The sequence below is a fragment of the Profundibacter sp. genome, assembly GCF_965277155.1.
Taxonomy (GTDB): Bacteria; Pseudomonadota; Alphaproteobacteria; order Rhodobacterales; family Rhodobacteraceae; genus Profundibacter.
In genome coordinates, this window is the sequence record NZ_CBDIBV010000009.1 from 55,266 (window position 1) to 110,513 (window position 55,248).

Below are 55,248 nucleotides of genomic sequence, written 5' to 3' on the forward strand. Positions count from 1 at the left end.
CGATGGTCTCGCCGCGCGCCAGAAGGATCTGACACAGGAAAGGAAACATCATGGCTGAAGAAGCTGTAGCCCCAACCCCTTTGAAGCCGCTGAAAACCTGGTCGCATCTGGCCGGCAACCGCAAGCGGCCCAGCGAATACGACGTTGTGAGCGTGCGCATGCACTATCGTAACTCCAACACCGAAGCTACTTATGAACAAAGCCCGGATTCACCGTGGAACCAGTGGTACGAGCAATATTGCTATGGAGGGGCGCTCAAGCACGATGACTGGGACACCTTTCGCGACCCCGACGAGTTCATCTATCGCACCTATAACATCATCCAGGATGGTCAGGAGGTGCACGTCAACTCGATGTTCGACCAGTTCGCCGAGCGCGAACATGATCAGGCACTGGAAAAGGACTGGGTAGATACGCTGGCGAAACTCTATACGCCGTCGCGCTATCCATTCCACGCGCTGCAAATGGCCTCGGCCTATATCATGCAAATGGCACCCGCCAGCACCATCACCAACTGCGCCATTTTCCAGACGGCCGACAGCCTGCGTTGGTTGACCCACACCGCCTATCGCACACGCGAGTTGGCCAACAATCACCCCGGGGCGGGCTTTGGCGAGAACGAGCGCGCGATCTGGGAAAATGATCCGGCCTGGCAGGGCTTTCGCGAGTTGCTGGAAAAGGCGCTGATTGCCTGGGACTGGGGCGAGGCCTTTGTGGCGATCAATCTGGTCGCCAAACCGGCCATCGAAGAAGCGTTGCTGGTGCAGCTTGGCAAGGCGGGCCGCGAAAACGGCGACACTCTGCTTGGCTTGCTGACCCAGGCCCAGATGCTGGATGCTCAACGTCACCGCCGCTGGGCCACCGCCCTTGTGGAAATGGCTCTGACCCAGGATGGCAACAAAGAGGTGCTGGAAGGCTGGATTGCCAAATGGCAACCGCTTGCCGACAAGGCCGTCGAGGCCTATTGCGCCGCCACCCCTGACCGTCCGGATGCCGCGCACGATGCCAAAGCCGCTGCCGCAACGTTCCGCAAGTCGCTCGGCTTGGGCTGATACAATCGCAATAAATGCGGGTGGCAGAGCGGCGTTACCGTTCTGCCACCCGCTGTTCCCTGGATCTACAATTTCACAAAAACCGCGCGGGAAAATGATATGACCAGCTACCGGATTAAATCGGATGCCACCGGAGACGTGTTTGAGTGCGACAGCGGCGATACCGTGCTGCGCTCGGCCCTGCGTGCCGGTGTGAATTTCAGCTATGAATGCAATTCTGGGGGCTGTGGTGCCTGCAAGTTCGAGGCGATTGAAGGAACATTCACCACGCTGTGGCCCGATGCGCCGGGGCTGAGCCGGCGTGACATCCGCAAAGGGCGGATGCTTGGCTGTCAATGTGTTCCCGATGGCGATGCGGTGATCCGTTTCAACCCCGACCCGGAAGCCGAACCTGACAGGGTGGCACGCCCGCAAAGGGGCAGCCTGACCCTGCGCGAGGTCAATATGCTGACTGCGGACATGGCCGAATTTGTCTTTGAGGGTGACGGGGCCGAGCGTTTCCTACCCGGCCAGATCGCGATGTTCGATCTGCCCGGCATTACCGGTGCGCGCGCCTATTCCATGTCCAACCTGCCCAATGATTCCCGGCAATGGCGCTTTATCATCAAGCACGTTCCCGGTGGGGCCGGCACCGGCTATCTGTTCGACACCCTGCAACTCGGTGACGTGTTGCCCATAGATGCGCCATACGGGAAATCCTATTTCCGCCCCGAGAATGGCCGCGATATCGTCTGCATCGCGGGTGGCTCGGGGCTTTCGCCCGTGATGTCGATTGCCCGCGCCGCAACCCGTGATCCGGCAATGGCGGGGCGGCGGGTGCTGATGTTCTATGGCGGGCGCAGCCCCGAGGATATCTGCACGCCGGGTCTGGTTTCCGAACTGAACGGCCCTGGTGCCGAAATCACCTGTTTCAACGCCATTTCCGATGAAACCCGTGCCGGCGAATGGGACGGCGATTGTTGCTTCATTCACGAATTGGCCGAACGCACGCTGGGGGATGAGATGGCGGCATATGACTATTACTTCTGTGGCCCGCCGCCAATGACCGATGCGGTGCAGCGGATGTTGATGATCGAACACAAGGTCCTGTTCGACCAGCTTTATTTCGACCGATTTTTCTGAGATCAGGAAAACTGCAAGACATCCATCGGCAGCACCGCGTAGTTGGTCGAGCGATGCAGGCGCTTGCCCCGCGCCCCTTCCCCACCGGCACCAAGGGCAAATAACAGCGGCAGGATATGGTCGTCGGTCGGGTGGTTTTCACGGCCCCCGGGCCAGCTGTCGATGCCGTTCAGAAGAACCTCCGGATCGGGGGCCTTGCAACGCTCGGTGATCCAGTCGGCAAAACCGCGCGCAAAGGCGGCTTCGGGGGCATCCAGCCGGTGCACCGCACCAAAGAACCGGCCAAGGTTGTGGCTGATCGCACCCGAGCCGATCAGCAAGATGCCTTCATGGCGCAAAGGAGCCAGCGCGCGGCCCAGTTCATGGTGAAAACGCAGATCCCGCGACGGGGTGATCGACAGCGGCAGAACCGGAACATCGGCCTTGGGCCAGGCCAGCATCAGCGGGTTCCAGATGCCGTGGTCCAGCCCCCGCTCAGGGTCGATCCCGGCATTAATTCCCGCCGCTTTCAGGCGCGCTGCGATATCGGCGGCCAGCACCGGATCACCGAGGGCGGGATAGGTCATCTGATAGAGAGCATCGGGAAAGCCGCCGAAATCATGCACGGTTTCGGGGCGTTCGGCACCGCCGATGCGCGCACCTGCCGCCTCGTAATGGGCCGAGCAGACCACGATGGCGCGCGGGCGGGGCATTGCCGCCCCGAGGCCGGCCAGAAAGTGGCGGGCGGGGCAATCCTCCAGCACCAGAGACGGCGCGCCGTGGGACAGGAACAGGCTGGGCAAAACCGGATATGTCATGGCACCTATCCGGCCAGAAAGTCACTCAGCAACGCATTGAAACGGTCGCGTTTCTCGATCTGGGTCCAGTGGCCACAATTGCGGAACAGGTGCAGTTCTGAATTGGGCATCAACTCGAACAAGCGCTGTGCGTTTTCCGGTGGAATAACCTTGTCTTCGCGCCCGTGTACCACCAGCGTTGGTGCGGTAATGGCGGCAATATCGGCTTCATCGCTGGCCATGGCATCGACCCATTGCTGGCGCGGCGCGGGGAACATGGCGCTGAAGGCTTCCATCACCCCCGGTCGGGCCGAGGCCCGATAGCGCAGCTCGGCCAGATCATCGCTGACCAGCCCCTGATCAAAGGCGAATATTCCCAGCAGGCGCTTCATGTTTCCAACCGAATTCTGATAGCCCCAGACCGCATCGAGCCCTTCTGTCAGGTCGAATTTCAGCCCGACGGCCCCCATCAGGACCAAGCGGTTCACATCCTCGGGATAACGAATGGCATAGGCCAGCGCCAGCGCCCCGCCAAAGGAATTGCCAAGGATCGAGACAGGCCCCAGGTCAAGTGCCTCGACCAGACCGCGCAGATGCGCGACCCAGTTTTCCATGGAGTATTCGAAGCCCTCGGGGGCGGCAGTATAGCCGAACCCGACCATATCCGGCGCAATGCAACGAAATTTCTGCCCCAGCACCGGCATGTTCAGCCGCCAGTTTGCCCAGGCGGACACGCCCGGCCCCGAGCCGTGAATGAACAGCACCGGATCCCCGGTTCCAATGTCGTGATAGTTGGTCTGGACAGCCGCAACCCCGATGGTTTTTCCGATTTCCGCGTTTTCCGTCATGGGGCTCTCCGATTCGATCTGCAAAGGCTGGCTTTGGCCGGTTCTCTGGTGGTTATACGGGCCAACATAATCGTACAAATCCAAAAAACAATGGATGTTTGGCGTAAAAACATCTGGTAGTCAAAAATATCGTTTTTAAGTTGACTTAACGCTTTTATTGCGCAACCTTGTATTTTAAGATCACAATCTACGCTTTCTGATCCTGGGGAGGATTGCCCGCACATGCCTGACCAGTCCGTATCGGGCCGGAAAAACTGGGGAAATGTGTTGGCATTGGAGAGGCACTGTTAACTGCGGAGGAGCAAATTCATGACCTGCAATGAAACCGAAGAAACCGAAGCCAAAACATGCTGTGGAGGGTGCGGTGGCTGTGGCCGCTATGCCCGGGCCGATACGGCAGAAGGCACCGATACCGACGAAACGGCAGGCCAGGGCTGCAGTTCGAACGCCGATGCCTATGATTTCCTGGAAACCTTGAGCTGATATACTTCGGAAGGCCTGATATGTTAAGCAAGAAACTACCCGACGTCGTATTTCACACCCGCGTGCGCGATGAATCCATTGGCGGGGACAACCCTTTTCGCTGGCAGGATGTGACAACGGGCGACCTGTTTGCGGGCAAGCGCGTTGTTCTGTTCTCGCTGCCGGGCGCCTTCACGCCGACCTGTTCGACCTTTCAGTTGCCCGACTTTGAAAAGCTGTACGACCAGTTTGTGGCAAAGGGGATCGACGAAATTTACTGCCTGTCGGTCAATGATTCCTTTGTCATGAATGCCTGGGGAAAATCACAAAATCTGCAGAAGGTTAAGCTGATCCCGGATGGCTCGGGCGAGTTTACCCGAAAAATGGGCATGCTGGTCATCAAGGACAACCTGGGCTTTGGCATGCGTTCATGGCGTTACGGCGCAGTGGTAAATGACGGCGAGATCGAGGCCTGGTTCGAAGAGCCGGGATTTGCCGACAATGCAGGGGATGATCCCTACGGGGAATCCTCGCCGCAAAACATCCTGAAGGCATTGTGATGCCCGCGCTTCGCTTCGTCAATCTTAAGGACCCTGAATTGGGGTTTCGCTATGGAAACCCGCAGCGGAAGGAACTGCATATGAGTAACGGTGACAAGACTTTTAGTCCGGACAACAGATACGTGCGTATAACCGGCATTCGAAACAACCATCTGATCGAGTTCGACTTTTCCATCGGCGAGCCGGAAATGTATATCGAGCTGGTGCTGCCATTTGAGGCTTTTCAGACTTTTTGCGCCCATAACAAGGTGCAGTATCTCACCCCGGAGGAAGCTGAGCGGGTGGATTATGACCGGTTGAAATGGCGCTACGGTGAACCGAGCGTAAAGATTTAACAAATTCGCCAACACTGAGCAACCAGGAGGAAAACCCAGATGCAAATTGATATCAAGGCCAAGGTGATCAAGCCGGTCCGGCACACCTATACCCATGTGGCGAAACGGCTTGGTGGTGACAAGCCGGCAAGCCGTTATCAGGAAGCGGTGTTCGACATTCAGGCGACCGAGCATTTCCACTACCGCCCGACATGGCAGCCGGAAAAAGAGCTGTATGACGCCACCCGCACCGCGCTGGTGATGGAGGACTGGTACAAGTTTCTGGATCCGCGCCAGTATTACTATGGCAATTACTGCATGACGCGCGCCCAACAGCAGGACTCGGCCGATCGCAATTTCAAGATCGCCGAAAAGCGCGGCCTTATCGCCGCCATGCCCTACAAGGTGCGTCAGGAAATCCTGGATGTCATCGTGCCGCTGCGCCATTTCGAATGGGGCGCCAACATGAACAACACCCAGATTTGCGCCATGGGCTATGGTGCGGCGATCACCTCGACGGCAATATTGAACGCCGCCGACCGGCTGGGCAACGCGCAATACATTACCCGCATTGCCCTGTTGCTGGCCGACAACGACCCGGCCGTTCTGGACGCAGCCAAGGCGACCTGGACCGACAATGCCGAATGGCAGGGCCTGCGCCGCGTGGTGGAAAACACCCTAGTGGTCGAGGATTGGTTCGAGCTGTTCGTGGCGCAGAATCTGGTGCTTGACGGGCTGGTTCATGCGATCTTCTTTGATGCGTTTGACAAGAAAGTCACGGCAGACGGCGGCTCGGCCTATTCGTTGCTGACCGAATTCATCTTTGACTGGAACGTGGAAACCAGCCGTTGGGTTGATAAGCAGATCAAAGTGGCCACCGATGAAAGCGCCGAAAACAAGGCACTGGTCAGCGGATGGTTCAACAGCTGGCTCGGCCAGGCCGAAGAGGCCCTCGCCCCGCTGGTGAATGCTGCCTTCGACAACGGTGCCGAAGTTCTGGAAAATGCCAAGCAGGCGCTGATTGCACGCGCAGGCAAGAATGGCGTGGATGTATAAGGGAGACAGGTATGAGCAAGGTATTTCTGGCGCTTCAGGACAATGACGAAGCCCGCCCGATCGTCGAGGCGATTGTCAGGGACAATCCGGCAGCAGTGGTCGACCAGCAACCGGCCATGGTGCGCATCACCGCCGAAGGCAAGTTGGTGATCAACCGTGACACAGTTCGCGAAATCAAGGACGACCCTGATTGGGAACCCCAGGATGTGCAACTGGTGCTGATTTCATTCGGGGGGCACCTCGATGAAGAGGATGACCACTTCACTATTTACTGGAATGACTAATTTGTCGGGAGGAACACGACATGGCTAAAAAGCTGAATATGCGCGATCGCTACAAGGCAATGACCCGTTTGGGTTGGGAGCCGAGCTATCAATCCAAAGAAAAGATTTTCCCTTACGACAAATACGAGGGGATCAAGATCCATGACTGGGACGCGTGGGAAGACCCGTTCCGCATGACCATGGACGCCTATTGGAAATATCAGGGCGAGAAAGAGAAAAAGCTCTATGCAATCATAGATGCATTCGCCCAGAATAACGGGCAGCTGAACCTGACGGACGGGCGCTATGTCAACGCGTTGAAACTGTTCCTGCAGGGCGTGTCGCCGCTGGAATATCAGGCCCACCGTGGCTTTGCCCGCCAGGGCCGCCATTTCGAGGGTGAAGGTGCCCGCGTGGCCTGCCAGATGCAGTCACTGGACGAGTTGCGCCACGTGCAGACCCAGGTTCACACGATGAGCCATTACAACAAGCACTTTGACGGACTGCACAATTTCCGCGAATGGCATGACCGGGTCTGGTATCTGTCGGTGCCCAAATCGTTCTTTGACGATGCCAACACGGCGGGCCCGTTCGAATTCATGGTCGCGGTCGGCTTTTCCTTCGAATATGTGCTGACCAACCTGTTGTTCGTGCCGTTCATGTCGGGTGCTGCCTTCAACGGCGACATGTCCACCGTCACCTTCGGCTTTTCGGCGCAATCGGACGAAGCCCGCCACATGACGCTTGGCCTTGAGGCCATCAAGTTCATGCTCGAGCAGGACGAGGCCAACGTACCGATCGTTCAAAAATGGATCGATAAATGGTTGTGGCGCGGCTACAAAGTGCTGTCTCTGGTTTCGGCAATGATGGATTACATGCTGCCCGAAAGCCCGATGTCCTGGAAAGAAGCCTGGGAGATCTATTTCGAGGAAAACGGCGGTGCGTTGTTCAAGGATCTGGCCCGCTACGGCATCAAGGTGCCCAGCTACGCCGAGCTTTGCGCCAAAGAGAAAGAGCATCTGAGCCATCAGGTTTGGGGCATCCTTTACAACCACACTGCCGCCGCGGCGATTCATACATGGATGCCGGACGAAAAGAAGATGGACTGGCTCAGCGCCAAATACCCGGACACGTTCGACAAATACTACCGTCCGCGGTTCGAACACTGGAAAGAGCAGGAGGCCAAGGGCGAGCGTTATTACAGCCAGACCCTGCCGTGTATTTGTCAGACCTGCCAGATACCCATGGGCTTTACCGACATGGAAAATGACCCGACGCAGGTTGTCTATCGCTCAAGTGAATACAAGGGTGACAAGTACCACTTCTGCTCGGACATGTGCAAAACCATCTTTGATGACGAGCCCGAGAAATACGTGCAGTCGTGGCTGCCTCCACAGCAGATCTTCCAGGGAAATTGTGGCGGCGAAGGGCTGGAGAACGTGCTGAAATGGTACGGGTTCGAATTGGGAGCGGACAATATGGACTATGTCGGCTCGCCGGATGAAAAACGCTGGAACGAATGGCACGGGATTCAAGACACCAAGCCGACCGCAGCGGAATAACGGAAAAGGAGACGCATTATGTCTGTTACTGCAATCGGAGACTATCCGGCGATCGTCAAGGACGGTATCGAGAACTTCCATGGCAATACCATGGTCATCATCGGCTGGGATCAGCATGTTATGGTCAGCTCGCCCATGGCTTTCCCCCTGCCTGTCGGCATGCCCTTCGGGGCGCTGGTGGCCGAGGTGATCCCGGCGGCCTATGGGCCAGACCCGGACTTTGCCAAAATCGAATGGGGCAAGGTCGAGTGGATGCTCGATAATGCCCCGCTCACGCCGGACATGGACAAGAGCTTGGATGAAAACGGCATCGGCCACAAGTCGGTGCTGCGCTTCAAGACCCCGGGGCTCAACAGCCTCGGACCACGGTAAGCATCGGAGCGCCAATGAGCTACGAAGTAACCGTGGAACCCCTCGGGGTCACGATCGAGGTCGAGGAGGGGCAAACCCTCCTCGACGCGGCCCTGCGCGAAGGTGTTTACCTTCCCCATGCCTGCGGGCACGGGCTGTGCGCCACCTGCAAGGTCGATATTCTGGAAGGCGAAGTCGAACACGGCGACGCCTCGCCATTTGCCTTGATGGACATGGAGCGCGACGAGGGCAAGTGCCTTGCCTGCACCGCCACGCCGACGAGCGACATGGTCATCGAGGCCGATATCGAAGAAGACCCGGATGCGCGCTCAATTCCCGTGCGCGACTTTTCCGCGACCGTCAGCGCAATCACCAGATTTTCCGACCGCATTGTCGGCATCACCTTGAAGCTGAAGGACGGTCCGATCGATTTTCAGGCTGGCCAGTACATCAACCTGCATGTGCCTGCCGCCGGGGATCGCCCGCGCGCCTTCTCGATCGCTTCGCCGCCCTCAAAGGCTGACGAGATCGAACTGAACGTGTGCAAGGTCAGGGGCGGCGCAGCCACGACCTGGCTGTACGACGATTTGACCGAGGGCACCGCGTTGAAAGTGACCGGCCCTTACGGGCGGTTCTTCGTGCGCAAATCCAGGCCCGAGCCAATGATCTTTCTGGCCGGTGGCTCTGGCCTGTCCAGCCCCAAATCAATGATACTGGAATTGCTGGAAACCGGCGAAGACCGTCAGATCACCCTGATCTATGGCGCGCGCGATCAGGCAGACCTGTATTACTATGACCTGTTCAGCGAACTGGCCGAAAAACACGCCAACTTCACCTATATTCCGGTGCTGTCAAACGAGCCGGAAGATAGCAACTGGCAGGGCGAGCGCGGCTTTGTCCATGAAGCGGCCGAGCGTGCCTTTGATGGTCGGTTCAAGGGCCACGTCGCCTATCTCTGTGGCCCGCCACCGATGATCGACGCCTGCATCACCACCCTGATGCAGGGGCGTTTGTTTGAAAAGGAAATGTATTTGGAACATTTCTACGACGAATCCAGCCGCGACGACAGCAAGGCCAAAAGCCCGCTGTTCAAACATATCTGATCCGGTTTTTCCGGTTTCTCCTGGTGACGGTGCTTCCCTGCAGGCACCGTTTCCCTGTCTGCTTACCTGTTTACTCCAGTCGCCGGCCGGTCGGAAATACCGACAGGCCAAAGCGTGCTTTCAGCCCGCCCCAGACACCGCGCTTGTCAAACAGCATCACCGCGATGGCAATGCCCCCCATCATGATCAGATACCACGTTCCCCAATCCGCCGCGATCTCGCGCAGGGCAAAAAAGATCACCACCCCGACAATTGGCCCCTCGATGGTACCAATCCCGCCGATCACCACGATGAAGATCACGAAAGCGGTCCATTCATTGACGCTGAAGGCCGCGTCGGGCGTGATGCGCAGCTTTTGCAAAAAGATGAACCCGCCGGTCAGCGCCGTAATGAAGGCGGTAAAGATATAGATCAGGAACTTGACCCGCCTTGTGTCGACCCCGACGCTCTCGGCTGCGTCCTCGCTGTCGCGGAGTGCTGTCAGCGCCATGCCCCAGCGCGAGCGCAGCAAGGTCCAGACCCCGATGACCGATATCACGGCGATGGCAAAAGCGATGTAATACATCACCTGATCGCGGCCAGCCCGTGTCGTGGCCAGTGATTTTGCCACCGCGATCGGCAGCGAAATCCCCGAACCACCGCCCAAGGTGCTGATCTGCGCGGCGATCAGGCGAAAGGATTCGGCAATCACCCATGTGCCAATGGCAAAATACGTCCCCTGCAGGCGAAAGGCGATCCAGCCGGTGGGAATGGCAATGATTGCGGTGGCCACGGCCGCCGCCGGGATGGCCACCAGCACCGGCAGGCCGGTAAACATTGCCAGCGCGAAAAACAGATAGCCCCCCAGCCCGACAAAAGCTTGCTGCCCGACCGAAATCAGCCCCGAATATCCGGCCAACAGGTTCCAGATTTGCGCCAGGGCCAGAAAGCTGAACGCCTCCATCAACAGGCGCAGGTCGGCGCGGCCCGCCCAAAAGGGCGCAAAGGCCAAGGCCACGCCAGCCAGAATCAACAGGGCGCCGCGCAGGCCCCTGTTCACGTTCGGCAATGATGCAGCGGTGTTGTCCATGAGATCAGCCTTTCATCCGAGGAAACAGCCCCCTGGGCCGCAGCATCAGTACCGCCAGAAAGACCAGATGCCCCGCCAGAATTTGCGAGCCCGCATCGATTTGCGCCCCCAGCGTTTGCGCGACACCCAGCACGATGCCCCCCCAGCAGAGTGGCCCAGATATTGCCCATCCCGCCGATAATCACCGCCTCGAAGCCGAACAATAGCCGCACCGGCCCTGCGGAAGGGTCGAAATTGGCCTTCATCGCCAGAAAAATACCGGCCACGGCAACGACAAAACTGGCCAGCATGGTTGCCAGCGCAAAGATATGGGCGTTATTGCCCCCCATCAGCGGCACCATTTCCGGGTCATCCGAAGTGGCACGCAGCAGCCGCCCGATGGCGGTGCGGTAAAAGATGAACTGCAAGATTCCAATCGCGGCCACCGCAGCCAGAAACATCATCAGCGGCAATACACCAATTGCCAGGTTCTGGCCGAGTGGAACCGAGGCGGTCTCGAGCCAACCGGTCGAAATTTTCTGGCTGTCAGCGGAAAAAACCTCAAGCAACGCGTTCTGGATGATGATCGACATGCCAAAGGTTACCAGCACTGGCGGCAGAACATCCTTGCCCAACACCCGGTTCAGCAGCAGCCGCTGGTTCAGATACCCCGCCACCCCCAGCAGCCCCACCACCAGCACCACGCCAATCGCCGGATGCAGCCCCCATGTCACCACAAAGGTCAGCATCATATAGGCGGCGATCACGATGAAATCGCCATGTGCCATGTTGATGAAACGCATCACCCCGAACATCAGGCTCAGCCCGGCTGCGAGCAGGGCATATAGCCCACCCAGCAATATGCCCTGCACGATTGCATTGATCCAGTCCATCAGGCGGCCTCTCCGTTTTTCATGCCGAAATAGGCGTCGGCAATCTGCTTGCGGCTCAGGTCTTTGGGGGGGGCGGTCAGGGTGACGCGGCCCTCCATGAAGCAATAGATATGGTCGGATACCGCCATGGCCTGGCTGACATCCTGCTCAACCACCAGAATTGCGGTGCCCTGCTGGCGGATTTGCGGTAGGGCCTGATAGATGTTCTTGATGATCTTCGGGGCAAGGCCAAGGCTGATCTCGTCACATAACAACAATTTGGGGTTGGACATCAGCGCACGTCCGATCGCCACCATCTGTTGTTGACCGCCCGAAAGAGCATGGCCGGGATTGGCCCGCTTGGCGACGAGATCGGGGAAAAGGTCATAGATCGCCTTCAGGTTCCACGGCCCATTGCGCCCGCCCGAAGCACCGATCAGCAGGTTTTCCTCGACGCTCAGCGAGGGAAACAACCGTCGCCCCTCGGGCACCATGGCCAGCCCCAGCTTGTGAATCCGGTCGGCGGGCAGTCCGGCAATGGATTGCCCGTCAAATGTCACCTGCTGCCCCTTGGTGGAGCGCAGGCCGGTAAGGGCGCGCAGAAAGGTCGATTTGCCGGCCCCGTTGGCGCCAATGATCGCCAGTGCCTCACCGGCGTTCAGAGTCAGATCAATGCCGAACAGCGCCTGAAAATCGCCGTAAAAGGCCGTCAGGTTTCGGGTTTCAAGCAGCGTGGTCATCTATTTCGATCCCCATGTAAATCTCTTGCACGAGCGGGGTTGCCATGACCTCGGCGGGTGCGCCCTGCGCGATGATGATGATCTTGCCAAAATCAATAACGATCAGCCGTTCAACCACGGCCACCAGTGCATGCACGATATGTTCGATCCAGATGATGGAGACGCCGCTGTCGCGGATATCACAGATGGTCCGGACCAGCGCCTGACATTCACCCTCGGTCAGGCCACCGGCAATTTCGTCCAGCAACAGCAGCTTTGGCTGCGTGGCCAGCGCGCGGGCCAGTTCCAGCCGTTTACGTTCCAGCAGCGAAAGCGTGCCGACCTGGACATTGGCCTTGTCCAGCAAACCGGTGCGCGTCAGAATATCACGGGCCTGATCCGTCTTGCCGCCGCCAAACGAGGCAGCAACCAGCAGGTTTTCATAAACGCTCATGCCGGTAAACGGGTGCGGAATCTGGAACGAGCGGGCAATCCCCTGACGGCAACGCTGGTTGGCCCTCTGGCGGGTGATGTCCTGCCCGTCAAAGCGGATCTCTCCCGATGACACAGGCAAGGCCCCGCCGATCAGGTTGAACAGGGTTGATTTCCCCGCCCCGTTCGGGCCGATGATCCCCAGCGCCTGCCCACGGGGCAGATCAAGGCTGATATTGTCAGCCACCTGCAATGCGCCAAAGCTTTTGTTGACGCCTACCAGCGATAGAATTGGCTGCATGCCCCCCCGTTTTCGGCGTAAGCGGCGGCATTGTGCCGCCGCTTTTGTTCGTATCAGGCCTGTCCGACTAGCCGATCGGGCGCATACTGGCCGAGGTCGGAATATCGGGATGATCCCCGTTCTCGACGAGCTGCAGATCCAGCACCCCGCCGTCCAGCTTCCACTGACCACCAACCAGCGGCGTCTTGGCGATATTGGGCACAGGGCCTTTGGAGAAGTCGATAGTGCCCACCACCGAATCATAAGACGTGGCTTTGATCGCAGCGGCAATGCTTTCCGGGCTGGTCGGATCTTCGGTGCGCCTGAGCGCGTCGACAGCGACCTCCAGCAGCGCGTGTTTGAAGCCCAGCGGCATCGTCCAGGGGTTGCCGGTGGCGGCGGTGTATTCGGCGGCCAGCTCGGCAGAGGTCTGGCCGGTAAAGCCCGACGAGAACGGATGCTGGGGCGACCACCAGACCTCGACCGACAGCCCGTCGGCGCGTTCGCCCAGCCCGGCGATGGCATGCGGAAATTCGGTCGCCTTGGCGGCATTCACCACCTTGGGGTGGAAATCCTGCTGGGCAGCCTGGGTCCAGAAGGTGGTGAAATCCGGTGGAATGACCACACCGGTCACAATTTCCACACCGGCTTTCTTGAAGGCGGAAATCTGCGCGCTGAAATCGTCGCTCATATTCTGATAGCGGCCGGTAGCAACCAGTTCATACCCCCGCTCGGCCATCACTGGTGGGAAGCCATGGGTCGGATCGGCCCAGCCGTTGCCGTCAGGGTCATTGGGCCAGAGCGCCCCAACAACCTTGTTGGTTTCCACCTGATCCCACATCGCCATATAGACCGAGATGATGTCCTCAAGCCCCCAGAAGAAGTGATAGGTATAGTCAAAACCCACAGCCGGATCGCCCTGACGGCCAAAGAAATGTGGCTGCCACGGGGTGTCATTGGTGATGCAGGGTACGCCGTTCAGCTCGGCCTGATCGGCCACCGGATTGGTGGTATCAGGGGTGGACGCGGCCATGATCAGGTCCACCTCGTCTCCCAGAATCAGCTCCTGCGCCACCGAAGAGGCACGGTTGGAGTTGGATTGGCTGTCCTTGACGATGAATTCAACCGCGTGGTTGGCTCCGTTGATGTTCAATCCGCCTTCGAGTTGCTTCTTGAACTGGTTGAGCGTGAAATCATCCGGCTCGGTAAAAATTGCCAGCGGTCCGGTTGTCGGTGTGACATAGCCGATCCTGATTGTCTTGGAGGCAGCGATTGCCGGGCTGGCAAGGCTACTGGATGAAACAAGGAGGCCCATGCCGGTGGCACCTTTGACAAAGCCGCGCCGCGTCAGTCCTGATAATGGTTTCTTCATGATGTTCTCTCCCTGTGTAGCATTTGGATGTCAGTTGCGAACGATATGTGATCCTCGCGGCGCACTGCCTTTTGGTACGCATTTCTCGACCGCGCGCAGCAGGTTTTTGATGTCAGGCAGTTGGTGCGGGGTGGAATAGATGCCGCTTAACCCGATGGTGCCGTCATTGCGAATCCAGAAGTGGGCCGGTTCGGCAAAAACTGGCGGCTCATCAAGATCGGCCGTCCCTTGTGACAACAGCACCCCCCAGCGTTCTTGTGCATGCGTCGGATCCAGAGAATGGGCAATCGGCAGGCGGGCAATCTGCATTTCGGCGGCCATCGCCTGAAGGTTGTCGGCGCTGTCGGCGCTGGCCGCCAGCAACATGACCCCGCGTATCGCGAAATCACCGATCATGTCGTCAAGAGCCTTGAGGTGAAACCGGCTCACCTTGCATTGGGCATGGGGAAAGAACGTGACCAGCGTACCGTTAGCGGCCGGTTTTGCCGCCGGATTAATGGTACCATGCCCAATGGTTTCAAACGCCATGTCCGGCGCTGGGCTGGAAGGAATGCACGCCATGACTCACGCCTCGCCAAAACTGCTTGCAAACTTTCCACCAGGAATTCGCTCCGCCAGCACACCGATGGATTTTCCGATATGCTCGCGCAACAGTTTTTCCGCCAAAACCTTGTCCCGTCCAATTGCCGCATCGAAAATCGCCTGATGCTCGGCGCGCACATCTCGTGGGACGGAGCGCGAACTGATGGAAATGCGCAGATATCGCACCGACTGGTTATAAAGAATATTGCGAAATTTTTGCAGCCAGCGGTTGTGGCAGGCCGCATAGAGCGCATCGTGGAAGTCGCGATTGCGAAACTCCCAATCCCGCACGTTTTCGTCCGAAACCTCGTCCGCTTTACTCGCCAGGATCGCTTTCTCGATTTTTGCCAGACGGTGATGCGCGGCCACAAGGTTGCCTTCCCACTCATCATCGCCGTTTTCCATCGATTCCAGCAGCGCCGCTGATTCCAGCAAGGCGCGCATTTTGACGATCTCTTCGAAATCCGCCATCGAAACCGGCGCTACGCGAAATCCTTTTTGACCTTGCGTGGTTACGAGATTCTCGACCAGCAAACGCGAAAGGGCTTCGCGCACGGTGGACGATCCGACACCATAGCGCAGTCGCAGATTTTCAATTCGCAGGCGGCTTTCCGGCTCTATCTCGCCGTTAAGGATGGCCTGCATCAACGACGAATACACCACACCGATCGCGGTCTTGCCCCCGCCAACCTTTTCTTCCTGAATATCGCCATTGGTAACTTGCAAACCGTTCTCCTGAATTTCCGCATTTTTTTAGCCGAGTCGGCGCTAGCTGACAAGAAAAACCTATGAAATGATATTAGAACCCGAAATTGCGAAAAAAACGACTTTTAAAAACGATATTCCATTTGACAAACGATTTTGTCACATTCAAACTGCACTCAACGTGGCGACACAAAGGAAGCGAAGCAGAGCGGTTTTCGCGCAGCAGCTATGGGGGAACAATGCCTACAGTAAGACTCGAAGGTGAAACTGCCGGGCGCCCGATCCGTGACGGCGAAGTCGTGCTGGGCGCGCTTGAGCGCACCGGGGCCACTTCGGTGCGGGTCGGCTGTCGCAAGGGCGGCTGCGGGGCGTGCCGGGTCAAGGTGCTTTCGGGAGAATATACCACACTGAAAATGAGTCGCGCACATGTCACCGAACAAGAAGAGCGCGAGGGATTCGCGCTATCCTGCCGGCTGCTCGCCAAGACGGACCTGATACTCAGCCCCGCTTTCAGAGCGCCGAAACGGCCCGGATAATTACGAAGTCAACTTCACAAAAGGGAGAAGAAAATGTCACAAGAAGGATTGATGAGACCGGGGTTTGCACAGCTCCGGGTGCTGGATATGGATGAGGCGATCGAACATTACGTCGAACGCCTGGGCCTTGATTTGGTCTCGAAAGAGGATGACGGCCGGGTCTACCTCAAATGCTTTGACGAATTCGGCCGCCACTCCATCGTGCTGCGTGAGACCGATCAGGCTGGCATCGACGTCTTCGCTTTCAAGGCTGAAAACGACGACGCCATGGACGGTTTCCGCAAGCGGATCGAGGATTGGGGCCTTGAGGTCGACGAGGTGCCCGCGGGCGAAATGCCCGGGACTGGTCGCCGCATCGGCTTTACCATCCCCTCGGGTCACCGGATTGAGATTTTCGGGGAAATGGAGCTTTCGGACATGGCACCGGAAACCGTCAACCCGCATATCTGGAAGGGTGAGCCGCCACGCGGCATGAAGGCACAGCGGCTCGACCATTGCCTGCTTTATGGCCCAAATCTGGCAGAAACCCAACAATTCCTGATCGAGGCGCTTGATTTCCACGTGCCTGAACTGGTCAAGCTGCCCGACGGAGAGCCGTTTGCCATTTGGGCCACCGTGTCCAACAAGGCGCATGACATCGCCTTTGTGGCCCATGAAGAGCCTGGCAAACTGCACCATATCGCCTTTTTCCTGCAGGACTGGGCCGAAATTGGCCACGCGGCCGACATCATCACCCAATACAATCTTTCGCTGGATCTGGGGCCAACGCGGCACGGTATCACCCGTGGGCAGACGATCTATTTCTTTGATCCGTCCGGCAACCGCAACGAGGTGTTTTCCGGTGGTTACACCGCCTACAAGGACCACCCGCAGCGGACTTGGGACATGGAAAACGTCGGGCGCGGCATTTTCTACTACGAGCGCAAGCTCAATGATGCCTTCCTGTCTGTCGTTTCGTGATGTCTGCGACGACCAAAACGCTTCGGCTTACCGCCGAAGCCGCCCTGAGCGCCGTTCACGCGGCGGTCAGGCATGGCCGGAGCCTTGGGGTTTCGGTCAATGCCTGCGTCGTCGATGCCGGTGCCAACCAGATTGCCTTTCTGCGTGACGACGGGGCTTTCCTGCCCTCGGGCGACATTGCCCGCGACAAGGCGCGCACTTCGGTCGGGTTCGGCTTGCCCAGCGGCAAGCTCTACGAGGTGCTGAAAGGTGAGCCGGACGTGCTGGCCGGCATTGTCAACCGGCCCGGCGTGGCAGCCTTTCCCGGTGGATTACCGATTATGGCTGGCGATCATCTGATCGGCGCAATCGGGGTTTCCGGTGCGTCCGCCGAACAGGATGATGCCTGCGCCGCAGCCGGAATTTCGACTCTAGATCTATCATAGCTAATCAGGAATGCCAAAATGACCGATGCGCTTCATTTTATCAATGGCGAGTTCACAAGTGGCAAAAGTGGCCAGAACTTTGACAATTTCAACCCGGCAACAGGGGAAAAAATCGGCGTTGTCCACGAGGCGCTGAAGCCCGAGGTTGATGCTGCCGTTGCCGCTGCCCGCGCAGCCCTAAAAGGGCCATGGGGCAAAATGAGCATGGTTGCGCGCACCGATCTTCTCCATGCGGTGGCCGATGAAATCAACAACCGTTTTGACGATTTCCTTGAGGCCGAGATACTGGATACCGGCAAGCCGCGTGGCCTTGCCAGCCATATCGACATTCCGCGCGGGGCTGCCAACTTCAAGGTCTTTGCCGACACGGTCAAGAACGTGCCGACCGAGAGCTTCATGCTCGATACACCGGACGCTACCGGTGCGCTGAATTACGCTGTTCGCAAACCCAAGGGCGTGATCGCGGTGATCAGTCCGTGGAACCTGCCGCTGCTGCTGATGACGTGGAAGGTTGGCCCGGCGCTGGCTTGTGGCAATACGGTTGTGGTCAAACCCTCCGAGGAAACCCCGCTCACCACCACCCTGCTGGGCGAGGTGATGAACAAAGTCGGCATGCCTGCGGGTGTGTTCAACGTGGTGCACGGCTTTGGCCCCGATAGCGCCGGTGCCTTCCTGACCGAGCATCCGGACGTGGACGCCATCACCTTTACCGGCGAGACCCGCACTGGCGAGATCATCACCCGGGCTGCAGCCAAGGGATTGCGTCAGGTAAGCATGGAATGTGGCGGCAAGAATGCCGGCATTGTCTTTGCCGATTGTGATATGGAAAAGGCGATCGAGGGCAGCCTGCGCTCGGCCTTCGCCAATTGCGGGCAGGTCTGCCTTGGCACCGAACGGATTTACGTGGAGCGACCAATTTTTGACGAATTCGTCGCCCGTATGAAGGAAGGTGCCGAAAGCCTGAAATTGGGGAATCCGAATGACCCCGAAACCAATATGGGCCCGCTGATTTCAAAAGAGCACGAAGAGAAGGTGCTGTCTTATATGGCGTTGGCCGAAGAAGAGGGCGCAACCGTTGTGACCGGTGGCGGCAAGGCCGAGATGCCCGCGGAATTCGCAGGCGGCTGCTGGGTGCGCCCCACCATCTGGACCGGCCTGCCCGAGAATGCACGGGTGATTCGCGAAGAGATTTTCGGCCCCGTCTGCCATATCACCCCGTTCGACACCGAAGACGAGGCCGTGCGGCTAGCCAATGACACCGATTATGGCCTTGCCACGGCAATCTGGACCGAGAACCTTTCCAGGGCGCACCGCGTTGCCGCGCAAATCGATGTCGGCATTGCCTGGGTCAATTCGTGGTTCCTGCGCGACCTGCGCACGGCTTTTGGCGGGTCCAAGCAATCCGGGATCGGCCGCGAAGGCGGGGTGCATGGGCTGGAATTCTATAGCGAACTTAAAAATATATGCGTAAAGCTCTGAAGGAGCCACTCAATGACAGACACAAATATTCAACAGGCTGCCGACCGTATCTGGCAGGCTTGGGAAACCGGTGAGCCGGTGGCTCCTGTGCGCGATCTTCTGGGCGACAGCGATGTAGAAGCCGCCTACAAGGCGCAGGAAATCAACACGAAGCGCTGGCTGGCCAGCGAAGAGCGCAAGCTTTCCGGCCGCAAGATCGGCCTGACCGCCAAGGCGGTGCAGGCGCAATTGGGCGTGGACCAGCCCGATTACGGTATGCTGTTTGCCGATATGGAAGTGCCCGATGGCGAGGACATTCCGCTGTCGCGCGTGCAGCAACCCAAGGTCGAAGCCGAGGTTGCCTTTGTGATTGCCGCGCCGCTGACCGGCCCGCATATCACCATGGTCGACGTCATGGCCTCGATTGGTTATGCGGTGCCAGCCATCGAGGTGGTCGGCTCGCGGGTGGCCAACTGGGACATTCGCATCACCGATACCATTGCCGATAACGGTTCCGCCGGGCTTTATGTGCTGGGCCAGCAACCCAAGCGGCTGGGCGAGTTCAACCCGCGCCTATGCGGCATGGTCATGTTCAAGAATAACGAGCCGGTTTCCGTAGGGGCCGGTGCCGCCTGTCTGGGCAGCCCGCTGAACGCCACCCTCTGGCTGGCACGCACCATGGCCCGCGCCGGGCAACCGCTTGGCCCGGGTGATCTGGTCTTGTCGGGCGCGCTTGGCCCGATGGTAGCCGCTGAACCCGGTGATGTGTTCGAGGCCCGGATCAACGGGCTTGGCTCGGTTCGTGCCGCATTTGCAAAGGAATAGGACCATGACAAAAATCAAATGTGCCATCATCGGTTCGGGCAATATCGGCACCGACCTGATGATCAAGATCATGCGCATGTCCGATGTGCTGGAAATGGGCGCGATGGTGGGGATCGACCCGGCAAGCGACGGCCTGGCCCGGGCCGCGCGCATGGGCGTTGCCACCACCCACGAGGGCATCGAAGGGCTGACCAAGCTGCCCGAATACAAGGATATCCGCATCGTCTTTGACGCCACCTCTGCCGGTGCCCACAAACACCACGATGCGGTTTTGCAAGCCGATGGCAAGCAGGTGATCGACCTGACCCCGGCAGCGATCGGCCCCTATACCATCCCCTCGGTCAATATCGACGCCAATCTGGACGAGGGCAATGTGAACATGGTCACCTGCGGCGGGCAGGCCACGATTCCCATGGTTGCTGCGGTCAACCGTGTCGCCAAGGTGCATTACGGCGAGATCGTCGCCTCGATCGCCTCGAAATCCGCAGGCCCGGGCACACGCGCCAATATTGATGAGTTCACCGAAACCACAGCCGAGGCCATCGAAAAGGTCGGTGGAGCCACGCGCGGCAAGGCGATTATCGTCCTCAATCCGGCCGAGCCGCCGCTGATCATGCGCGACACGGTGTTCTGCCTGTGTGACGAGGCCGATCAGGACAAGATCCGCGAATCCATCCTTGAAATGGAGCGCGAGGTGCAAAGCTACGTGCCCGGCTACCGGTTGAAGCAGGAGGTGCAGTTCGAGCATATCGGCTCCAACGACCCGCTGCACATCCCTGAAATGGGTGGCGATTTCACCGGCCTGAAAGTATCGATTTTCATCGAAGTAGAAGGTGCGGCGCATTACCTGCCCAAATACGCCGGTAATCTCGACATCATGACCTCGGCGGCGATGAAAACCGCCGAACGCCTGTCGGTGCAACGCAAATGGGTAGAGGCCGCCTGACATGACCAAACTTTATATTCAAGACGTAACTCTGCGCGACGGCATGCATGCGGTTCGCCACAAATATGATCTGGGCCATGTACGCGCCATTGCGCAAGCATTGGACGAGGCCGGCGTGGACGCCATCGAGGTTGCCCATGGCGACGGGCTGACCGGCTCGACCTTCAATTACGGCTTCGGGGCCTTCACCGACAGTGACTGGATTCTCGAGGCCGCCAAGGTCATCAAGAACGCCAAGCTGACCACCCTGCTGTTGCCGGGGATAGGCACCATCGAGGATCTGAAAAAGGCCCGCGATAACGGCGTGCAATCGGTGCGTATCGCCACCCATTGCACCGAGGCGGATGTCTCGGCGCAGCATATCGCGGCGGCTTGCGAAATGGGGCTGGACGTGTCCGGCTTCCTGATGATGTCGCACATGACCGATGCGGATAATCTGGCAGCCGAGGCCGCCAAGATGGAAAGCTATGGCGCGGCCTGCGTCTATGTCACCGACAGCGGCGGGCGCCTGACCATGGCCGGCGTCCAGGACCGTTTCAATGCCTATAAGGCCGCGCTGAAACCCGAAACCCAGCTGGGCGCGCATATGCATGAAAACCTGTCGCTGTCCGTGGCCAACTCGGTTGTGGCGGTGGAAAACGGCGCCTACCGTGTTGATGCCTCGCTGGCCGGTATGGGGGCCGGAGCGGGCAACACACCGATCGAGGCATTCGTGGCGGTGGCCGATCTTTACGGCTGGGAACATGGCTGTGACCTGTTCAAACTGCAGGATGCCGCCGAAGAACTGGTGCGCCCCTTGCAGGAACGCCCGGTGCGGGTGGACCGCGAAACCATGACGCTTGGCTATGCCGGGGTCTATTCGTCCTTCCTGCGCCATGCAGAGCGGGCGGCCGAACTTTATGGTTTGGATACCCGTGAAATTCTGGTCGAAGTCGGCAAACGCAAGATGGTTGGTGGACAGGAAGACATGATTGTCGATGTCGCCCTCGATATGGTCAAGAACAAGGAAAAATCAGCATGAGTGACCTCGCAAGAATAGCCGAAATCGCCGACGAAGCAGCGCGCACCGGCACCGCCATCCCGCAATTCTCTGACGAGGCCCAGCTGACCATGGAGCAGGCCTACGCCATTCAGGCCCTGTCCATGCAGCGCCGCTATGCGCGCGGCGAACGCCGGGTCGGCATCAAGATGGGTTTTACCAGCCGCGCCAAGCAGGTGCAGATGGGGCTGGATGACCTGATCTGGGGCCGCCTGACCAGCGGCATGCAGGAAGAAGAGGGCGGCATCATCAATTTTTCCCGCTATGTGCATCCGCGCGTAGAGCCGGAAATCGCTTATCTGATCAAGCACGAGCTTTCGGGTAACGTCACACCGATACAGGCACTGGCGGCGGTCGAAGCCGTGGCACCGGCGATGGAAATCATTGATAGCCGCTATGACAATTTCAAGTTCGACCTTGGCGATGTGGTGGCCGACAATTCCTCGTCCTCGGGCTTTGTTCTGGGCAACTGGTTTCCCAAGGACACCGATGTAACCAATCTGGGGCTTGTGCTATCCATCGACGGGCGCGCCCAGCAAATCGGCTCGACCGCAGCGATTCTCGGCAATCCGATACGCGCGCTGGTGGCTGCGGCGCGGGTCGCGGCCTCGGCTGGCGAAGTGCTGGCGCCGGGTGATATCGTGCTTGCTGGCGGTGCCACAGCAGCGGTGGCGCTGGCACCGGGCATGGCGGTCGAAACGACATTCGAGACCCTCGGAACCGTCGCCTTTAACGTAGGAGAATAACCATGCCCCTCGTCGAAGTAACCCTGATCGAAGGCCGCTCCAACGAAAAAAAGGCGGCCCTGATCGCCAAGGTTACCGATGCGGTGGTCGAGGCCATCGACGCGCCAATCGAATCGGTCCGGGTCGTTATCCGCGAAGTGCCCCCGCAACATTGGGGCGTGGCCGGCAAGCCCAAGGGATAGCCCCGGCCCTTCCTTCTCCGCCCATCAGCGCCGCCCCTTTCGCCAGTCGTCCCAGCGGGCGTAAATGGTGGTTCCGACGCCGATCAGGGCCACAGCGATGAACAGCCAGCGGATGGTATCGAGATAGGGGATCAGCGGTTGTAGGGCGGACTGGGTGTCGGTGACGGCCTGTTGCACCACCTCTACACCCGCCGCGCCGATGGTGGCAATGCCCGCTGCGCCGCCGCCTTTCATGGTGCGGCTTTCCGTCAGGCTTTCACGCAGACGTGGCGGCTCATCGGCAAACCGTGTGGTGCGACCACCGCGGGTGGCACGCGGCGGGAACGGGTCGCCCCATTGGCGGGCGCGGCCGATGTCGATGTGCATGAAATTTTGCCTCGGATAGAAGCCGAAACCCGTAAACCCGATGGCCCGTGCCGCCGCTTCAAAACCTTCCGGATCATGGTTGGCCATGGAGATATCGAACGCCGCACCCTGCAGGTGCATGGAATGTTTGGCCCCGCCAACCTGCCGGTTATAGGCAGGGCTGCGATAGGCGGAATGGGCGATCAGCGGCACGCCGAGGTTGTCGCGCAAGGCCTGCAGCTTGTCGAGCGCCGGCTCGTTGATACGGATGGTGCCATCGCCACGACAGGCGATCTCCTCCGGGCTGAAGTCGGGCCAGCGCCAGAGCTTTTCCGGCACGTCGCGCCAGTCGGCGTAGTAATGAGTGGTCATGGTTTCCTCCAAAAGAAAACCCGCCGATTGGCGGGTGTGGTCGGGATAAATTGTGTCGAGGTTGCTTCAGCCGAACAGTTTCAGCTTCACGGCAATGCCCGCGATCAGGGCGAGCAGCAGGCCGGTGGTGCGACCACTGCGAGTGGTGATCAGGCGCACGATGGTCTGCCAGGCGGTGCGCCGCGCAATACGCAGGCTATCGAGCAGAGTGCGCAGATCGTGGATGTCGATGGCGGCTTCGGGACCGTCGAGGCCAACGTCGGCCAAGGCACGGCGTGCGCCCTGTTCAGCGGCGCGGGCCAGCATGGCTTCGAATTCATCCTCGGGCATGCGCACGAAGCCCGCTTCAAGTTTGGGCGGGGTCATTTGAACTCCTGTTTTGATGGGTGGATCAGACTTCGCGCCATTTCGGGAAAACCATCTGGTAGACCCAGTTGTTGGTCGAGGTCATGGTACTGACGGGGTTTCCTGTCCAGCTGGCAGGCAACCCACCTGTGATCTCGGCATTGCTGCTGTTCTCGTAAAGATAGACCTGCGGGGCGACGACACGGGGATAGGCGCTGGTGCCGCTGCTGTGGGGATAATACCGGGTCAGGCCCAGCGTCATCCAGCGACCATATCGGGCGTAGGCACCGGCTCCGCTTACCCCCATGGTAGTGACATACCAGCCTTTGCTCAGGGTCTGCTGCGAGCCGGTGCTGTAACTCAACGTGAACGGATCGACCGGCCCCCACCAGTCGGTGCCGCCGCCCTTGGTCAGGCCGCCAATGCTGCGGCGCTCGGGATCCATGCCGTTCGGAAAGCTGGCCGCGCCGGTATTGCCGTCCGCCCGCAATGCCTCAAAAAATGTGCTGCCGTCGGCGCTGACCTTGAGGACGAAATCGTCACTGCCCGCCGTGCCCATCTCGGCGCGCCCCGACCAGTTGGTCTGGAACAAAAGGCTGGCGGTGTCATCGGCTGCGGCCTTGTTGATCTTGAGATGATGACCGTTGCCCGCGTGATTGAGCAGGGTTGCAGCAGCGGAGACCGCCAGCCTGTTGGTGGCATCCGAAGATGTGCCGATGCCGACACCGGAAAGATTTTGCAGGTTCGGCACGAAGGAAGCCCACGCGGACCCGTTCCAGACCAGCAACTCGCTTGCCGTGACGTCCCACGCCATCCAGCCCGTCTGGGGGATCAGGCGCAGCCATGCGCCACCGGAAAACAGCACCAGATCGCCATCCCAACCGGCCCAGGCACCTGTTGCCCCGGCCGCGACAAGGTAACGATCGCCCTCAGTGGGGCTGCCCGGCGGAGATGCAAGATCCCGATCCAGAACCGAGAGTTGCACCAGTCCATCCAGTTGGGAAAGCGCCTCGTTGACGGTCACATGTTTTTGCGCCTGCGCGGCCGCCAGATACGGCAAGGCCAGGTTCGGGGTGTTGGTCATAGGCTTTCCTTGATGGTGATGGTCTCAAAATGCGGCGCACCCCGACCGAGCGCGCCGATCTGGTAAAGGCGGACGGACAGGCTGGTGACAGGCCCGCCGAAATCAGCGGTCTGCATTGCGGCGGTGTAGGTGAACGTGGGGCTGGCAACGGTCAAGGATCGCTTGACAGTTGCCCCGTCCAAAAATTCCAGATCATAGGCTTCGCTGGCTTCCGACATCGGCACATCGGTCAGCACCCAGCTATCGGCCGAGAGTGAGCGGTCGCACCGCAGCCAGCGCAGGGTCAGATCACCGTTTGCTTCCCGCCGCATCCGCACCTGTTCCGGAGCGAAAGGCATCAGCCCGCGCCCGTTCGAGGTGAAACTCTGCGCTTGCATGATGGCATCAGACGGGGCCGCGCTGGCCGGACCGATGCGCCAGTTCCATGGCAGGCCCAGATCGGCCTCGGCAATGGAGAGCGGTTGGAGGCCGGACCCCAGCACCACCATCCGCGCGCCGGTGGGTGTGGGATTGCCCATGGCATCAAAGGTGCCACGCTGGCCGCGTAGCAGGTGCATCAGGCGATAACGGCCCGAAGAAACCAGCTCCGCATTTCCGAATTGGATGATCTCCCAATTGCCAGTCGCGCTTTCCACCGCCAGCGCATTGGCTCCGGCAAACAACTCGGTATCGGTGACGCTGGTCAGCGTGCCGGAGGAAACATCCAGCAGCAGTTCATTGCCATGATCGAACCGGTCGAGAGGACCGGCCGGAAGATCCGCAACCAGCGTGCCAAACTGCGCCGCCTGACCAATGGTATCCAGCAAGGCAAAGCCCGAAGTGTCGGCACTGCGCCAGACGGCCGCCGTGCCATACCACGGCTTGGCGAACACCGCTGCATAGGGCCGGTGCGCCGGAACGGCATCAGAAATTTGCGGCAGGTCCATCAGGGCAATTTCCGCCGGACCATAAACGGTGGGGAACCTCTGTAAATTCCCGTTTTCGCCTTCTTCGCGGCGGGGTGGACGGTTTTTCGCCTGTCCCGCCTGATTGCTTCGGATCATAAACCCATTTTCACCGGTTTCAAGCCGGTTTTGGGTATTTCAGGCACACCTCACCCCATGAACCCTTATCCCGGCGCCGCCAGGCCGCATTCGAACTGGACGAAGCGCTTCATGTTGTAGACCAGGTTCATCATCCCGATGCGAAATCGCGCCCGCTTCAGGCCGATGGAGCGGATCAGCTTGCCGCCCATGGAGCGCTCCTGAAAAGCGAATACATGCTCGACCCGGACCCGCACTTTCGAGCGCCTCCGGTTGGCCTTTTGCTGGCGCTCGCCAAGCGGCTTGCCGCGCCTGCCCTTGTGATGGATATGGCTGTGAAGCCCCCGCTCTTCCAGCTCGCTTTCGATCTTTTGCGAGCGATAGGCGCTGTCGGCCCACAGGTCCGATGAGGTGTTGCTCGCATCAATCAGACCGGCAAGCGCCTGGCTGTCATGCACGGCGGCATCGGTGACATCATAAGCGCGGATGAATTTGTGCCGCCGGTCGACATTGATGTGGTTCTTGTAGCCGTAATAGCTCTTGCCGTGCTTCTTCGTCCAGCGCGCATCCACGTCCTTCTGGCGCTTCTTGTGGGGTTTTTCCTCCCACTCTTCAGGCGTTTCGCCCGCCTTGATTTTCTCGTTCTCGTCCCTTTTGTTGTGCTGGCGCGGCGCCGGAACGATGCTCGCATCAACAATCTGCCCGCCCATCGCCAGATAGCCCTTTTCGCGCAGAAAGGCATCGAACTTGTCAAACAGCTCCTTCATCTTCCCGGCCCCGGCCAGCCTTTCACGGTAGGCCCAGATGGTCTTGGCGTCAGGTACGCTGTCTTCAATGCCAAGGCCGAGAAACCGCATGAACGACAGGCGGTCGCGGATCTGATACTCGATCTGATCGTCAGAGAGGTTGTAGAGCTGCTGCAAAACCATCGTCTTGAATATCAGCACCTCATCCCAAGGCGGGCGGCCAGCGTTGGATTTGCGCTGTTCGGGCGGCGTGCGCCATATGGCCTTCAGCTCGTCCCGGTAATCCTCGAACGGCACCATGTCGTTGAGCAACACCAGCGGATCACCAGATTTGTCCAGTCCCGCGTATCGGCTGGAAAGATCAAAAAATCCCATCTGACCCATGACAAAACCCCGTCGGTCGAATCATTTTCATCCTGATGACGATTCTACCCCGTCAGGCCGGATTTTGGGGGATTTTTAGAGGTTCCCGGTGGCTCCGGGCAGACTCGCGGGTCGGTATTGCCCGGGTGGCAGGTCGTAAATCGTGGCGTCGGTGCGGATCGCCTCGATGGCCCGCGCGCCGGCGTCACCGATGCGGGTGATGCGATAATCGATCAGGCGACCGTCATTGGCGAGACTGACGACATCACCGGGATCGAGAGACAGGTTTGAGGGTGGAAATTTGGCCGTCAGGGTCTCGCGTCCTATCCACGCTTCCATCAATGCGCGGCGACAGCGTCGGTCGGCCTCTTCCAGCGATACGGCCAGCGGGAAGCTCTCCGAGGTCACGCGGGCAGCTTCCACCGTGACACGGCGGGCCTCGACCGTGGCGGCGTCGTATTCCTCGTCGGGGCGCACCAGTTGCCATTTGAGCGCTTGCGGCAGCTCGGTTTCCTGCCCGCGGGTCAATTCCATCACGTCGCCGGATGCAACCACCAAATCATCGGGTTTTATGGTGGCGTTGGCCCGCTGGCCGCGCGTCACAAACTGGATCACCCCGCCGCTCTCCACCGCATCAAATCCGAAATGCCGCGCCAGCGTCGAGATCGAGGCGCGCGGGCTTTCCAGCGCGGAAATCACAAACCCCGGCACGGTGTCGGAAAGCGCGCTGACGTCGATCAGGACATCATCCAGCCCCGCGCGGCGGCAAAGCTCGCGCACCAGCGCGCCAAGCCCGACCGCACCAAGCCGACCGTTCAGCCAATGCCCCAATCGCCAGTTCGGCGCATCGGCCCAGACATCGTCGCGGGCAGGGAAATCCGGATAGGGCCGCGCGTCCCATGTCCAGACAGCCGCCTCGCCCATATCGATCATCGGGGCGGTGTAAACGCTGCTGCTCGGGTTGTTGGCCGGATCACCCCAATAGCCCAGCATCGCCTCGATATAGCGCCGCTGGATTGCCTCGTCCTGCCAGCCCCGCGAAAAGTATGGCAAGGCGCTTTCGGCCGATTTCGGGTCATAAAACACATTCGGCTGGTTGGTGCCGCGATCGATAGCCGGGCAACCGAGCTCCGTAAAGCGGATGGGCTTGGATTGCGAGATCCAACCGGTCGGCGTTACGCTTTCAACCCCGCCCGGGCGGTCATAATGCGCATTGCCCCACCACGCGCGCATATCCTTGGGGCGGAAAACCCACGGCTTGTTGTAGGCTCCGTCGGTGATGGGGGTGCGGATCTGGGCGATGCGGTCGGCATCGGAGGCATAGAACCAGTCAAACCCTTCGCCGCCCTCGATATTGCTGCGCAGATAGTCGAGGTCACGGATAGAACCCCATCCCGCCTGCGCATCCGCATGATCAAACCCGTCGCGCCAGTCGGACAGCGGCAGGTAATTGTCGATGCCGATGAAGTGGACGTTCGGATCAGACCACAATGGGTCGAGATGATAGAACAGATCGCCGGAGCCATCCTGCGGCTGGTGCCCGAAATATTCCGACCAGTCGGCGGCATAGCTGATGGCGGTGCTGGCTCCCGGAATATTGGCAACATCAGCGACCAGTTGCTTCAGGGCGGTTACAACCGGATAGGTGGTTGCCCCGTCGCGGATTGTGGTCAGCCCGCGCAATTCCGATCCGATCAGAAACGTATCCACCCCGCCAGCCGCCGCGCAAAGATGGGCATAATGCAGGATCATACGCCGATAGCCCCAATCGGGGCCGCCGGTCCAGGAGACGGTCTCGCCGCTGACGCTGAAATCCGAGGCCTGCGCATTGCCCATAAACGCAGACACCTGCGTGGCGGCAGCTGCGGTCTTGTCAACGGTTCCGGCATAGCCTGCCGCCGGAGAACAGGTGATCCGGCCGCGCCAGGGATAGGTGCTTTGTCCAACCGTGGCCGCATTGTCTGAATATGGATCGGGCAGCGTATTACCCACCGGAATATCCATCAGCAGAAAGGGATAGAAAGTGACCCGCAGCCCGCGTGCCTTGAGTTCCTGGATCGCCTGCACCACGGCGAAATCGGCCGGCGTGCCGCCAAAGGCCGTGCGGCCGGTTGCATCGAGGCTGATCACATGGGCCGCCGTGCGTGTGACGCCGTTCACGGCCCAGCTTTTCGGAGTGGTCGCCTTCGTGGTGTTTTCCACACCGGGCACAATCTGGCAGTTTCCGGCCCGCAGGTCGGTTCCAAACCAGCTGACCACGAGGCTGATGCTTTCGATGTTCGGGGCGGCCGCCTGCAACTGATCAAGCGCGGCCACGATATCCGGCACGGCATTGGTGGTGTGCACATTCTCGGAGGCGGTATTTCCGCCGGATCCGCGAGATACCGGCTCGGTGGCATAGACGAACTCGCCGGTGCCGGGGATCAGGGTGACGGAGCGGATCATGCCCTCGGCGGTATCGGGCTCGATGACGGGGCGGAAAACCTCGAAAGACAGCTGCGGGATACGATTGCCGAATTGCTCCAGCGGCAATTCCTCGAACATCACATAGGCGGTGCCGCGATAGGCGGGGGCATTTCCGACCCCCATTTTGGTCTCAACGAACGGGTCCGGTTGCTGGGTCTCGTCGCCCGCATACAGACGCCATGTCACGTTTGAGAGATCGAGCGGCTTGCCATCGGCCCAGATGCGCCCGATGCCCGAGATTGGCCCCTCGCACAGCGCCACGGCAAAGGAGGCGGAATAGAGGTAGGCCGTGGTGGTCACCTTCGGCCCGCCACCCTTGCCGCCACCCTGCGTGGTCGTGTTGACCGTTTCGGTGAAATCCGTGGCCCAGATGATGTTGCCGCCAATCCGCATGCGGCCATAGATGCGCGGGATAATCGCCCCCTCGGTCGAGGTGGTGAGGGTCAGGTCGTCCAGCCGCTGGCCTTCGATGCGCTGCCCGGGGGCAAGTGACGATACAATCCAGCTGTCGATCATCGAGCCCGCGAAGGAGCCGATCGCACCGCCAATGGTGGCGGCCGACACGCCAAGGATCGCCCCGCCGATGCTGCCGCCAATGGCCGCGCCAGCCGAGGCGAGAAGAATGGAAGCCATGGTTTACCTCACAGGAAAACGAAAAGCGAAGGCGATCCGGCGCTGCCAGGCAGGCGACAGATGTTCCTCGATTACGCCTGTGCGCTCATAGGCGTGAATAAAGTGCGAGCGCGCACTGCGGGCGGTGCCAGACAGAATACCGACATGCTTGGCAATCGCGCCCGCACGCATGCGAAACAGGATAACATCGCCGGTGCGGGCCTCCACAACGTCCAGCTCCTGCATTGCCGCCCGTGCGGCCTCGGCCAACACCTCGACCGGTCCCGTTTCGCCCCAGTCGCGGGAATAAGGCGGCACGGGCATCGGTTCGGGACCAATCACATCCCGCCAGACGCCGCGTAAAAGCCCGAGGCAGTCGCACCCGACACCGCGCACCGAGGCCTGATCGTGATACGGCGTGCCAATCCAGCGGCGGGTGGCCTTGACGATGCGTGCCGGGGCGGTTCGTGAGCGGTTCACAACACCGACCCCGCATTGGCATCGCCCTTGGCCGCATAGCGGATAATGGTGTCCTGTCCGGGGATATGGGGGAAACCCCGGAAATTGGCCGCGTTGGTGAACTTGCTCTGACAGGTTTCGAACCGCTTGTCGCAACCGGCGAAGATGTCGAAGGTGTTGCCGACCTCTGCTGGCCGCACAGGAGCCTCTAGCAATTTGATGATCACGTCCGCGCCCACGATGGCATGACTCAACACCTCGGCCTTGCGTCCCGTATTGGCACCGGTCAGCCATTGCAGGGTTCCAAGCGCAAACCAGCCTTCGGCAAAACCCGAGAGGCTGGAGACCGCAAAGCCGCGATCGCCCGACAGCGAAACCACCGTGCCCGATGCCTTGAAGGCCGGATCGTTCAGATCAACGCCGCAGCGTGCATCCCCCAAGGCGGCATCGCAACTTGCCTGAAACGTCCGCCCGATAGTCTGGCCCAGCACATGCGCCAGCGAGCGCATCTCGGCGACAAAATGTAACCGTCCGCGCCGGACCTGACCGATCGCGCCCCGACGCAGCAGAGCACGGCTGGTGGTGTCGGCCCAGTTGACGCGCCAGATTTCCACGGTGGCGTTGTCCCAGCGGCCATCGAGGATATCGGTCTCGGTGATGGTGGTGGAGGTCAGCACACCCTCGGCCTCCTGCGCATCGACAGACAGGTCGGAACCGGCGCGGATTTCCGAGGCGGTGAAACCGGATTCCGGTTGATAGGTGGTGCCGTCAAACGTCAGCGGCCGATCGTGGTCAGTAAAGCCGAACACCGCCCCGTCACTGCGGGTGAGACGCCAGCACCAGGCGAGCGTGGTCGTGCCGGACTCGAGGTGGGTTTGCAGGGATTGAGGGAATTGTTTTGCCATTATGCGGCCTCTTGATTTGTGTATCTATTGTCTTTACATTACAAGCATCACATATTCCGGAGAAACCAATGCCCGTACCTCAAACTGCCAGCCCGGCGGCGCACAAATCGTTGATCAACCTGCGCGTCACCCGACGCGACCGGGATCTGATCGATCGTGCGGCGGATGCTCTGGGTAAGAACAGCACCGAATTTATGCTCGAGGCAACGCGCCGCGCGGCGGAAGATGCGTTGCTTGACCGCAGCCTGTTCCGGTTGAATCCCGAGCGTTTCGATGCATTTCAGGCCGCACTTGATGCGCCTGCCAAACCGTCTGAAGCCCTTCGAAAACTGCTGGCAACCAAGGCCCCGTGGGAGGAATGAGTGCGCTGAAAGCGCCCCTGCGGGCACCGGAACTTCTCGATGAAACCCACGAACTTGATACGTTTGACTGTGGCGCGCCAAGCCTTGACCAGTGGCTGAAACGCCGCGCGCGAGGCAATCAGGCTTCCGGTGCCTCGCGGGTTTATGTTGTTTGTCGCAGTAACACCGTGGTCGGCTATTACGCCTTGGCCGCCGGTGCGGTAGAGCGGGACGAAGCCCCGAGCAAGGTCCGCCGCAACATGCCGTCCCCCGTTCCCGTCATCATTCTCGGCCGTTTGGCGGTGGACAACCGTGAACAGGGCAACGGGATTGGCACGGCGCTGCTCAGGGATGCTTTGCTGCGCGTTCTGAATGCATCGCAGGAAATCGGCGCGGCGGCGGTACTGGTACATGCCCTGAATGATCGGGCCAAGGCGTTCTATCTGGAGCACGGATTTGTGGAAAGCCCGATCGAGCCGCTGGTTTTGATGCTGCGCATCAAGGATATTGCCACAGCACTTGGCGAGGGGTGAGGCGGACCCTTCATCGCCGCAACTCGATCAGGGGAATGGATGTGATGGAGCCGAGCCGCTCCAGATCATGGGTGACATCGAGTCGGTCGGTATCGAAACGCACTGGCACGTCGAATTCGAAACCGACAGAAACAATGACGCCGCTGGCTGGAGCCGCGGTGAAGGTAACGAGACCGGTTGCGGTATCCACGGACCAACCGGAGGCCTGAACGATCCCGTCCAGCGCCACCGTAACGGTGCCGGTCACCGGTTTGGTGATAGTTCGTGTCCAGGTATGCGCGCCGGATGAATAGGCTTTTACCAGTTGGAATGCGGTCGTGGTGCCGTCGCCAATGCCAATCGCCTGATTGGTTGCCGTCGGCACACCCGACGGCAAACAGGATTTTTAATCGCCCCAATCCTTCCAGCGAAACCCGTAGAGCCGCCCGTTGCGCGCCTCGAAAAATGCCACCACGGCGGCCAGATCGTCGGCACGGCGGATGCCATAGGCCGCGTCATAGCGGCGCCGAGAATTGGCCCAACTGGCATTCCTTTCCTCGTCGCCCGAGGCCAGCTCGACAATCTGGGTGCGCCGTTCCGGCCCGCCGCGCGCACCCCGGCTGATATTGTCCGGAAAACGGATTTCGTGAAACGCCATTTACATACCCCTCCGGCCCATGGCGACGGCACGGGCAATGTCAGCCGAGACCTGGGTGCGCGATTGCCGGAAGCTCTCGGCGTCGCGGGTCTGGATGTTGATTGTGACGTTTTGGGAACTGGCTGTTCCGTATTGCGCGGCCTCACGCCGGTTCAGCACCCGCTCGCCTTTTTGCAGGATGGCGGGAACTTCATCCGGTTTGAGACCTACCCAACCACCGCCATGCATGCGGGGCGCATTTGCAAAAGCCATGGCAGGTACCATCCTTTGCGGCGCGGCTCCGCCCACTGTCAATGAGCATTTAAAACTGACCCGGTTTCGGCATTTAAATTTGCCCCCCCCTTTGTGGCGCAAAGCCCCCAGTCGGGCCGCCTTCATGTAGCGAGTCCGTCTGGGGGCTTTGCTTGCGGAACGGCTAGTTTTTTCTACGGCGTTTACTCTGGGCGAACCGGTATGAGGTATTGCCGGTTTCGATGATGTTGCAGTGATGAGTGACGCGATCCAGAAGGGCGGTTGTCATCTTGGCATCCCCGAAGACCGAGACCCATTCACCGAACTCAAGGTTGGTTGTGATGATGATGCTGGTCTTCTCGTAGAGCTTGCTGATCAGATGGAAGAGCAACGCGCCACCGGATTTGGGAAACGGGATGTAGCCCAGCTCGTCGATGATGACGCAGTCCAAAGCCGAGAGCTGCCGGATGATCTTCCCTGCATTGCCGTCGGCCTGTTCCTTGATCAGGGCGTTGATCAGATCGACGGCGTTGAAGAAGCGCGCCTTCTTGCCGTTGTTGATCAGCGTCGTTCCCAGCGCGATGGCGATGTGGGTTTTGCCCGTGCCGGTTCCGCCCACCAGGATGAGGTTATGGGCCTCCTCTGTGAACTGGCCGGTGCAGAATGGTTCGATCTGGGCCTGGGTGAGGGCGGCGGCGCTGTAATCGAAGGTTGCGAAGTCCTTGTGATGGGGGAACTTCGCAACCCTCATTTGATACTGGATGGAGCGCACCCGGCGCTCTACAGTCTCGGCGTCGATCAGTTGCCTTATCGCTGTGGTCAGACTTGGCGGCTTGCGCGCGGACAGCAGATCATGGGCGCAAGCTGCCATTCCATGCAACCTGAGGGCTGTCAGTTGGTCGATCAAGGCATTCATACGGCAACCTCCTCAGCCGAGCACAGGGTCTCATAGCGTTTGCAATCGGCTTCGGGCCGCAAGGTCAGCTGCGGATAAGCGCAGGCATCGCTGAGCGGTGTGATGACCGGTTCCACCAACTGGTTGATCAGATTGATGATGGCGGGCAGCCGCAGGGTGTTTTGTGCCACCGCCAGATTGCAGGCCGTCTCGACCACCTCGATCCCGTGATCCTGTGCCAGCAGGAGCAGGTCGACGAACTCCCGATCCCCGCCTTTACCAGCCATGTAATGTTCCCTGATCCGATGCATGGCCTCGGGCAGTTCCCAGCCCACAAAGGGGGCGCCATTGCGCAGGGCACCAGGCTTGCGGTCCAGCAGGGGAACGTAATGCCAGGGCTCGAAATAGCTGATATTGCGGGTAAAATGACGCCTGTGCTCGGCAATCACATCCTGACCGGAGACCACCACGATCCGGCCGGCATAGGCGCGTAGCGACACATGATGCCCGGCAAAGCGGGAGGGCACGCTGTAGCGATTGCTGGCATATTGAACCAGGCAGGTGGAGCGGACACGGACGGTCTTTTCCACGTAGCCGTCGAAGGCCCGACCCAGGGGGCGCAGTTCGGCGCGCTCGTCTTCGAACACTTCGGTAATCGTGCGATCCTGCTGCTCGGGATGGGGACGCTCTGCCAGATCTTCGCAACGCAGACGCAGCCACGCGTTCAGCGCCTCGAGATCATCAAAGGCCGGTTCGGGAACGAACAACCGGCCCCGCAAGAACTGGACCTGGTTCTCGACCTGTCCCTTCTCCCAGCCCGCAGCGGGCGTGCAGGCCACCGGCTCCATCACATAGTGGTTCATCAAGGCCAGGAACCGGGGATGGAATATCCGCTCCTTCGAGCGCGAAACGTAGGTCACCATGGTCTTGGGGTTGTCGATGATCACCCTGCGCGGAACGCCTCCGTAAAAGGACAGCGCCTGCACGAAAGCATCCAGCACCATCTCCTGGGCTTCACCGGGATAGGCAATCACGAAAGGCTTGCGGCTGTGACACAGGCGGAAATGAGCGACCTTCACCTTCTGCTCGACACCACCCAGTACGACCCGTTCTTCGCTCCAGTCAAATTGCAGCGCGTCACCCGCCGCAAAATGCAGCGGGATAAACGCATCTCCCGAACAGGCCCCGGCGCGCTTCAACTCACGAACAAAACGCTGAACCGGCGAATAGGACCCGGTATAGCCCTCTGCCACAAGCTGCTCGTATAGCTTCTGGGCCGTCCGCCGCTCCCGGCGTGGTCGCCTCGAGTCCTGATCAAACAGTTCCTGCAGCCGAAGATCAAACCCATTGCACAGTTTGTGCCGAACTGGCGGCGCATGGCGCTGGTAGCTCGGCGGATTCTCGTCCTTCAAATACTTCTTGATCGTGTTCCGCGACAGTCCCGTCGCCCGCGCCACAGACCGGATGCTGCGCCCTTCAACCAGCACCCAGCGCCGGATCTTCGATACGCTTTCCATCAATATCACCTGCTCTTTCCTCCGCACAATTTTGCGCGGATGTTAACGAAACAGGTGGGTCAATTTTACTCGCTCATAACCCACCCAAGTGGGTCAGTTTTGCACGCCGATTCACATCGTAAGAATGGCGAAGGCCATGAAGGACGGAGAGCATGACGACCTGCCGGAGGTCGCGCGTACGGCGTTGCTGGGTTTTGCCCGTCAGCTTGAGACGCTCACCGTAGAAATCCGTTCGCTCGATAATCAGCTGCGTGCCTGGCATCGACAAAGTGCGGTGAGCCAGCGGTTACAGACGATCCCGGGCGTCGGGTTCATCACGGCAACCGCTATGGCCGCAAGCGTTCCGGACCCGGCTGCCTTCGCGTCGGGGCGCCAGTTCGCGGCCTTCCTCGGGCTCGTACCAAGGCAGAATTCGTCAGGAGGCAAGGACAGGCTCGGCCGAATATCCAAAATGGGCGATCCCTATCTGCGAACTCTGCTGGTAAATGGTGCCACATCGATCATTCGCAGAGTCGGACGCGACGACAGCGCCACCGGCATCTGGATCCGCAGATTGCTTGATAAAAAGCCCGCGCGTGTGGTCACGGTTGCCATTGCCAACAAAACAGCGCGCATCATCTGGGCCGTGCTGTTGCGCGGAGATGTTTATCGCCGCCCGGCAGTCAACTGACAGGAATCGCAGCGACCGGGATACGGGTTCGCCGCACCGAGTTGCGAGGGCAAAGATGAATGATGATGATCAACGAAAGCCGCCGCCGGGACACCCCGTATCGGTAGCCCGGGCATAAAAGCTCGTCTCCATGATTGGGACCCAGGCGACGCGGACTTCATCAGGGCCAGCGGTCAAACGTACCGCGCCAACAGGCCGAACACATGACCGCAACCGCAATGATCAAAACTTCAAATTAACCCTTGCAAAAAAGGAGCCATCCACACATGGCTACCTTGAGCGATAGTTTTCGACTCCAGTGCCCAAGGCGAACCTCGACTTCAAGAACTTTGGCCTGGTGGATTTCAAACCCGTCAATACGCGGCACCGGTAAAATCAAGGAACTGCGGAAACGCCCCAGATCATATCGCTTCCAAGTCAGCGGTTTTTGCGAGACATCATGGTTCAGTGCCACCTCGGCAAAAGCCCCGCTAACCTGCTGCCTCACGGCGGGGCTGTCCGCACATATTTCTATCTGCCGTTTCGCTGGGGTGTAGATCAGCGTTGCCTCGTTCGGCGGCCGAAAATATATCGTCCCCAGCCCACCGTCATCACGGTGATTACGGACGCTCGAAAGCGGTCCCCCATGTCGGACAATCAACATGACTGATTCCGGGTGTGCGTCAGTTGCCGGCAAATCCATCGCGGTGACCGTGCATTTGGTTTTCAACTCGAGAACTTCGGTGATCTTCGTGGCGAGTGCGGCCTTGTCCAACGAAGTTGCATCGAAATCGGTGGTATTGCCCAACTCGACTTCGAAAGCATCATACATCTTTCCGTGGTCGCGGTACTGGCGGGCAAAATAAAAGCTTTCCGCATCCTCGAATGCATGCCGTGCATTGAGGAAAGTCCAGATGCTCCGACACAGCGGATCAAGCTGATTTTCGTATTCGATAAATTCTTCATTGGACAGGCGTTTTTTGGCAATCGTATCGAGAGACGCAACCCCCTTGCCTTCGGCCAGGTTTCGCACCCGCCCACACCGCCGTTCCACCGGCGTTAGGTCGTCCTGGTCAAACTGACCGAGGGTTTCGAGAATGCGGTCCCGTGCTGCCCCTCCGGTGTCATTCTCCAAAACCTCCGTCAACCCGAAATCCGGCTCGTTGTCGGTATCCGGACCCCGAGCTTTGAAAATACCAAGAATCAAGTCGACCGGTGCATCTTCGATCAAACCAAGGGCAAAACGCCCAACAGGAGAAGCTTTTCTCGCCATATCAATACCTCAACAAATAATGTTCGCGTTTTGTTTTGAATATACAGCCCTGGAGAGAGTTGCGAAACCCCATATACGGCAAGCTCTTGTATCGCAACCCAAGCTGATCCGCGAATGGCAGGGGATTGAGCAGACGGTGACGGTTTTGGCTGATGGCTATGAGTGGCAAGGCCGATCCTACCGATCGCTCTCGGCAGTGGCTCGCGCCATTACCGGCACCCGCTGGAACGGCTGGATCTTCTTTGGCCTGAAATCACGACGGGGGACAGCATGAGCAAGGATATCAAGCGCAAGCTGCGCTGCGCAGTTTACACCCGCAAATCATCGGAGGAGGGGCTGGAGCAGGAATTCAATTCGCTCCACGCCCAGCGGGAGGCCTGCGAGGCCTATATCGCCAGCCAGCGCTCCGAGGGCTGGGCGTTGATCCGCGAGCATTACGACGATGGCGGGGTATCGGGCGGTACGCTGGAGCGGCCCGGTTTGAAACTGCTGCTGGCGGATATCGAAGAGGGTCTGATCGACGTGGTCGTGGTTTACAAGATCGACCGGTTGTCGCGCTCCCTGATGGATTTTTCAAAGCTGGTCGAGGTGTTTGATCAGAACAACGTGACCTTTGTTTCCGTCACCCAGTGGTTGTGTCTCGAAAGTGGTGGAAATTGATTTCAGGCACCTCCGAGCGGGTTGAGTTATGCGCCGGTCAGGCGGCTTGGTCAAGGGTTGCGTCGGCGACGGGCTGAGCGAGCGTTTCCCAGCCATCGACCTTTCGCATGACGATCTGCCCCGAGGCCATCAGAGCCCAAAGCAGCATCGGCACGGTCTCGGCGCATGGCAGCACGGTCTGGGTCTTGATGCGGCGGCGGAATTCCTCGTTTAGGCGTTCGATCGCATTTGTCGTTCTGGCCGATTTCCACTGGCCTTGTGGCAGACGCGTGAAGGTGAAAAGCTTATCTCCTGCTTCTTCCAAGCTGTCAGCGACGGCCTTGCATTTCAGCCGCCATTTTCGCAGAAATGCCTTGCGGCGGGTGGCGATTTCCTCGGGTGTTTTGGCGTAGATCATGTCGCGGTAATCTTCTGTCAACTCATCATGCATACGCTTGGGTGCCTTGGCCAGAAGGTTGCGGTGCTTGTGCACCGTGCACGCGGCACGCGCACCGTTTCGGTTCCAAATGTTCCGACCAGTTGCCGCTCGCGATGCCCGTGGCGGTATCCGGCCTTTGCCCCGCCGCTGCGGCCATACCGGCAACGGCCCAGAAACTGCTCCAGCTCCTCTTCGAAAACCGCCTCGATCGTCGCGCGGATGTTCTGGCGCAGCCGGTCTTCAATCGGGTCATAGCCTGCTTCATTGGCCAGTAGCGCGGATGTCGATGTTGCTGTATTCTTTGTCATGGCGTGATCTCCTTGGCGGTTCCAGCCGCCGGTTGGGTGGCTTCGATGCACCCGGAGATTACGCCGTCCTCGAATTTCCACCAAACTCGCGACACTACCCAAGACCGTCTTACGGAGCATTTTGTTTCGGGATCGACAGCACGAACAGCAGCCAGTTTGTGTGGTGTAAACCGCAAGACCGCAGCGTTTTATTTTCTACGCCTGCGCGAGATAATCGCCTATGAGCTGGAGGCGGAAAGCCAAGCTATGTTCGGCGGAGAAATAGAAGTGGACGAAAGCTACTTTGGCGGCAAACGCAAAGGTAAACGCGGGCGTGGTGCGGCAGGTAAAATTCCCGTTTTTGGTATATTAAAAAGGGGTGGGAAGGTTTACACCAAGATCATCCCGGACGCCAAATCCGCCACTCTGATCCCGATCATAGAGCGCAAAGTCGTGCCGGATTCCATCGTCTATTCCGATTGTTGGCGCGGTTATAATGTGCTGGATGTGTCAGACTTCCACCACTTTCGCATCAACCATTCCAAGCTCTTTGCAGGGTAGTGTCGCGAGTTTGGTGGAAATTCGAGGACGGCGTAATCTCCGGGTGCATCGAAGCCACCCAACCGGCGGCTGGAACCGCCAAGGAGATCACGCCATGACAAAGAATACAGCAACATCGACATCCGCGCTACTGGCCAATGAAGCAGGCTATGACCCGATTGAAGACCGGCTGCGCCAGAACATCCGCGCGACGATCGAGGCGGTTTTCGAAGAGGAGCTGGAGCAGTTTCTGGGCCGTTGCCGGTATGGCCGCAGCGGCGGGGCAAAGGCCGGATACCGCCACGGGCATCGCGAGCGGCAACTGGTCGGAACATTTGGAACCGAAACGGTGCGCGTGCCGCGTGCGCGGATCACAGGCGAGGCCGGCAAGGCCAGAGAATGGCGCTCGAAGGCATTGCCCCGCTACCAGCGGCTGACGAAGAAGGCCGAGGCGCTGATCGCTGCTGTCTACCTTTCGGGCACCAACACACGGCGGGTAAAACGCGCCCTGTTCGGCCTGTTTCAGGGGGCGGTCAGCAAGGATGTGGTGAGCCGCGCCTGGCGCAAGGTGAAGGTGGACTGGCAGGCGTGGTGCGCCCGCAGCCTTGCGGATGAAGACATCGTGCGGCTGATCCTGGACGGCACCGTGATCAAAACGCGGATTGACAGGAAGGCCACCAATATCTCGGTTCTGGCCGCGATTGGCGTGCGCCGGGATGGGCAGAAGGTCTTGTTATCACTGATGAACATGGGCGGCGAAAGCACCTCCGCCTGGCGTCAGTTCATCAACGATCTGGATGCGCGCGGGTTGAAACGGCCCGAATTTGTCATCGTGGACGGGGCACCGGGACTTGAGGTCGCTCTCATTGCCCTCTGGGGTGAAGATCTGCCGATCCAGAGGTGCACGGTGCACAAGCACCGCAACCTTCTGGCCAAGGCACCCAAGCGTATGCATGATGAGTTGACAGAAGATTACCGCGACATGATCTACGCCAAAACACCCGAGGAAATCGCCACCCGCCGCAAGGCATTTCTGCGAAAATGGCGGCTGAAATGCAAGGCCGTCGCTGACAGCTTGGAAGAAGCAGGAGATAAGCTTTTCACCTTCACGCGTCTGCCACAAGGCCAGTGGAAATCGGCCAGAACGACAAATGCGATCGAACGCCTGAACGAGGAATTCCGCCGCCGCATCAAGACCCAGACCGTGCTGCCATGCGCCGAGACCGTGCCGATGCTGCTTTGGGCTCTGATGGCCTCGGGGCAGATCGTCATGCGAAAGGTCGATGGCTGGGAAACGCTCGCTCAGCCCGTCGCCGACGCAACCCTTGACCAAGCCGCCTGACCGGCGCATAACTCAACCCGCTCGGAGGTGCCTGAAATCAATTTCCACCACTTTCGAGACACAACCGCTTTGCAGACCGTCACAACCACATCAATGGCATCGAGAATTTCTGGAACCAAGCCAAGCGCCACATGCGCCGATTTAACGGTGTCCCCAAGGCCCAATTTGGGCTATAGGGAACCTCTAAAAATCCCCCAAAATCCGGCCTGACGGGGTAGAATCGTCATCAGGATGAAAATGATTCGACCGACGGGGTTTTGTCATGGGTCAGATGGGATTTTTTGATCTTTCCAGCCGATACGCGGGACTGGACAAATCTGGTGATCCGCTGGTGTTGCTCAACGACATGGTGCCGTTCGAGGATTACCGGGACGAGCTGAAGGCCATATGGCGCACGCCGCCCGAACAGCGCAAATCCAACGCTGGCCGCCCGCCTTGGGATGAGGTGCTGATATTCAAGACGATGGTTTTGCAGCAGCTCTACAACCTCTCTGACGATCAGATCGAGTATCAGATCCGCGACCGCCTGTCGTTCATGCGGTTTCTCGGCCTTGGCATTGAAGACAGCGTACCTGACGCCAAGACCATCTGGGCCTACCGTGAAAGGCTGGCCGGGGCCGGGAAGATGAAGGAGCTGTTTGACAAGTTCGATGCCTTTCTGCGCGAAAAGGGCTATCTGGCGATGGGCGGGCAGATTGTTGATGCGAGCATCGTTCCGGCGCCGCGCCAGCACAACAAAAGGGACGAGAACGAGAAAATCAAGGCGGGCGAAACGCCTGAAGAGTGGGAGGAAAAACCCCACAAGAAGCGCCAGAAGGACGTGGATGCGCGCTGGACGAAGAAGCACGGCAAGAGCTATTACGGCTACAAGAACCACATCAATGTCGACCGGCGGCACAAATTCATCCGCGCTTATGATGTCACCGATGCCGCCGTGCATGACAGCCAGGCGCTTGCCGGTCTGATTGATGCGAGCAACACCTCATCGGACCTGTGGGCCGACAGCGCCTATCGCTCGCAAAAGATCGAAAGCGAGCTGGAAGAGCGGGGGCTTCACAGCCATATCCATCACAAGGGCAGGCGCGGCAAGCCGCTTGGCGAGCGCCAGCAAAAGGCCAACCGGAGGCGCTCGAAAGTGCGGGTCCGGGTCGAGCATGTATTCGCTTTTCAGGAGCGCTCCATGGGCGGCAAGCTGATCCGCTCCATCGGCCTGAAGCGGGCGCGATTTCGCATCGGGATGATGAACCTGGTCTACAACATGAAGCGCTTCGTCCAGTTCGAATGCGGCCTGGCGGCGCCGGGATAAGGGTTCATGGGGTGAGGTGTGCCTGAAATACCCAAAACCGGCTTGAAACCGGTGAAAATGGGTTTATGATCCGAAGCAATCAGGCGGGACAGGCGAAAAACCGTCCACCCCGCCGCGAAGAAGGCGAAAACGGGAATTTACAGAGGTTCCCTATATTTGAAGGAATGCGAGTGGCGTTTCAACAACAGTGACCCTTCAGCTCAGTTATTGCAGCTAAGACAATGGGTTAAGCGTTACTTGAAGTAGTTATCTGGGTCAGCCCCTAGATATTTTACAACATGTTACAAAACTGAACCAAAACCCCTTTAGGCAACAGCTTTGGAGAATATCGGGGGGTAGAGAACCATTTCCGCCAAAACTGCCAGAAGGGCACTCAACAGCCCACCACCTATAACCTTTGAAAACAACAAGAAAATCCGGCTGGGGCCGCAAACGGAGAACGGGTTCTCCGAGGATAGTGGCGGTGGACACGACATACCAACGACTTTTTCTCGAAAAGCCGGTCAAAATACCGCGAAAACCCGCAATTAACCGAGCGTTTTCATTCTCTTAGTTCGGTATTGGTGCGTGTAAATGCGGGCCCGAAGGCAATGGAGCGGCGAAGCCCGAAACCTATCGGTCCAATACCTCCACTCGTGCAGCACTGAAATGATTCCAAAGTCGTCATTGCTTGGCCTTTATGGCGAATGATGCGCTTCGAAGCGTACTTCGGCCGGGCCAGTCCACGCCAAACCCTATCATGACAGGATTGGACTGGCTTGCCCTGCTTTCATCTGCTATTTAAAGTGAAAGCAATAATTTGGAGTCGCAGATTATGGCCTCGCCAGATCAGGCAATGACCGTTCGTGATGTAGCTGGCTACCTGAACGTTGATGAAAAGACAGTTTATCGGCTTGCCAAGCGCGGTGAGTTACCAGGTTTCAAGGTCGCAGGAGCTTGGCGTTTCAAGCGTGCAGACCTTGAGGACTGGATTGATAACCAGAAGAAGGCTGCAACGAACAATGTAGCGGATGAGGGCGGAACTTGAGCAACCTGAATATCAGCAATTTCATATGGAACGTGGCGGACGATGTCCTTCGGGACATCTACGTCCGCGGCAAATATCGGGATGTCATTCTGCCAATGACTGTGATCCGCCGTCTCGATGCCGTGCTTGAACCGACCAAGGAAGCGGTCCTTGCCATGAAGGCCCAGCTTGACAAGGCCGGGGTGGCCAACCAACACGCCGCGCTCTGTCAAGCATCCGGCGAGGCCTTCTACAACACCTCGCCATATCGCCTTCGGGACCTGACCTCCCGGGCTCGGCGCCAGCAACTCAAGGCTGACTTCGAGGCTTATCTCGATGGGTTCTCGCCAAATGTTCAGGAGGTGCTGGACAAGTTCAAATTCCGCAACCAGATCGACACTCTTGTCGAAGCCGATATTCTCGGCTTCCTGATTGAGAAATTCCTCGACCCATCCATCAATTTAAGCCCTCGGCCGGTACTGCATGCCGACGGCTCGGTTCGCCTGCCCGGTCTCGACAACCATTCCATGGGAACAGTGTTCGAGGAACTCATCCGCCGGTTCAACGAAGACAATAATGAAGAAGCCGGAGAGCATTTCACGCCCCGTGACGTTGTTGAGCTCATGGCCCACCTGATCTTCGAGCCCATCGCAGACCAGATCCGTTCGGGAACCTATCTCGTTTATGACGGGGCGTGCGGCACTGGCGGCATGCTGACCGTTGCGGAAGACACATTGGTCAAACTGGGATCTGACCAAGGGAAAGAGGTGTCGGTGCATCTCTACGGCCAGGAGTCCCAACCGGAAACATATGCCATCAGCAAGGCTGACCTGATCTTGAAGGGCGAAGGTATCGAGGCTGAAAACATGCAGTTTGGCTCAACCCTTTCCAGCGATGCCTTCCCGTCGCGCGAATTCGATTTCATGTTGTCCAACCCACCCTACGGCAAATCATGGAAGACGGACCTGGAACGCATGGGCGGCAAGAAGGACATGAACGACGCCCGTTTCAAGATCGAGCATGGCGGCAATCCGGATTACAGCCTGATCACCCGCTCGAGCGACGGGCAAATGCTGTTCCTTGCCAATTTGCTGAGCAAGATGAAGCAGGATACACCATTGGGCAGTCGCATCGCCGAGGTGCACAACGGCTCGGCCCTGTTCACGGGGGATGCAGGCTCGGGAGAAAGCAATGTGCGCCGCTGGGTGATCGAGAATGACTGGCTCGAAGCCATCATCGCCCTGCCACTCAACATCTTCTATAACACCGGTATTGCCACTTACATCTGGGTGCTGAGTAACCGGAAATCCAAGGCTCGCCAAGGCAGGGTGCAACTGATTGATGGTACTGAATGGTTCAAGCCCCTGCGCAAGAACCTGGGCAAGAAAAACTGCAAGCTTACGCAAGAAGATGTCCGGCGAATCTGCGACGCCTTCCTGAATCTGGAAGAAAGTGAATATTCCAAGGTCTTCCCCAATGCCGCCTTCGGTTACTGGAAAATCACCGTGGATCGCCCCCTGCGGCTACGCGCCCAGTTCACCCGCCAGGCCGTCGATGCCCTGCGATACGCCACCGGTGACGAGGAATTGCGCAAGGCGATCTATTCCGAATTCGGTGCGCGCCTGTATGAAGAATTCCACAAGATCAGGAAAGAAATCGAGGCATGGCTAACTGGCGACGATGACGAGGAAGAGGCGGTTGAAGGCGAAACCAAGCGCCCCTCTATCCCTGAAAAACGGCGCAAGAAACTGCTTGATCCGGCCACCTGGGCGCGAGATCGCAAGCTTCTCGAGGCGGCCCGCGCTCTGTGGAAGGTGATGGGCGATGAGGAATTCCCTGATTTCAACATCTTCCGTCGTGAATTTGATACAGCGGCCAAGGAACACGGGATCAAATTGACAGCGGCAGAAAAGAAACTGATCCAGCTTCGCCTCAGCTGGCGTGACCCGGAGGCACCCGAGGTGATCAAGAAGACCGTCAAGGCCAAGCCCGAGGATATCGAGGCCACCGCAGCAGGTGCGCTACATGGCAGATTCCTTGGCAAGGTGGATGGCCGTGATGTGGTCATCACCTATGAACCCGATACCGAGCTGCGCGATACCGAGCAGGTGCCGTTTCTTGAGGATGGCGGGATCGAGGCATTCTTCCGCCGCGAAGTCCTGCCCCATGCCCCCGATGCCTGGATCGACCCCGGCAAGACCGTGATCGGGTATGAAATCTCGTTCACCAAACATTTCTACAAGCCCGAACCACTCAGAACGCTGGAAGAGATCAAAGCCGATATCCGCGCGCTGGAACAGGAATCCGAAGGCTTGCTTGAGAACATTTTTGTGGGAGGCCAATCATGACAGAAAGAACCGATCTTCTTGCTTCGATAGCCGCCACCACAGCTGATTATCGTGAAGGCGATCTGGCTGCACCAACACCAGATCACGTAGACCGTTGGGTCAGGCAATTCGATGAAGATGTCCAAATACCGATTCTGCGTGAGATGAACCATGTGGTGAAGCAGACATATTTCTCGAAAGAATGGGTTTCTGGGTTCTTTGCCAACCAAATCAAGCACGATAAGCTAACCGGATCCAATCCGGCGAGTTTTTGGAAGTCCGCCCATTTCTTGGACATACAGCAGAACGGAAACAGCCAAAGTGAAATTGGGCAGCTGTTTGGAAAAGCACTTCTTGATCAACTTGGCCTTGAAATTGAATCCTGCGGAAACGCAGGTGGAGCCTATATTTATCTCGACGACGTGATTTTCACTGGTGGAAGGGTTAAAAATGACCTTACCGCATGGATAAGAGACGAAGCGCCGGCAAAGGCAGTCGTGCACATTTTGGTAATAGCTACCCACAGGCTTGGCGAATGGCAATGCACTGAGAGTCTGAAAAAGGTCGCAACTGAAGTAGGTAAGAAGGTTAACATTCACGTATGGGCCGCCGCACGTTTTGAGAACAGGAAGGCGTACCGAAATAGGTCTGACGTCCTTTGGCCCGCGACTGTAACAGATGATCCTGCACTGGCTGCCTATCTGGAGCAACAAGGAAGGTTCCCCTTGGAATCGCGCCAACCAGGCGGCGAACCGGATCTTAATATTTTCTCATCAGAAGACGGTCGCCAACTACTCGAACGCGAATTCTTGATGGCTGGTGTTAATATCCGTGGGTTTTGCCAAAACCCCAATGCCATCATGCGCCCTCTTGGTTTCAGTGGCTTCGGCGTAGGCTTCGGGTCAACCATCGTTACTTATCGCAATTGCCCGAACAACGCTCCTCTGGCACTATGGTGGGGCGATCCGGATGCGCCAACCAACCACCCATTCAGCAGGTGGTATCCGCTGTTCCAACGAAAGACTTATGAAAGAGAGGTCGATTTTGATGACTTCGACCTCTGAAACGCCACGGAACAACCAATTTCGGACCTACAACCGAGAGAGTAGCATCGTGTTCCTTAAGACCAAGGAACGGTTCGGTGGTCTCTCGAACATGGCACCAGGGTTTCCGCTTCGGGTAAACGGCGTTCGCATCCGCACTTCGGAAGCTCTCTATCAGGCCTGTCGCTTCCCACACATGCCGGAAGTGCAACGTCTGATCATCAACCAGCGCAGCCCGATGACAGCAAAGATGCGCTCCAAGCCATACCGAAAGGTCTCGCGGACGGACTGGAACGCCGTGCGCGTAAAGATCATGCGTTGGAGCCTGCGGGTAAAATTGGCACAGAATTGGAGTGAATTCGGCAGGCTTCTGCTCGCAACTGGAGACCGCCCCATAGTCGAGCAGTCACGCAAGGACGACTTCTGGGGTGCGAAGGTCGCCGAGAATGGCGCTCTCGTCGGCATGAATGTTCTTGGCCGCCTTCTCATGGAATTGCGCGAATTGTTGAAAAGCGGAGAGCCAGATCAATTGCACACAGTGGAAACGCTCGAAATTCCCGAGTTTCTACTATTCGAGCAACCAATCCAGTCGATAGGCCATGCGGACGAATTCATTCAGCCTGACAGCGATGCTGTCCGTGAGGACTACCCAGACCATGCAGTGCAACCATCTCTTTTCGACCAACAGGAGGCAACCAACGGCTTAGAAAGCATCCAAGGCAATCACCCTGAACGATTGGCTGGCAGGAAGGTTATCAAGCCATATCCAGCCTATCGCGACAGCGGGCTACCCTGGCTTGGCGAGGTTCCAGAGCATTGGGATGTGCGACGAAACGGCAGATTGTTTGCCCAGCGCAATGAAACCGGATTTGACGAGTTGCCAATTCTTGAGGTTTCACTTCGCACCGGCGTGGGTGTGCGGGATTTCGAGAATGGATCGCGCAAGCAGCAAATGACCGACCGGAGCAAATACAAGCGCGCCGCCATGGGCGACATTGCCTACAACATGATGCGCATGTGGCAAGGGGCTGTCGGCGTTGCGCCCGAAGATGGCCTGATCAGCCCGGCCTATGTGGTTGCGCGGCCGTTCCCCGAAGTCGAACCAAGATATTACGCTTATCTGTTCCGCACCAAGGCCTACATGCGCGAGGTCAACAAATTTTCGCGCGGGATCGTTTCGGACCGCAACAGGCTGTATTGGGATGACTTCAAGCAAATGCCATCCCCTTTCCCGCCAACTAGGGAACAGACGCATATAGCCGACTTTCTGGATACTCACGGGAGTCACACCGCCCGCCTGATCCGCAACAAGCGGCGGTTGATTGCGTTGTTGAACGAGCAGAAGCAGGGCATCATCAACCGGGCCGTTACGCGCGGACTTGACCCCGCCGTGCCAATGAAACCCACCGGCATCGACTGGATGCCCGAGGTTCCTGCGCATTGGGAAATCCGAAAAATCAAACAAGTCGCAACCTTCAATCCATCCCGCGCAGAGCGCACAGCAAAATTTAGTGAAGATGAAGAAGTAGTCTTTCTGCCCATGGAGAATGTATCTGTGAGCGGAGATATTGATTGCGGAATGCGTGGCAAGGTTCGAAATCTTCGGACCGGGTACACATACTTCAAACGCCACGATGTTGTAGTCGCGAAAATCACTCCGTGCTTCGAGAACGGTAAAGGAGCCTATCTTGGCAATCTCGAAACAGAAATTGGCTTCGGAACTACCGAATTCATAGTTCTTAGAGCCAATCAGGAAATAAACCCACAGTACTTGTACGAAGTATCTATGCTGCATGTATTCCGGCGTGATGGCAAAATGGCAATGACGGGAGCAGCAGGCCAGCAACGGGTACCGTTGAGCTTCATGCGCGAGTTTCTGTTCGGTCTCCCGAAGCCCCACGAACAGCGTGAAATCTTAGACTACATCCAAGCGGTATCAAACCAATTTAATCAGAAGATCAAGAAGGCAAAGTCTGAAATCTCACTGACCCTCGAGTACCGCGAACGGCTCATCGCCGATGTCGTTACCGGCAAGCTGGATGTGCGTGGGGTAGATCTTCCCGAGCTGGATGCCGATGCGGCCACGCCGGATATATCCCATGATGCGGCACACCAACCGGCGGAGGTGGATGCCTGACCATGCCCCAGCCCGCTGCGCCCAAAATTTATCATATCGTCCATGTGGACCGGCTGCCCTCGATCATCGCCGATGGTCAGCTGTGGTGCGACGAACAGATCATTGCGCGCAAGCCCCCAGGCACGGTGATCGGCATGAACAACATCAAGCAGCGGCGGCTGACCCAACTGAAGCTCACCAGCCACCCCGACCTGTTTGTCGGGCAATGCGTGCCGTTCTATTTCTGCCCGCGCTCGATCATGCTCTACCTGATCCATTGTGCCAACCACGCAGAGATGACCTATCGTGGCGGGCAAGGCCCCATCGTGCATCTGGAATGCGACCTGCACCAGACAGTTGCCTGGGCCAACCAGAACAACCGCCGCTGGGCTTTCACCCTGTCGAATGCGGGAGCTTTTTATTTCGAGGATCGCAACGACCTGGCCCGGCTGGACGAGATCAACTGGCCTGCGGTGCAAACCAACCGCTGGTCCGGCAACGGTATCTCGCGCTCGGTCAAGGAGGGCAAGCAGGCCGAATTCCTGATGGAGTATTCGTTCCCGTGGGAACTGGTCGAGCGAGTTGGCGTTCGCTCGCAAGCGGTCTATGGTCAGGCCAGCGCAGCAATTAGGGCTGCGGTGCACAGGCCACATATCGAAATTAAACCAACTTGGTATTATTAGTTTTAAGAGGGAGGCAAAGATGTTTGAATATAAAACCGGCGACATTCTGGCAGAAGATGCCGACGCTCTGGTCAACACCGTGAATTGTGTGGGTGTGATGGGGCGCGGAATTGCGTTGCAGTTCAAGAATGCGTTTCCGGATAATTTCAAGGCCTATGCGGCCGCCTGCAAGCGCGAAGAGGTGCAGCCGGGGCGCATGTTCGTGTCCGAAACCGGCCAGCTGACCAATCCACGCTATATCATCAACTTCCCCACCAAACGACACTGGCGCGGCAAGAGCCGGATGGAAGATATCGACGCCGGACTGGTCGATCTGATCGAGGTCATTCGCAAGTACAAGATCAGCTCGATTGCCATCCCCCCGCTTGGCAGCGGTCTGGGAGGCCTGAACTGGAACGACGTGCGCCCCCGGATTGAGGAAGCCCTGCACGGGTTCAACGACCTTCGCATCATTATCTTCCAGCCCAACGGTGCCCCCGAGCCGGGAAAAATCGCCCGCAAGAAGAAAGCGCCGAACATGACACCGGGCCGGGCCGCACTGGTGGGGCTGATGGATCGGTATCTGAGCGGTCTTCTTGACCCTTTCGTGACCCTGCTGGAAGTGCACAAGCTGATGTATTTCATGAAGGTGAGCGGCGAGCCATCGATGGAACGGTTGCGCGTGGTCAAGGGCCCCTACGGGCCATATTCCGAGAATCTGACCCATGTGTTACGCGAGATCGAGGGATATTTCATCTCGGGCTACGCCGACGGCGGCGACGCCCCCAACAAGCAACTGGAACTGGTTCCCGGTGCGGTTGGAGATGCCAGCGAATTTCTGAAACAACACGCCGACACACAGGAACGCTTTGGCAAGGTATCCGAACTGGTGGCCGGGTTTGAAACACCGTTCGGTCTTGAATTGCTGTCCACGGTGCACTGGACCATCGCGAGGGAATCCGCCGGTTCTATGAACGAGGTGGTGTCGAAGATATATGGCTGGAATGAACGCAAGAAACGCTTCTCGCCCCGCCAGATCGCTTTGGCGGCTGACGTGCTGGCAGACAAGGGATGGATTGAACCCGATGCATTGCAGGCCAGCTGATGACGACAGACACCAGCGAAAAAGGCCTAGAAACCCTGATCGTCCGATCCCTGATTGAGGAAGCCGGCTATGTTGCCGGTGATTCCAAGAATTTTGACACGGAACATGCCGTTGACCTCTCCAAACTTGTCGAATTCCTGAACACCACCCAGCCGGACACGGCAGAAGTCCTTTGCCTGAACGAGGACGGTCCGCAACGCCTGAAGTTTCTGCACAGATTGCAGGGCGAAATTGCCAGGCGGGGTGTTATCGATGTGCTTCGCAATGGCGTCAAGCATGGGCCACTCTCGATCGAGCTGTTTTACGGCACGCCCTCCCCGGGCAACCTGAAATCACAGGAGTTGTTCGCCGCCAACATATTCAGTGTGACCAGGCAATTGCACTATTCCAGGGATGCAACAAAGCTATCGCTGGATATGGCCATATTTATCAATGGACTGCCGGTCGCCACGTTTGAACTCAAGAACAGTCTGACCAAGCAGACCGTCGAGGACGCAGTCGAGCAATACAAGCGCGACCGCAATCCGAAGGATTTGTTGTTCCAGTTCGGCCGGTGCGTTGTGCATTTTGCGGTGGACGATCACGAGGTGCGTATGTGCACCCACCTGAAGGGAAAGGCCTCCTGGTTCCTGCCCTTCAACAAGGGATGGAACGATGGCGCAGGAAACCCGCCGAACCCGGACGGTTTGAAAACTGATTATCTCTGGAAGGAAATCCTGGCGAAGCAGAACCTGACCGATATTCTGGAAAACTACGCGCAGGTGGTCGAAGAGAAAGACGACAAGGGCAAGAAAAAGCCGCCAAAACAGATATTTCCACGGTTTCACCAACTCGATGTCGTGCGCAAGCTACTGGCGGACGCCGAGGCGCGCGGTGCGGGCAAGCGTTATCTGATCCAGCACTCTGCGGGCTCTGGCAAGAGCAATTCAATCGCTTGGCTCAGCCACCAGCTGATCGGACTGGAAAAAGGCGACAAGCCGACCTTTGACACCGTCATTGTGGTGACCGACCGGCGGGTGCTCGACAAGCAGATTCGCGATACCATCAAGCAATTCGCACAGGTGTCGTCGGTCGTAGGAGCCGTCACGGAAGGATCGCAACAACTGCAGACATTTCTGCAGCAGGGCAAAAAGATCATCATTACCACGGTACAAAAATTCCCTTTCATTCTGGGTGAAATCGGCGACGAGCATCGCGGCCGAACATTTGCCATCATCATCGATGAAGCGCATTCCAGCCAGGGAGGCCGAACTTCGGCAAAAATGAACATCGCGCTGGCAGCGAATGGTGCCGAGGAAGAAGAGGAAACCGTCGAGGACACCATCAACCGGCTGATGGAGGCACGAAAGGTGCTGCCGAACGCCAGCTATTTCGCATTCACCGCAACGCCAAAGAATAAAACTCTGGAAATTTTTGGAACTTCAGTACCAGAAGGCGGCAAGGTCAGGCATCTCCCGTTTCACAGCTACACGATGAAGCAGGCCATTCAGGAGGGCTTCATCCTCGATGTTCTGAAGCAATATACTCCAGTCGAGAGCTACTACCGATTGATGAAAACCGTTGAGGACGATCCTCATTTCGATACCAAACGGGCCCAAAAGAAACTTCGGCGTTATGTCGAATCCCATGATCATGCTATCCGCCAGAAAGCGGAGATCATGGTTGATCACTTTCATGAGCAAGTCATCGGACACAGAAAGATTGGCGGTGAAGCCAGGGCAATGGTGGTCACGAGCGGCATTCACCGCGCCATCCAGTATTATCATGCATTCGGGGCATATCTGAAGGAACGCAAGAGCCCGTATCAAGCCATCGTCGCATTCTCCGGTGAGCATGAATATGGTGGGCAGAAGGTCACCGAAACATCGCTGAACGGTTTTCCGAGCAACAGGATCGAGGAGATGATCCAGAAAGACCCATACCGGTTTCTGATCGTCGCCGACAAGTTCCAGACTGGCTATGATGAGCCATTGTTGCACACAATGTATGTGGACAAGACACTTTCCGGCATCAAGGCGGTAGTGTCGCGAGTTTGGTGGAAATTCGAGGACGGCGTAATCTCCGGGTGCATCGAAGCCACCCAACCGGCGGCTGGAACCGCCAAGGAGATCACGCCATGACAAAGAATACAGCAACATCGACATCCGCGCTACTGGCCAATGAAGCAGGCTATGACCCGATTGAAGACCGGCTGCGCCAGAACATCCGCGCGACGATCGAGGCGGTTTTCGAAGAGGAGCTGGAGCAGTTTCTGGGCCGTTGCCGGTATGGCCGCAGCGGCGGGGCAAAGGCCGGATACCGCCACGGGCATCGCGAGCGGCAACTGGTCGGAACATTTGGAACCGAAACGGTGCGCGTGCCGCGTGCGCGGATCACAGGCGAGGCCGGCAAGGCCAGAGAATGGCGCTCGAAGGCATTGCCCCGCTACCAGCGGCTGACGAAGAAGGCCGAGGCGCTGATCGCTGCTGTCTACCTTTCGGGCACCAACACACGGCGGGTAAAACGCGCCCTGTTCGGCCTGTTTCAGGGGGCGGTCAGCAAGGATGTGGTGAGCCGCGCCTGGCGCAAGGTGAAGGTGGACTGGCAGGCGTGGTGCGCCCGCAGCCTTGCGGATGAAGACATCGTGCGGCTGATCCTGGACGGCACCGTGATCAAAACGCGGATTGACAGGAAGGCCACCAATATCTCGGTTCTGGCCGCGATTGGCGTGCGCCGGGATGGGCAGAAGGTCTTGTTATCACTGATGAACATGGGCGGCGAAAGCACCTCCGCCTGGCGTCAGTTCATCAACGATCTGGATGCGCGCGGGTTGAAACGGCCCGAATTTGTCATCGTGGACGGGGCACCGGGACTTGAGGTCGCTCTCATTGCCCTCTGGGGTGAAGATCTGCCGATCCAGAGGTGCACGGTGCACAAGCACCGCAACCTTCTGGCCAAGGCACCCAAGCGTATGCATGATGAGTTGACAGAAGATTACCGCGACATGATCTACGCCAAAACACCCGAGGAAATCGCCACCCGCCGCAAGGCATTTCTGCGAAAATGGCGGCTGAAATGCAAGGCCGTCGCTGACAGCTTGGAAGAAGCAGGAGATAAGCTTTTCACCTTCACGCGTCTGCCACAAGGCCAGTGGAAATCGGCCAGAACGACAAATGCGATCGAACGCCTGAACGAGGAATTCCGCCGCCGCATCAAGACCCAGACCGTGCTGCCATGCGCCGAGACCGTGCCGATGCTGCTTTGGGCTCTGATGGCCTCGGGGCAGATCGTCATGCGAAAGGTCGATGGCTGGGAAACGCTCGCTCAGCCCGTCGCCGACGCAACCCTTGACCAAGCCGCCTGACCGGCGCATAACTCAACCCGCTCGGAGGTGCCTGAAATCAATTTCCACCACTTTCGAGACACAACCTAATTCAATGTAGTGTGATAGATACGCAATAGTGCCCTGGATTTTCAGCTGTAATAATCAATTCAACACTATCAAGTTTACCCCGTCGGCGAGTAATGCCCGAAAGTTGGTGATGGGGTGATTGGGTGGCATATCATGGCGGTGTTGACGCGCCGCGATTCTCAGAGAGAAAAGGATATGCCACATGGAAGACGATACTATTTTGGAGTTTACCGATCCAGCCGGAATTTCACCTGATCCGCTGACGGATATCTTGCGCAAAGGCGCGCGGGATCTGTTGGCACAGGCGGTCGAGGCCGAGGTTTGTGATCTGATGGCGCAACACGCGCATTTGAGGGATTCGGCCGGTCGCCAGCGCCTTGTTCGCCACGGATACCTGCCGGAGCGCGAGGTGATGACGGGGATCGGCCCTGTCCCGGTGAATGTGCCTCGGGTGCGTGATCGTGGCACGGGGGCGGAGAAGATCAGGTTCACCTCGACGCTTCTGCCGCCGTATCTGCGCCGGGCAAAGTCGGTCGAGGAGTTGTTGCCCTGGCTCTATCTCAAAGGTATTTCCACGGGTGATTTCGGCGAAGCACTGGCGGCCCTTCTGGGGCCTGATGCGGGTGGTTTGACATCGAGCACGATTTCGCGCCTGAAGGCGGAGTGGTGGGCAGAATACGAGCGTTGGAACCGGCGTGACCTGTCGGCCAAACGCTATGTGTATTTCTGGGCCGACGGGGTTTATTTCAAGCCGCGCACGGATGCTGACAAGCAATGCATGCTGGTGATCATCGGCGCGGACGAGTGGGGTAACAAGGATGTTCTGGGCCTCGTGGACGGGTATCGAGAAAGCAGCCAGAGCTGGCGTGAACTGCTGCTGGACTTGCAACGTCGTGGCCTCAGAAAAGCCCCTGATCTGGCCGTTGGTGATGGCGCGCTCGGCTTCTGGAACGCCTTGCGGGAGGTGTTCGGTGAGACCCGGGAGCAGCGCTGCTGGGTGCATAAAACCGGCAACGTCCTGAATGCCATGCCGAAGTCGCTGCAAGCCAAAGCCAAGGGCCATCTACAGGACATCTGGATGGCCGAGAACAAACGGGACGCCGAGGCCGCGTTCAATTTCTTCATCGAAGCCTATGGCGTGAAATACGAGCGTGCCGTGGGGAAGCTGACCAAGGACCGGGACGTGCTGCTGACCTTCTACGACTTCCCTGCCGAGCACTGGAAACACATCCGCACATCCAACCCCATCGAAAGCATATTTGCCACCGTGCGGCACCGAACGAAGAAGACCAAAGGCTGCCTCGGGCGCAAGACCGCCTTGGCAATGACCTTCCGCCTGATGATGTCGGCAAAGAAGAAATGGCGTAAACTCGACGGCGCATTCCGATTGCCGGAAATCATCGAAGGGGTTGAATTTAAGGACGGGATCAAGCAGGAAAAACATGCCGCCTGATTACTGCGTCACCAACTTTTGGGCATAGCTCAGCGCCCGATACGATCATCCACTATGCCGAACAGCCTTCGGCCCCCTATTCGATGCGCGGCTTCCCCGAGGCGCGCCGCACCTTCAAGAACAATCTGGATGTTACGTTCAACTGTATTTGGGCCATGCTGGAACACGCCCCCAAGGCACATCTGGTCAAGCTGGGAACGA

The 55,248-nt window shown here is 58.5% G+C and carries 54 protein-coding genes and 9 pseudogenes (1 of these 63 cut by a window edge); 40 read left to right on the forward strand and 23 right to left on the reverse strand.

Annotated features, from left to right (window positions below; translation table 11 throughout):
- Positions 1-50 precede the first annotated feature (50 nt).
- Positions 51-1,052, forward strand: a complete 1,002-nt coding sequence (locus tag ACQY4M_RS07545; protein ID WP_428542755.1) for an aromatic/alkene monooxygenase hydroxylase subunit beta — start codon at positions 51-53, stop codon at positions 1,050-1,052.
- 99 nt (positions 1,053-1,151) lie between these two features.
- On the forward strand, positions 1,152-2,174 hold the full coding sequence (locus ACQY4M_RS07550) for a 2Fe-2S iron-sulfur cluster-binding protein (RefSeq protein ID WP_428542758.1): 1,023 nt from the start codon (positions 1,152-1,154) through the stop codon (positions 2,172-2,174).
- Positions 2,175-2,176: 2 nt separating this feature from the next.
- Here the strand turns inward: ACQY4M_RS07550 and ACQY4M_RS07555 are convergent, their stop codons facing one another.
- Both ACQY4M_RS07555 and ACQY4M_RS07560 read right to left on the reverse strand, forming a co-directional pair.
- Positions 2,177-2,971 (reverse strand): DODA-type extradiol aromatic ring-opening family dioxygenase, encoded by a 795-nt coding sequence (locus tag ACQY4M_RS07555; RefSeq protein ID WP_428542761.1) that lies wholly within the window; start codon positions 2,969-2,971, stop codon positions 2,177-2,179.
- A gap of 5 nt (positions 2,972-2,976) precedes the next feature.
- Positions 2,977-3,798, reverse strand: coding sequence for an alpha/beta fold hydrolase (locus tag ACQY4M_RS07560; protein ID WP_428542764.1), 822 nt, complete (start codon positions 3,796-3,798; stop codon positions 2,977-2,979).
- Between the two features lie 309 nt (positions 3,799-4,107).
- Here ACQY4M_RS07560 and ACQY4M_RS07565 point away from each other — a divergent pair, with 309 nt between their 5' ends.
- Genes ACQY4M_RS07565 through ACQY4M_RS07600 form a run of 8 tightly spaced genes read left to right on the forward strand, consistent with a single transcriptional unit; the run spans position 4,108 to position 9,469 of the window.
- Positions 4,108-4,281 carry a hypothetical protein gene (locus ACQY4M_RS07565; RefSeq protein ID WP_428542767.1) on the forward strand — a complete coding sequence of 58 codons (174 nt, stop codon included), beginning with the start codon at positions 4,108-4,110 and terminating at the stop codon, positions 4,279-4,281.
- A gap of 20 nt (positions 4,282-4,301) precedes the next feature.
- Positions 4,302-4,820: a peroxiredoxin gene (locus ACQY4M_RS07570; protein ID WP_428542770.1), complete on the forward strand. Its 519-nt coding sequence runs from the start codon at positions 4,302-4,304 to the stop codon at positions 4,818-4,820.
- A complete protein-coding gene (locus ACQY4M_RS07575; RefSeq protein ID WP_428542773.1) occupies positions 4,820-5,155 on the forward strand; it encodes a phenol hydroxylase subunit in 336 nt (111 codons plus the stop codon). Before ACQY4M_RS07570 ends, ACQY4M_RS07575 begins: the two co-directional genes overlap by 1 nt.
- Before the next feature lie 39 nt (positions 5,156-5,194).
- On the forward strand, positions 5,195-6,190 hold the full coding sequence (locus ACQY4M_RS07580) for an aromatic/alkene monooxygenase hydroxylase subunit beta (protein ID WP_428542776.1): 996 nt from the start codon (positions 5,195-5,197) through the stop codon (positions 6,188-6,190).
- A gap of 11 nt (positions 6,191-6,201) precedes the next feature.
- Positions 6,202-6,474 (forward strand): MmoB/DmpM family protein, encoded by a 273-nt coding sequence (locus tag ACQY4M_RS07585; RefSeq protein ID WP_428542779.1) that lies wholly within the window; start codon positions 6,202-6,204, stop codon positions 6,472-6,474.
- A 20-nt stretch (positions 6,475-6,494) separates the two neighbouring features.
- A complete protein-coding gene (locus ACQY4M_RS07590; protein ID WP_428542782.1) occupies positions 6,495-8,015 on the forward strand; it encodes an aromatic/alkene/methane monooxygenase hydroxylase/oxygenase subunit alpha in 1,521 nt (506 codons plus the stop codon).
- Between the two features lie 18 nt (positions 8,016-8,033).
- Complete coding sequence (locus ACQY4M_RS07595; RefSeq protein WP_428542785.1) at positions 8,034-8,387, forward strand: phenol hydroxylase subunit P4; 354 nt, start codon at positions 8,034-8,036, stop codon at positions 8,385-8,387.
- 14 nt (positions 8,388-8,401) lie between these two features.
- Positions 8,402-9,469, forward strand: coding sequence for an NADH:ubiquinone reductase (Na(+)-transporting) subunit F (locus ACQY4M_RS07600; RefSeq protein WP_428542788.1), 1,068 nt, complete (start codon positions 8,402-8,404; stop codon positions 9,467-9,469).
- Positions 9,470-9,539: 70 nt separating this feature from the next.
- Here ACQY4M_RS07600 and ACQY4M_RS07605 read toward each other — a convergent pair whose 3' ends face one another.
- The 7 genes from ACQY4M_RS07605 to ACQY4M_RS07635 form a co-directional block, all read right to left on the reverse strand.
- On the reverse strand, positions 9,540-10,538 hold the full coding sequence (locus ACQY4M_RS07605; RefSeq protein WP_428542791.1) for a branched-chain amino acid ABC transporter permease: 999 nt from the start codon (positions 10,536-10,538) through the stop codon (positions 9,540-9,542).
- The gene (locus ACQY4M_RS07610) at positions 10,505-11,410 is read right to left on the reverse strand and encodes a branched-chain amino acid ABC transporter permease (protein WP_428542794.1); all 906 of its coding nucleotides are present in this window, start codon (positions 11,408-11,410) and stop codon (positions 10,505-10,507) included. The genes ACQY4M_RS07605 and ACQY4M_RS07610 overlap by 34 nt, the downstream gene beginning before the upstream one ends.
- On the reverse strand, positions 11,410-12,129 hold the full coding sequence (locus tag ACQY4M_RS07615; protein ID WP_428542797.1) for an ABC transporter ATP-binding protein: 720 nt from the start codon (positions 12,127-12,129) through the stop codon (positions 11,410-11,412). Before ACQY4M_RS07615 ends, ACQY4M_RS07610 begins: the two co-directional genes overlap by 1 nt.
- Positions 12,113-12,841 carry an ABC transporter ATP-binding protein gene (locus tag ACQY4M_RS07620; protein ID WP_428542800.1) on the reverse strand — a complete coding sequence of 243 codons (729 nt, stop codon included), beginning with the start codon at positions 12,839-12,841 and terminating at the stop codon, positions 12,113-12,115. The genes ACQY4M_RS07615 and ACQY4M_RS07620 overlap by 17 nt, the downstream gene beginning before the upstream one ends.
- A gap of 67 nt (positions 12,842-12,908) precedes the next feature.
- Complete coding sequence (locus tag ACQY4M_RS07625; protein WP_428542803.1) at positions 12,909-14,192, reverse strand: ABC transporter substrate-binding protein; 1,284 nt, start codon at positions 14,190-14,192, stop codon at positions 12,909-12,911.
- A gap of 30 nt (positions 14,193-14,222) precedes the next feature.
- Positions 14,223-14,753 (reverse strand): redoxin domain-containing protein, encoded by a 531-nt coding sequence (locus ACQY4M_RS07630; RefSeq protein WP_428542806.1) that lies wholly within the window; start codon positions 14,751-14,753, stop codon positions 14,223-14,225.
- A 3-nt stretch (positions 14,754-14,756) separates the two neighbouring features.
- On the reverse strand, positions 14,757-15,500 hold the full coding sequence (locus ACQY4M_RS07635; protein WP_428542809.1) for a GntR family transcriptional regulator: 744 nt from the start codon (positions 15,498-15,500) through the stop codon (positions 14,757-14,759).
- Positions 15,501-15,718: 218 nt separating this feature from the next.
- Between ACQY4M_RS07635 and ACQY4M_RS07640 the strand changes: the two genes are divergently transcribed.
- The 9 genes from ACQY4M_RS07640 to ACQY4M_RS07680 are packed head-to-tail and all read left to right on the forward strand — an operon-like array spanning position 15,719 to position 22,596.
- Positions 15,719-16,015 carry a 2Fe-2S iron-sulfur cluster-binding protein gene (locus tag ACQY4M_RS07640; protein ID WP_428542812.1) on the forward strand — a complete coding sequence of 99 codons (297 nt, stop codon included), beginning with the start codon at positions 15,719-15,721 and terminating at the stop codon, positions 16,013-16,015.
- A gap of 51 nt (positions 16,016-16,066) precedes the next feature.
- Positions 16,067-16,975, forward strand: a complete 909-nt coding sequence (locus tag ACQY4M_RS07645; RefSeq protein WP_428542815.1) for a catechol 2,3-dioxygenase — start codon at positions 16,067-16,069, stop codon at positions 16,973-16,975.
- Positions 16,975-17,400: a GlcG/HbpS family heme-binding protein gene (locus ACQY4M_RS07650; protein ID WP_428542818.1), complete on the forward strand. Its 426-nt coding sequence runs from the start codon at positions 16,975-16,977 to the stop codon at positions 17,398-17,400. Before ACQY4M_RS07645 ends, ACQY4M_RS07650 begins: the two co-directional genes overlap by 1 nt.
- 18 nt (positions 17,401-17,418) lie before the next feature.
- Positions 17,419-18,879, forward strand: coding sequence for a 2-hydroxymuconic semialdehyde dehydrogenase (locus ACQY4M_RS07655; protein ID WP_428542821.1), 1,461 nt, complete (start codon positions 17,419-17,421; stop codon positions 18,877-18,879).
- A gap of 12 nt (positions 18,880-18,891) precedes the next feature.
- Positions 18,892-19,683 (forward strand): 2-keto-4-pentenoate hydratase, encoded by a 792-nt coding sequence (locus ACQY4M_RS07660; protein ID WP_428542824.1) that lies wholly within the window; start codon positions 18,892-18,894, stop codon positions 19,681-19,683.
- A 4-nt stretch (positions 19,684-19,687) separates the two neighbouring features.
- Positions 19,688-20,629: an acetaldehyde dehydrogenase (acetylating) gene (locus tag ACQY4M_RS07665; protein WP_428542827.1), complete on the forward strand. Its 942-nt coding sequence runs from the start codon at positions 19,688-19,690 to the stop codon at positions 20,627-20,629.
- A 1-nt stretch (position 20,630) separates the two neighbouring features.
- On the forward strand, positions 20,631-21,650 hold the full coding sequence (gene dmpG, locus ACQY4M_RS07670) for a 4-hydroxy-2-oxovalerate aldolase (protein ID WP_428542830.1): 1,020 nt from the start codon (positions 20,631-20,633) through the stop codon (positions 21,648-21,650).
- Complete coding sequence (locus ACQY4M_RS07675; protein WP_428542833.1) at positions 21,647-22,414, forward strand: 2-keto-4-pentenoate hydratase; 768 nt, start codon at positions 21,647-21,649, stop codon at positions 22,412-22,414. The genes dmpG and ACQY4M_RS07675 overlap by 4 nt, the downstream gene beginning before the upstream one ends.
- A 2-nt stretch (positions 22,415-22,416) precedes the next feature.
- On the forward strand, positions 22,417-22,596 hold the full coding sequence (locus ACQY4M_RS07680; RefSeq protein ID WP_428542836.1) for a 4-oxalocrotonate tautomerase: 180 nt from the start codon (positions 22,417-22,419) through the stop codon (positions 22,594-22,596).
- A 24-nt stretch (positions 22,597-22,620) separates the two neighbouring features.
- Here the strand turns inward: ACQY4M_RS07680 and ACQY4M_RS07685 are convergent, their stop codons facing one another.
- The 8 genes and pseudogenes from ACQY4M_RS07685 to ACQY4M_RS07720 form a co-directional block, all read right to left on the reverse strand.
- Positions 22,621-23,313 (reverse strand): YcbK family protein, encoded by a 693-nt coding sequence (locus ACQY4M_RS07685; RefSeq protein WP_428542839.1) that lies wholly within the window; start codon positions 23,311-23,313, stop codon positions 22,621-22,623.
- 66 nt (positions 23,314-23,379) lie between these two features.
- Positions 23,380-23,679, reverse strand: coding sequence for a DUF6127 family protein (locus ACQY4M_RS07690; protein ID WP_428542842.1), 300 nt, complete (start codon positions 23,677-23,679; stop codon positions 23,380-23,382).
- 25 nt (positions 23,680-23,704) lie between these two features.
- Positions 23,705-24,742 (reverse strand): DUF2793 domain-containing protein, encoded by a 1,038-nt coding sequence (locus ACQY4M_RS07695; protein WP_428542845.1) that lies wholly within the window; start codon positions 24,740-24,742, stop codon positions 23,705-23,707.
- A complete protein-coding gene (locus tag ACQY4M_RS07700) occupies positions 24,739-25,785 on the reverse strand; it encodes a phage tail baseplate protein (protein ID WP_428542848.1) in 1,047 nt (348 codons plus the stop codon). The genes ACQY4M_RS07695 and ACQY4M_RS07700 overlap by 4 nt, the downstream gene beginning before the upstream one ends.
- 65 nt (positions 25,786-25,850) lie before the next feature.
- Positions 25,851-26,894 carry an IS5 family transposase gene (locus tag ACQY4M_RS07705; protein ID WP_428539227.1) on the reverse strand — a complete coding sequence of 348 codons (1,044 nt, stop codon included), beginning with the start codon at positions 26,892-26,894 and terminating at the stop codon, positions 25,851-25,853.
- A gap of 99 nt (positions 26,895-26,993) precedes the next feature.
- A pseudogene (locus ACQY4M_RS07710) lies at positions 26,994-29,972 on the reverse strand (baseplate multidomain protein megatron); the annotation flags it as partial.
- Between the two features lie 3 nt (positions 29,973-29,975).
- A complete protein-coding gene (locus tag ACQY4M_RS07715) occupies positions 29,976-30,431 on the reverse strand; it encodes an NlpC/P60 family protein (protein WP_428542851.1) in 456 nt (151 codons plus the stop codon).
- The gene (locus ACQY4M_RS07720; protein ID WP_428542854.1) at positions 30,428-31,315 is read right to left on the reverse strand and encodes a DUF2163 domain-containing protein; all 888 of its coding nucleotides are present in this window, start codon (positions 31,313-31,315) and stop codon (positions 30,428-30,430) included. The genes ACQY4M_RS07715 and ACQY4M_RS07720 overlap by 4 nt, the downstream gene beginning before the upstream one ends.
- 68 nt (positions 31,316-31,383) lie before the next feature.
- Between ACQY4M_RS07720 and ACQY4M_RS07725 the strand changes: the two genes are divergently transcribed.
- Together ACQY4M_RS07725 and ACQY4M_RS07730 are read left to right on the forward strand one after the other, a co-directional pair.
- Positions 31,384-31,677 (forward strand): DUF1778 domain-containing protein, encoded by a 294-nt coding sequence (locus ACQY4M_RS07725; RefSeq protein WP_428542857.1) that lies wholly within the window; start codon positions 31,384-31,386, stop codon positions 31,675-31,677.
- Complete coding sequence (locus ACQY4M_RS07730; protein WP_428542860.1) at positions 31,674-32,189, forward strand: GNAT family N-acetyltransferase; 516 nt, start codon at positions 31,674-31,676, stop codon at positions 32,187-32,189. The genes ACQY4M_RS07725 and ACQY4M_RS07730 overlap by 4 nt, the downstream gene beginning before the upstream one ends.
- Before the next feature lie 10 nt (positions 32,190-32,199).
- On the opposite strand, the pseudogene ACQY4M_RS07735 reads toward ACQY4M_RS07730, so the two are convergent.
- The 4 genes and pseudogenes from ACQY4M_RS07735 to istA form a co-directional block, all read right to left on the reverse strand.
- A pseudogene (locus tag ACQY4M_RS07735) lies at positions 32,200-32,826 on the reverse strand (phage distal tail protein, Rcc01695 family).
- A pseudogene (locus tag ACQY4M_RS07740) lies at positions 32,827-33,117 on the reverse strand (phage tail tape measure protein); the annotation flags it as partial.
- Between the two features lie 124 nt (positions 33,118-33,241).
- Positions 33,242-33,973 carry an IS21-like element helper ATPase IstB gene (gene istB / locus ACQY4M_RS07745; protein ID WP_428539322.1) on the reverse strand — a complete coding sequence of 244 codons (732 nt, stop codon included), beginning with the start codon at positions 33,971-33,973 and terminating at the stop codon, positions 33,242-33,244.
- Positions 33,970-35,469: an IS21 family transposase gene (gene istA / locus ACQY4M_RS07750; RefSeq protein ID WP_428539289.1), complete on the reverse strand. Its 1,500-nt coding sequence runs from the start codon at positions 35,467-35,469 to the stop codon at positions 33,970-33,972. The genes istB and istA overlap by 4 nt, the downstream gene beginning before the upstream one ends.
- A 136-nt stretch (positions 35,470-35,605) precedes the next feature.
- Here istA and ACQY4M_RS07755 point away from each other — a divergent pair, with 136 nt between their 5' ends.
- Positions 35,606-36,139: an IS110 family transposase gene (locus ACQY4M_RS07755; RefSeq protein ID WP_428542863.1), complete on the forward strand. Its 534-nt coding sequence runs from the start codon at positions 35,606-35,608 to the stop codon at positions 36,137-36,139.
- A gap of 235 nt (positions 36,140-36,374) precedes the next feature.
- Here the strand turns inward: ACQY4M_RS07755 and ACQY4M_RS07760 are convergent, their stop codons facing one another.
- Entirely contained in the window at positions 36,375-37,391 is a 1,017-nt protein-coding gene (locus ACQY4M_RS07760; RefSeq protein WP_428542866.1) for a hypothetical protein, read from the reverse strand.
- 64 nt (positions 37,392-37,455) lie between these two features.
- Here ACQY4M_RS07760 and ACQY4M_RS07765 point away from each other — a divergent pair.
- Both ACQY4M_RS07765 and ACQY4M_RS07770 read left to right on the forward strand, forming a co-directional pair.
- Positions 37,456-37,665: pseudogene (locus ACQY4M_RS07765) on the forward strand (DUF2924 domain-containing protein); the annotation flags it as partial.
- Positions 37,662-38,021: pseudogene (locus ACQY4M_RS07770) on the forward strand (recombinase family protein); the annotation flags it as partial. The pseudogenes ACQY4M_RS07765 and ACQY4M_RS07770, both read left to right, overlap by 4 nt.
- A gap of 67 nt (positions 38,022-38,088) precedes the next feature.
- Here the strand turns inward: ACQY4M_RS07770 and ACQY4M_RS07775 are convergent.
- Positions 38,089-38,777 (reverse strand): annotated as a pseudogene (locus ACQY4M_RS07775) (transposase).
- A gap of 45 nt (positions 38,778-38,822) precedes the next feature.
- On the opposite strand from ACQY4M_RS07775, the pseudogene ACQY4M_RS07780 reads away from it, so the two are divergent.
- From ACQY4M_RS07780 to ACQY4M_RS07855, 16 genes and pseudogenes are all read left to right on the forward strand, one after another.
- A pseudogene (locus ACQY4M_RS07780) lies at positions 38,823-39,311 on the forward strand (IS1595 family transposase); the annotation flags it as partial.
- A 100-nt stretch (positions 39,312-39,411) separates the two neighbouring features.
- Positions 39,412-40,638, forward strand: coding sequence for an IS256 family transposase (locus ACQY4M_RS07785; protein WP_428539582.1), 1,227 nt, complete (start codon positions 39,412-39,414; stop codon positions 40,636-40,638).
- A 68-nt stretch (positions 40,639-40,706) separates the two neighbouring features.
- Positions 40,707-40,811: pseudogene (locus ACQY4M_RS07790) on the forward strand (IS1595 family transposase); the annotation flags it as partial.
- A gap of 89 nt (positions 40,812-40,900) precedes the next feature.
- Positions 40,901-41,944 (forward strand): IS5 family transposase, encoded by a 1,044-nt coding sequence (locus ACQY4M_RS07795; RefSeq protein WP_428539227.1) that lies wholly within the window; start codon positions 40,901-40,903, stop codon positions 41,942-41,944.
- A 65-nt stretch (positions 41,945-42,009) separates the two neighbouring features.
- A complete protein-coding gene (locus ACQY4M_RS07800) occupies positions 42,010-42,135 on the forward strand; it encodes a hypothetical protein (protein WP_428539576.1) in 126 nt (41 codons plus the stop codon).
- Positions 42,095-42,190, forward strand: a pseudogene (locus ACQY4M_RS07805) (IS1595 family transposase); the annotation flags it as partial. The gene ACQY4M_RS07800 and the pseudogene ACQY4M_RS07805, both read left to right, overlap by 41 nt.
- A 589-nt stretch (positions 42,191-42,779) precedes the next feature.
- A complete protein-coding gene (locus ACQY4M_RS07810; RefSeq protein ID WP_428542869.1) occupies positions 42,780-42,971 on the forward strand; it encodes a helix-turn-helix domain-containing protein in 192 nt (63 codons plus the stop codon).
- Positions 42,968-45,298 (forward strand): type I restriction-modification system subunit M, encoded by a 2,331-nt coding sequence (locus tag ACQY4M_RS07815; protein ID WP_428542872.1) that lies wholly within the window; start codon positions 42,968-42,970, stop codon positions 45,296-45,298. Before ACQY4M_RS07810 ends, ACQY4M_RS07815 begins: the two co-directional genes overlap by 4 nt.
- Complete coding sequence (locus ACQY4M_RS07820; protein ID WP_428542875.1) at positions 45,295-46,341, forward strand: phosphoribosyltransferase-like protein; 1,047 nt, start codon at positions 45,295-45,297, stop codon at positions 46,339-46,341. Before ACQY4M_RS07815 ends, ACQY4M_RS07820 begins: the two co-directional genes overlap by 4 nt.
- Positions 46,342-46,390: 49 nt before the next feature.
- Positions 46,391-48,457: an NADAR domain-containing protein gene (locus ACQY4M_RS07825; RefSeq protein ID WP_428542878.1), complete on the forward strand. Its 2,067-nt coding sequence runs from the start codon at positions 46,391-46,393 to the stop codon at positions 48,455-48,457.
- A 2-nt stretch (positions 48,458-48,459) separates the two neighbouring features.
- Positions 48,460-49,119 carry a type II toxin-antitoxin system toxin DNA ADP-ribosyl transferase DarT gene (darT, locus tag ACQY4M_RS07830; protein ID WP_428542881.1) on the forward strand — a complete coding sequence of 220 codons (660 nt, stop codon included), beginning with the start codon at positions 48,460-48,462 and terminating at the stop codon, positions 49,117-49,119.
- Between the two features lie 19 nt (positions 49,120-49,138).
- Positions 49,139-50,203, forward strand: a complete 1,065-nt coding sequence (gene darG, locus ACQY4M_RS07835) for a type II toxin-antitoxin system antitoxin DNA ADP-ribosyl glycohydrolase DarG (protein WP_428542884.1) — start codon at positions 49,139-49,141, stop codon at positions 50,201-50,203.
- Positions 50,203-52,323 carry a type I restriction endonuclease subunit R gene (locus ACQY4M_RS07840; RefSeq protein ID WP_428542887.1) on the forward strand — a complete coding sequence of 707 codons (2,121 nt, stop codon included), beginning with the start codon at positions 50,203-50,205 and terminating at the stop codon, positions 52,321-52,323. Before darG ends, ACQY4M_RS07840 begins: the two co-directional genes overlap by 1 nt.
- Positions 52,320-53,546 (forward strand): IS256 family transposase, encoded by a 1,227-nt coding sequence (locus ACQY4M_RS07845; RefSeq protein WP_428539582.1) that lies wholly within the window; start codon positions 52,320-52,322, stop codon positions 53,544-53,546. Before ACQY4M_RS07840 ends, ACQY4M_RS07845 begins: the two co-directional genes overlap by 4 nt.
- A gap of 250 nt (positions 53,547-53,796) precedes the next feature.
- Positions 53,797-55,047: an IS256 family transposase gene (locus ACQY4M_RS07850; protein WP_428539230.1), complete on the forward strand. Its 1,251-nt coding sequence runs from the start codon at positions 53,797-53,799 to the stop codon at positions 55,045-55,047.
- Positions 55,047-55,248 carry the start of an NAD-dependent epimerase/dehydratase family protein gene (locus ACQY4M_RS07855; RefSeq protein WP_428542896.1) on the forward strand. It continues 245 nt past the right edge of the window, so the window shows 202 of its 447 coding nt (coding positions 1-202); its start codon is at positions 55,047-55,049; its stop codon lies off the right edge, out of view. Before ACQY4M_RS07850 ends, ACQY4M_RS07855 begins: the two co-directional genes overlap by 1 nt.

What these genes read in the sequence shown, in the direction of transcription:
- ACQY4M_RS07545 (WP_428542755.1), top strand. Translation starts at nt 51, where the DNA reads ATGGCTGAAGAAGCTGTAGCCCCAACCCCTTTGAAGCCGCTGAAAACC.
- dmpG (WP_428542830.1), top strand. Translation starts at nt 20,631, where the DNA reads ATGACCAAACTTTATATTCAAGACGTAACTCTGCGCGACGGCATGCAT.
- ACQY4M_RS07705 (WP_428539227.1), bottom strand. Translation starts at nt 26,894, where the DNA reads ATGGGTCAGATGGGATTTTTTGATCTTTCCAGCCGATACGCGGGACTG.
- ACQY4M_RS07685 (WP_428542839.1), bottom strand. Translation starts at nt 23,313, where the DNA reads ATGACCACTCATTACTACGCCGACTGGCGCGACGTGCCGGAAAAGCTC.
- ACQY4M_RS07590 (WP_428542782.1), top strand. Translation starts at nt 6,495, where the DNA reads ATGGCTAAAAAGCTGAATATGCGCGATCGCTACAAGGCAATGACCCGT.
- ACQY4M_RS07840 (WP_428542887.1), top strand. Translation starts at nt 50,203, where the DNA reads ATGACGACAGACACCAGCGAAAAAGGCCTAGAAACCCTGATCGTCCGA.
- ACQY4M_RS07755 (WP_428542863.1), top strand. Translation starts at nt 35,606, where the DNA reads ATGAAGGACGGAGAGCATGACGACCTGCCGGAGGTCGCGCGTACGGCG.
- ACQY4M_RS07655 (WP_428542821.1), top strand. Translation starts at nt 17,419, where the DNA reads ATGACCGATGCGCTTCATTTTATCAATGGCGAGTTCACAAGTGGCAAA.
- ACQY4M_RS07555 (WP_428542761.1), bottom strand. Translation starts at nt 2,971, where the DNA reads ATGACATATCCGGTTTTGCCCAGCCTGTTCCTGTCCCACGGCGCGCCG.
- ACQY4M_RS07800 (WP_428539576.1), top strand. Translation starts at nt 42,010, where the DNA reads ATGATCCGAAGCAATCAGGCGGGACAGGCGAAAAACCGTCCACCCCGC.
- ACQY4M_RS07680 (WP_428542836.1), top strand. Translation starts at nt 22,417, where the DNA reads ATGCCCCTCGTCGAAGTAACCCTGATCGAAGGCCGCTCCAACGAAAAA.
- ACQY4M_RS07610 (WP_428542794.1), bottom strand. Translation starts at nt 11,410, where the DNA reads ATGGACTGGATCAATGCAATCGTGCAGGGCATATTGCTGGGTGGGCTA.
- ACQY4M_RS07700 (WP_428542848.1), bottom strand. Translation starts at nt 25,785, where the DNA reads ATGATCCGAAGCAATCAGGCGGGACAGGCGAAAAACCGTCCACCCCGC.
- ACQY4M_RS07550 (WP_428542758.1), top strand. Translation starts at nt 1,152, where the DNA reads ATGACCAGCTACCGGATTAAATCGGATGCCACCGGAGACGTGTTTGAG.
- ACQY4M_RS07620 (WP_428542800.1), bottom strand. Translation starts at nt 12,841, where the DNA reads ATGCAGCCAATTCTATCGCTGGTAGGCGTCAACAAAAGCTTTGGCGCA.
- ACQY4M_RS07730 (WP_428542860.1), top strand. Translation starts at nt 31,674, where the DNA reads ATGAGTGCGCTGAAAGCGCCCCTGCGGGCACCGGAACTTCTCGATGAA.
- darT (WP_428542881.1), top strand. Translation starts at nt 48,460, where the DNA reads ATGCCCCAGCCCGCTGCGCCCAAAATTTATCATATCGTCCATGTGGAC.
- ACQY4M_RS07690 (WP_428542842.1), bottom strand. Translation starts at nt 23,679, where the DNA reads ATGACCCCGCCCAAACTTGAAGCGGGCTTCGTGCGCATGCCCGAGGAT.
- ACQY4M_RS07565 (WP_428542767.1), top strand. Translation starts at nt 4,108, where the DNA reads ATGACCTGCAATGAAACCGAAGAAACCGAAGCCAAAACATGCTGTGGA.
- ACQY4M_RS07560 (WP_428542764.1), bottom strand. Translation starts at nt 3,798, where the DNA reads ATGACGGAAAACGCGGAAATCGGAAAAACCATCGGGGTTGCGGCTGTC.
- ACQY4M_RS07850 (WP_428539230.1), top strand. Translation starts at nt 53,797, where the DNA reads ATGGAAGACGATACTATTTTGGAGTTTACCGATCCAGCCGGAATTTCA.
- ACQY4M_RS07820 (WP_428542875.1), top strand. Translation starts at nt 45,295, where the DNA reads ATGACAGAAAGAACCGATCTTCTTGCTTCGATAGCCGCCACCACAGCT.
- ACQY4M_RS07720 (WP_428542854.1), bottom strand. Translation starts at nt 31,315, where the DNA reads ATGGCAAAACAATTCCCTCAATCCCTGCAAACCCACCTCGAGTCCGGC.
- istA (WP_428539289.1), bottom strand. Translation starts at nt 35,469, where the DNA reads ATGGAAAGCGTATCGAAGATCCGGCGCTGGGTGCTGGTTGAAGGGCGC.
- ACQY4M_RS07845 (WP_428539582.1), top strand. Translation starts at nt 52,320, where the DNA reads ATGACAAAGAATACAGCAACATCGACATCCGCGCTACTGGCCAATGAA.
- ACQY4M_RS07585 (WP_428542779.1), top strand. Translation starts at nt 6,202, where the DNA reads ATGAGCAAGGTATTTCTGGCGCTTCAGGACAATGACGAAGCCCGCCCG.
- ACQY4M_RS07760 (WP_428542866.1), bottom strand. Translation starts at nt 37,391, where the DNA reads ATGGCGAGAAAAGCTTCTCCTGTTGGGCGTTTTGCCCTTGGTTTGATC.
- ACQY4M_RS07580 (WP_428542776.1), top strand. Translation starts at nt 5,195, where the DNA reads ATGCAAATTGATATCAAGGCCAAGGTGATCAAGCCGGTCCGGCACACC.
- ACQY4M_RS07575 (WP_428542773.1), top strand. Translation starts at nt 4,820, where the DNA reads ATGCCCGCGCTTCGCTTCGTCAATCTTAAGGACCCTGAATTGGGGTTT.
- ACQY4M_RS07600 (WP_428542788.1), top strand. Translation starts at nt 8,402, where the DNA reads ATGAGCTACGAAGTAACCGTGGAACCCCTCGGGGTCACGATCGAGGTC.
- ACQY4M_RS07725 (WP_428542857.1), top strand. Translation starts at nt 31,384, where the DNA reads ATGCCCGTACCTCAAACTGCCAGCCCGGCGGCGCACAAATCGTTGATC.
- ACQY4M_RS07695 (WP_428542845.1), bottom strand. Translation starts at nt 24,742, where the DNA reads ATGACCAACACCCCGAACCTGGCCTTGCCGTATCTGGCGGCCGCGCAG.
- ACQY4M_RS07810 (WP_428542869.1), top strand. Translation starts at nt 42,780, where the DNA reads ATGACCGTTCGTGATGTAGCTGGCTACCTGAACGTTGATGAAAAGACA.
- ACQY4M_RS07785 (WP_428539582.1), top strand. Translation starts at nt 39,412, where the DNA reads ATGACAAAGAATACAGCAACATCGACATCCGCGCTACTGGCCAATGAA.
- ACQY4M_RS07795 (WP_428539227.1), top strand. Translation starts at nt 40,901, where the DNA reads ATGGGTCAGATGGGATTTTTTGATCTTTCCAGCCGATACGCGGGACTG.
- ACQY4M_RS07640 (WP_428542812.1), top strand. Translation starts at nt 15,719, where the DNA reads ATGCCTACAGTAAGACTCGAAGGTGAAACTGCCGGGCGCCCGATCCGT.
- istB (WP_428539322.1), bottom strand. Translation starts at nt 33,973, where the DNA reads ATGAATGCCTTGATCGACCAACTGACAGCCCTCAGGTTGCATGGAATG.
- ACQY4M_RS07665 (WP_428542827.1), top strand. Translation starts at nt 19,688, where the DNA reads ATGACAAAAATCAAATGTGCCATCATCGGTTCGGGCAATATCGGCACC.
- ACQY4M_RS07595 (WP_428542785.1), top strand. Translation starts at nt 8,034, where the DNA reads ATGTCTGTTACTGCAATCGGAGACTATCCGGCGATCGTCAAGGACGGT.
- ACQY4M_RS07615 (WP_428542797.1), bottom strand. Translation starts at nt 12,129, where the DNA reads ATGACCACGCTGCTTGAAACCCGAAACCTGACGGCCTTTTACGGCGAT.
- ACQY4M_RS07570 (WP_428542770.1), top strand. Translation starts at nt 4,302, where the DNA reads ATGTTAAGCAAGAAACTACCCGACGTCGTATTTCACACCCGCGTGCGC.
- ACQY4M_RS07605 (WP_428542791.1), bottom strand. Translation starts at nt 10,538, where the DNA reads ATGGACAACACCGCTGCATCATTGCCGAACGTGAACAGGGGCCTGCGC.
- ACQY4M_RS07675 (WP_428542833.1), top strand. Translation starts at nt 21,647, where the DNA reads ATGAGTGACCTCGCAAGAATAGCCGAAATCGCCGACGAAGCAGCGCGC.
- ACQY4M_RS07630 (WP_428542806.1), bottom strand. Translation starts at nt 14,753, where the DNA reads ATGGCGTGCATTCCTTCCAGCCCAGCGCCGGACATGGCGTTTGAAACC.
- ACQY4M_RS07645 (WP_428542815.1), top strand. Translation starts at nt 16,067, where the DNA reads ATGAGACCGGGGTTTGCACAGCTCCGGGTGCTGGATATGGATGAGGCG.
- ACQY4M_RS07660 (WP_428542824.1), top strand. Translation starts at nt 18,892, where the DNA reads ATGACAGACACAAATATTCAACAGGCTGCCGACCGTATCTGGCAGGCT.
- ACQY4M_RS07650 (WP_428542818.1), top strand. Translation starts at nt 16,975, where the DNA reads ATGTCTGCGACGACCAAAACGCTTCGGCTTACCGCCGAAGCCGCCCTG.
- darG (WP_428542884.1), top strand. Translation starts at nt 49,139, where the DNA reads ATGTTTGAATATAAAACCGGCGACATTCTGGCAGAAGATGCCGACGCT.
- ACQY4M_RS07625 (WP_428542803.1), bottom strand. Translation starts at nt 14,192, where the DNA reads ATGAAGAAACCATTATCAGGACTGACGCGGCGCGGCTTTGTCAAAGGT.